55 protein-coding genes and 1 tRNA gene (1 of these 56 cut by a window edge) are annotated in these 50,786 nt (G+C 67.8%); 37 read left to right on the top strand and 19 right to left on the bottom strand.

Annotation, left to right across the window (positions count from 1 at the left end; all coding sequences use genetic code 11):
- The first annotated feature begins 267 nt into the window (after positions 1-267).
- The 18 genes from QRN21_RS05790 (at position 268) to QRN21_RS05705 (ending at position 18,200) form a co-directional block, all read left to right on the top strand.
- Positions 268-1,560, top strand: a complete 1,293-nt coding sequence (locus tag QRN21_RS05790) for a hypothetical protein (protein ID WP_285363378.1) — start codon at positions 268-270, stop codon at positions 1,558-1,560.
- Complete coding sequence (locus tag QRN21_RS05785) at positions 1,446-2,543, top strand: hypothetical protein (RefSeq protein ID WP_285363377.1); 1,098 nt, start codon at positions 1,446-1,448, stop codon at positions 2,541-2,543. Before QRN21_RS05790 ends, QRN21_RS05785 begins: the two co-directional genes overlap by 115 nt.
- On the top strand, positions 2,543-3,580 hold the full coding sequence (locus tag QRN21_RS05780; RefSeq protein WP_072591490.1) for an HAD-IIA family hydrolase: 1,038 nt from the start codon (positions 2,543-2,545) through the stop codon (positions 3,578-3,580). The genes QRN21_RS05785 and QRN21_RS05780 overlap by 1 nt, the downstream gene beginning before the upstream one ends.
- Before the next feature lie 63 nt (positions 3,581-3,643).
- Entirely contained in the window at positions 3,644-3,820 is a 177-nt protein-coding gene (locus QRN21_RS05775; RefSeq protein WP_171821925.1) for a hypothetical protein, read from the top strand.
- A complete protein-coding gene (locus QRN21_RS05770) occupies positions 3,817-4,614 on the top strand; it encodes a TlyA family RNA methyltransferase (RefSeq protein ID WP_285363376.1) in 798 nt (265 codons plus the stop codon). The genes QRN21_RS05775 and QRN21_RS05770 overlap by 4 nt, the downstream gene beginning before the upstream one ends.
- Positions 4,611-5,525 (top strand): NAD kinase, encoded by a 915-nt coding sequence (locus tag QRN21_RS05765; protein WP_053096854.1) that lies wholly within the window; start codon positions 4,611-4,613, stop codon positions 5,523-5,525. Before QRN21_RS05770 ends, QRN21_RS05765 begins: the two co-directional genes overlap by 4 nt.
- Positions 5,522-7,213, top strand: a complete 1,692-nt coding sequence (gene recN, locus QRN21_RS05760; RefSeq protein ID WP_285363375.1) for a DNA repair protein RecN — start codon at positions 5,522-5,524, stop codon at positions 7,211-7,213. Before QRN21_RS05765 ends, recN begins: the two co-directional genes overlap by 4 nt.
- Positions 7,214-7,230: 17 nt before the next feature.
- On the top strand, positions 7,231-8,949 hold the full coding sequence (gene pyrG, locus QRN21_RS05755; RefSeq protein WP_053096852.1) for a CTP synthase: 1,719 nt from the start codon (positions 7,231-7,233) through the stop codon (positions 8,947-8,949).
- Positions 8,950-8,963: 14 nt separating this feature from the next.
- A complete protein-coding gene (locus QRN21_RS05750) occupies positions 8,964-9,542 on the top strand; it encodes an NUDIX domain-containing protein (protein ID WP_285363374.1) in 579 nt (192 codons plus the stop codon).
- 2 nt (positions 9,543-9,544) lie between these two features.
- Positions 9,545-10,447 (top strand): site-specific tyrosine recombinase XerD, encoded by a 903-nt coding sequence (xerD, locus tag QRN21_RS05745; RefSeq protein WP_072591487.1) that lies wholly within the window; start codon positions 9,545-9,547, stop codon positions 10,445-10,447.
- A 156-nt stretch (positions 10,448-10,603) separates the two neighbouring features.
- Positions 10,604-11,437: a ParA family protein gene (locus tag QRN21_RS05740; protein WP_053099169.1), complete on the top strand. Its 834-nt coding sequence runs from the start codon at positions 10,604-10,606 to the stop codon at positions 11,435-11,437.
- 106 nt (positions 11,438-11,543) lie between these two features.
- The gene (locus QRN21_RS05735) at positions 11,544-12,362 is read left to right on the top strand and encodes a segregation and condensation protein A (protein WP_072592317.1); all 819 of its coding nucleotides are present in this window, start codon (positions 11,544-11,546) and stop codon (positions 12,360-12,362) included.
- The gene (scpB, locus tag QRN21_RS05730) at positions 12,352-12,966 is read left to right on the top strand and encodes an SMC-Scp complex subunit ScpB (RefSeq protein ID WP_056278994.1); all 615 of its coding nucleotides are present in this window, start codon (positions 12,352-12,354) and stop codon (positions 12,964-12,966) included. Before QRN21_RS05735 ends, scpB begins: the two co-directional genes overlap by 11 nt.
- Before the next feature lie 76 nt (positions 12,967-13,042).
- On the top strand, positions 13,043-13,831 hold the full coding sequence (locus QRN21_RS05725; RefSeq protein ID WP_285363373.1) for a pseudouridine synthase: 789 nt from the start codon (positions 13,043-13,045) through the stop codon (positions 13,829-13,831).
- Positions 13,828-14,973: a prephenate dehydrogenase gene (locus tag QRN21_RS05720; protein ID WP_285363372.1), complete on the top strand. Its 1,146-nt coding sequence runs from the start codon at positions 13,828-13,830 to the stop codon at positions 14,971-14,973. Before QRN21_RS05725 ends, QRN21_RS05720 begins: the two co-directional genes overlap by 4 nt.
- Positions 14,966-15,640, top strand: a complete 675-nt coding sequence (gene cmk, locus QRN21_RS05715; protein WP_056278992.1) for a (d)CMP kinase — start codon at positions 14,966-14,968, stop codon at positions 15,638-15,640. Before QRN21_RS05720 ends, cmk begins: the two co-directional genes overlap by 8 nt.
- Positions 15,633-17,153 (top strand): ribosome biogenesis GTPase Der, encoded by a 1,521-nt coding sequence (gene der, locus QRN21_RS05710; RefSeq protein WP_053096842.1) that lies wholly within the window; start codon positions 15,633-15,635, stop codon positions 17,151-17,153. Before cmk ends, der begins: the two co-directional genes overlap by 8 nt.
- Positions 17,154-17,261: 108 nt before the next feature.
- Positions 17,262-18,200 (top strand): NUDIX domain-containing protein, encoded by a 939-nt coding sequence (locus QRN21_RS05705; protein WP_285363371.1) that lies wholly within the window; start codon positions 17,262-17,264, stop codon positions 18,198-18,200.
- A gap of 199 nt (positions 18,201-18,399) precedes the next feature.
- Here the strand turns inward: QRN21_RS05705 and QRN21_RS05700 are convergent, their stop codons facing one another.
- From QRN21_RS05700 to QRN21_RS05670, 7 genes are read right to left on the bottom strand one after another with little or no spacing between them, the layout of a single operon-like run.
- Entirely contained in the window at positions 18,400-19,026 is a 627-nt protein-coding gene (locus tag QRN21_RS05700) for an HNH endonuclease signature motif containing protein (protein WP_502883087.1), read from the bottom strand.
- Positions 19,027-19,079: 53 nt separating this feature from the next.
- The gene (locus QRN21_RS18040; protein WP_502883084.1) at positions 19,080-19,844 is read right to left on the bottom strand and encodes a DUF222 domain-containing protein; all 765 of its coding nucleotides are present in this window, start codon (positions 19,842-19,844) and stop codon (positions 19,080-19,082) included.
- Positions 19,845-19,882: 38 nt separating this feature from the next.
- Positions 19,883-20,269 carry an RNA-binding S4 domain-containing protein gene (locus QRN21_RS05690; protein WP_285363370.1) on the bottom strand — a complete coding sequence of 129 codons (387 nt, stop codon included), beginning with the start codon at positions 20,267-20,269 and terminating at the stop codon, positions 19,883-19,885.
- On the bottom strand, positions 20,269-20,937 hold the full coding sequence (locus QRN21_RS05685) for a lysoplasmalogenase family protein (protein ID WP_187249855.1): 669 nt from the start codon (positions 20,935-20,937) through the stop codon (positions 20,269-20,271). Before QRN21_RS05685 ends, QRN21_RS05690 begins: the two co-directional genes overlap by 1 nt.
- A 40-nt stretch (positions 20,938-20,977) precedes the next feature.
- Complete coding sequence (locus QRN21_RS05680) at positions 20,978-21,433, bottom strand: hypothetical protein (protein WP_053096834.1); 456 nt, start codon at positions 21,431-21,433, stop codon at positions 20,978-20,980.
- Between the two features lie 20 nt (positions 21,434-21,453).
- Entirely contained in the window at positions 21,454-21,651 is a 198-nt protein-coding gene (locus QRN21_RS05675; RefSeq protein ID WP_053096832.1) for a helix-hairpin-helix domain-containing protein, read from the bottom strand.
- Positions 21,648-22,232 carry a GNAT family N-acetyltransferase gene (locus QRN21_RS05670; RefSeq protein WP_230100698.1) on the bottom strand — a complete coding sequence of 195 codons (585 nt, stop codon included), beginning with the start codon at positions 22,230-22,232 and terminating at the stop codon, positions 21,648-21,650. The genes QRN21_RS05675 and QRN21_RS05670 overlap by 4 nt, the downstream gene beginning before the upstream one ends.
- 118 nt (positions 22,233-22,350) lie before the next feature.
- On the opposite strand from QRN21_RS05670, the gene QRN21_RS05665 reads away from it, so the two are divergent.
- The 3 genes from QRN21_RS05665 to QRN21_RS05655 all read left to right on the top strand — a co-directional run bounded on the left by QRN21_RS05665 (position 22,351) and on the right by QRN21_RS05655 (position 23,189).
- Positions 22,351-22,424: transfer RNA gene (locus tag QRN21_RS05665), tRNA-Pro, on the top strand.
- A 278-nt stretch (positions 22,425-22,702) separates the two neighbouring features.
- Complete coding sequence (locus QRN21_RS05660) at positions 22,703-22,996, top strand: hypothetical protein (RefSeq protein ID WP_285363369.1); 294 nt, start codon at positions 22,703-22,705, stop codon at positions 22,994-22,996.
- Positions 22,974-23,189, top strand: a complete 216-nt coding sequence (locus tag QRN21_RS05655) for a hypothetical protein (protein ID WP_285363368.1) — start codon at positions 22,974-22,976, stop codon at positions 23,187-23,189. The genes QRN21_RS05660 and QRN21_RS05655 overlap by 23 nt, the downstream gene beginning before the upstream one ends.
- A 42-nt stretch (positions 23,190-23,231) precedes the next feature.
- Here QRN21_RS05655 and QRN21_RS05650 read toward each other — a convergent pair whose 3' ends face one another.
- Positions 23,232-23,378, bottom strand: a complete 147-nt coding sequence (locus QRN21_RS05650) for a hypothetical protein (RefSeq protein ID WP_285363367.1) — start codon at positions 23,376-23,378, stop codon at positions 23,232-23,234.
- 611 nt (positions 23,379-23,989) lie between these two features.
- Here QRN21_RS05650 and QRN21_RS05645 point away from each other — a divergent pair.
- A complete protein-coding gene (locus tag QRN21_RS05645; RefSeq protein WP_171821924.1) occupies positions 23,990-24,157 on the top strand; it encodes a hypothetical protein in 168 nt (55 codons plus the stop codon).
- Between the two features lie 80 nt (positions 24,158-24,237).
- Here the strand turns inward: QRN21_RS05645 and QRN21_RS05640 are convergent, their stop codons facing one another.
- From QRN21_RS05640 to QRN21_RS05630, 3 genes are all read right to left on the bottom strand, one after another.
- A complete protein-coding gene (locus tag QRN21_RS05640; protein ID WP_053096828.1) occupies positions 24,238-24,513 on the bottom strand; it encodes a hypothetical protein in 276 nt (91 codons plus the stop codon).
- A gap of 55 nt (positions 24,514-24,568) precedes the next feature.
- Positions 24,569-24,853 (bottom strand): hypothetical protein, encoded by a 285-nt coding sequence (locus QRN21_RS05635; RefSeq protein ID WP_232224452.1) that lies wholly within the window; start codon positions 24,851-24,853, stop codon positions 24,569-24,571.
- Between the two features lie 190 nt (positions 24,854-25,043).
- Positions 25,044-25,484, bottom strand: a complete 441-nt coding sequence (locus tag QRN21_RS05630) for an amidohydrolase family protein (protein ID WP_056278982.1) — start codon at positions 25,482-25,484, stop codon at positions 25,044-25,046.
- Between QRN21_RS05630 and QRN21_RS05625 the strand changes: the two genes are divergently transcribed.
- A complete protein-coding gene (locus QRN21_RS05625; protein WP_056278981.1) occupies positions 25,483-25,803 on the top strand; it encodes a TetR/AcrR family transcriptional regulator C-terminal domain-containing protein in 321 nt (106 codons plus the stop codon). The genes QRN21_RS05630 and QRN21_RS05625 overlap by 2 nt on opposite strands.
- A gap of 30 nt (positions 25,804-25,833) precedes the next feature.
- Here the strand turns inward: QRN21_RS05625 and QRN21_RS05620 are convergent, their stop codons facing one another.
- Complete coding sequence (locus tag QRN21_RS05620; RefSeq protein ID WP_285363366.1) at positions 25,834-26,697, bottom strand: DUF72 domain-containing protein; 864 nt, start codon at positions 26,695-26,697, stop codon at positions 25,834-25,836.
- Between the two features lie 426 nt (positions 26,698-27,123).
- Between QRN21_RS05620 and QRN21_RS05615 the strand changes: the two genes are divergently transcribed.
- On the top strand, positions 27,124-27,513 hold the full coding sequence (locus QRN21_RS05615) for a hypothetical protein (protein ID WP_053096818.1): 390 nt from the start codon (positions 27,124-27,126) through the stop codon (positions 27,511-27,513).
- Positions 27,514-27,518: 5 nt separating this feature from the next.
- On the opposite strand, the gene QRN21_RS05610 is transcribed toward QRN21_RS05615, so the two are convergent.
- Genes QRN21_RS05610 through imuA' form a run of 3 tightly spaced genes read right to left on the bottom strand, consistent with a single transcriptional unit; the run spans position 27,519 to position 33,315 of the window.
- Entirely contained in the window at positions 27,519-30,980 is a 3,462-nt protein-coding gene (locus tag QRN21_RS05610) for an error-prone DNA polymerase (RefSeq protein ID WP_285363365.1), read from the bottom strand.
- A complete protein-coding gene (locus QRN21_RS05605) occupies positions 30,980-32,521 on the bottom strand; it encodes a DNA polymerase Y family protein (protein ID WP_187249835.1) in 1,542 nt (513 codons plus the stop codon). Before QRN21_RS05605 ends, QRN21_RS05610 begins: the two co-directional genes overlap by 1 nt.
- Positions 32,518-33,315 (bottom strand): DnaE2-dependent mutagenesis accessory factor ImuA', encoded by a 798-nt coding sequence (gene imuA' / locus QRN21_RS05600; RefSeq protein ID WP_285363364.1) that lies wholly within the window; start codon positions 33,313-33,315, stop codon positions 32,518-32,520. The genes QRN21_RS05605 and imuA' overlap by 4 nt, the downstream gene beginning before the upstream one ends.
- Positions 33,316-33,447: 132 nt before the next feature.
- Here imuA' and QRN21_RS05595 point away from each other — a divergent pair, with 132 nt between their 5' ends.
- Genes QRN21_RS05595 through QRN21_RS05575 form a run of 5 tightly spaced genes read left to right on the top strand, consistent with a single transcriptional unit; the run spans position 33,448 to position 36,731 of the window.
- A complete protein-coding gene (locus tag QRN21_RS05595) occupies positions 33,448-33,918 on the top strand; it encodes a prepilin peptidase (protein WP_187249834.1) in 471 nt (156 codons plus the stop codon).
- 38 nt (positions 33,919-33,956) lie between these two features.
- Entirely contained in the window at positions 33,957-34,169 is a 213-nt protein-coding gene (locus tag QRN21_RS05590; RefSeq protein WP_042538484.1) for a hypothetical protein, read from the top strand.
- Positions 34,162-34,806 carry a CYTH domain-containing protein gene (locus tag QRN21_RS05585; protein ID WP_285363363.1) on the top strand — a complete coding sequence of 215 codons (645 nt, stop codon included), beginning with the start codon at positions 34,162-34,164 and terminating at the stop codon, positions 34,804-34,806. Before QRN21_RS05590 ends, QRN21_RS05585 begins: the two co-directional genes overlap by 8 nt.
- 54 nt (positions 34,807-34,860) lie before the next feature.
- Complete coding sequence (locus tag QRN21_RS05580; protein ID WP_285363362.1) at positions 34,861-36,015, top strand: type III polyketide synthase; 1,155 nt, start codon at positions 34,861-34,863, stop codon at positions 36,013-36,015.
- Entirely contained in the window at positions 36,012-36,731 is a 720-nt protein-coding gene (locus QRN21_RS05575) for a methyltransferase domain-containing protein (RefSeq protein WP_285363361.1), read from the top strand. The genes QRN21_RS05580 and QRN21_RS05575 overlap by 4 nt, the downstream gene beginning before the upstream one ends.
- 56 nt (positions 36,732-36,787) lie before the next feature.
- Here the strand turns inward: QRN21_RS05575 and lpdA are convergent, their stop codons facing one another.
- Positions 36,788-38,185 (bottom strand): dihydrolipoyl dehydrogenase, encoded by a 1,398-nt coding sequence (lpdA, locus tag QRN21_RS05570; protein WP_056278973.1) that lies wholly within the window; start codon positions 38,183-38,185, stop codon positions 36,788-36,790.
- A gap of 9 nt (positions 38,186-38,194) precedes the next feature.
- The gene (locus tag QRN21_RS05565) at positions 38,195-38,854 is read right to left on the bottom strand and encodes a copper resistance CopC family protein (RefSeq protein WP_285363360.1); all 660 of its coding nucleotides are present in this window, start codon (positions 38,852-38,854) and stop codon (positions 38,195-38,197) included.
- A gap of 99 nt (positions 38,855-38,953) precedes the next feature.
- On the opposite strand from QRN21_RS05565, the gene QRN21_RS05560 reads away from it, so the two are divergent.
- The 3 genes from QRN21_RS05560 to QRN21_RS05550 all read left to right on the top strand — a co-directional run bounded on the left by QRN21_RS05560 (position 38,954) and on the right by QRN21_RS05550 (position 40,770).
- Positions 38,954-39,439 (top strand): FHA domain-containing protein, encoded by a 486-nt coding sequence (locus QRN21_RS05560; RefSeq protein ID WP_150115087.1) that lies wholly within the window; start codon positions 38,954-38,956, stop codon positions 39,437-39,439.
- The gene (ftsR, locus tag QRN21_RS05555) at positions 39,439-40,125 is read left to right on the top strand and encodes a transcriptional regulator FtsR (protein ID WP_056278971.1); all 687 of its coding nucleotides are present in this window, start codon (positions 39,439-39,441) and stop codon (positions 40,123-40,125) included. The genes QRN21_RS05560 and ftsR overlap by 1 nt, the downstream gene beginning before the upstream one ends.
- A gap of 99 nt (positions 40,126-40,224) precedes the next feature.
- Positions 40,225-40,770, top strand: coding sequence for a MerR family transcriptional regulator (locus QRN21_RS05550; RefSeq protein ID WP_053096796.1), 546 nt, complete (start codon positions 40,225-40,227; stop codon positions 40,768-40,770).
- Between the two features lie 93 nt (positions 40,771-40,863).
- Here QRN21_RS05550 and QRN21_RS05545 read toward each other — a convergent pair whose 3' ends face one another.
- Positions 40,864-41,676: a ParA family protein gene (locus tag QRN21_RS05545; protein WP_053099164.1), complete on the bottom strand. Its 813-nt coding sequence runs from the start codon at positions 41,674-41,676 to the stop codon at positions 40,864-40,866.
- 94 nt (positions 41,677-41,770) lie between these two features.
- Between QRN21_RS05545 and QRN21_RS05540 the strand changes: the two genes are divergently transcribed.
- From QRN21_RS05540 to def, 3 genes are all read left to right on the top strand, one after another.
- Complete coding sequence (locus tag QRN21_RS05540) at positions 41,771-45,178, top strand: pyruvate carboxylase (RefSeq protein WP_285363359.1); 3,408 nt, start codon at positions 41,771-41,773, stop codon at positions 45,176-45,178.
- A 66-nt stretch (positions 45,179-45,244) separates the two neighbouring features.
- Complete coding sequence (locus QRN21_RS05535) at positions 45,245-47,149, top strand: nucleotide-binding protein (RefSeq protein ID WP_285363358.1); 1,905 nt, start codon at positions 45,245-45,247, stop codon at positions 47,147-47,149.
- Complete coding sequence (gene def / locus QRN21_RS05530) at positions 47,149-47,640, top strand: peptide deformylase (RefSeq protein ID WP_285363357.1); 492 nt, start codon at positions 47,149-47,151, stop codon at positions 47,638-47,640. The genes QRN21_RS05535 and def overlap by 1 nt, the downstream gene beginning before the upstream one ends.
- Positions 47,641-47,698: 58 nt before the next feature.
- Here the strand turns inward: def and QRN21_RS05525 are convergent, their stop codons facing one another.
- Positions 47,699-49,531 (bottom strand): AMP-dependent synthetase/ligase, encoded by a 1,833-nt coding sequence (locus tag QRN21_RS05525; protein ID WP_056278967.1) that lies wholly within the window; start codon positions 49,529-49,531, stop codon positions 47,699-47,701.
- A gap of 151 nt (positions 49,532-49,682) precedes the next feature.
- Between QRN21_RS05525 and QRN21_RS05520 the strand changes: the two genes are divergently transcribed.
- Complete coding sequence (locus tag QRN21_RS05520) at positions 49,683-50,381, top strand: lysophospholipid acyltransferase family protein (RefSeq protein WP_053099163.1); 699 nt, start codon at positions 49,683-49,685, stop codon at positions 50,379-50,381.
- A 37-nt stretch (positions 50,382-50,418) separates the two neighbouring features.
- A protein-coding gene (locus tag QRN21_RS05515; protein ID WP_056278966.1) for a class II 3-deoxy-7-phosphoheptulonate synthase crosses the window boundary here: on the top strand, positions 50,419-50,786 show its beginning. 973 nt of this gene lie beyond the right edge of the window; the window shows 368 of its 1,341 coding nt (coding positions 1-368); it begins with the start codon at positions 50,419-50,421; the stop codon falls past the right edge of the window.

Genomic DNA, 50,786 nt, shown 5'->3' with positions numbered 1-50,786 from the left:
CCGATGGTACTGCAGGGGGGACCCTGTGGGAGAGTAGGACACCGCCGGACTTCTTTTAAGCAAATGGCCACCCATCGTTGGGTGGCCATTTTGCGTTAACAACATCTAGAACAGGGAGCATCATGCCGGAAGAGGAAGAGCGCCGTCCGCGTCGCAACAACGACCAGGGATCGCGCAGTAACCGACCTTCCGGAGGACGCTCGGAACAGAATCGCAGCAGCGGTCCGCGTCGCGACGACGCACCCCGCCGCGAGGGCGGTTACAGTCGTGACGGAGGAGCCCCCCGTTCTGGTAGGTACAACCGCGATGGTGGTGCCCCCCGTTCTGGTGGGTACAACCGCGATAACCGTGATGGTGGCGCTTCTCGTTCGGGCGGCTACAACCGCGACAACCGTGATGGTGGCGCTCCCCGTTCGGGCGGCTATAACCGCGATGGTGGTGCCCCCCGTTCTGGTGGGTACAACCGCGATAACCGTGATGGTGGCGCTTCTCGTTCGGGCGGCTACAACCGCGACAACCGTGATGGTGGCGCTCCCCGTTCGGGCGGCTATAACCGCGATGGTGGTGCCCCGCGCACTGGCGGTTTCAACCGCGATGGTGGTGCTCCGCGCACTGGCGGTTTCAACCGCGATGGTGGTGCTCCGCGCACTGGCGGTTACAACCGCGATGGTGGTGCCCCGCGCACTGGCGGTTACAACCGCGACGGTGGGGCTCCCCGTTCGGGTGGGTACAACCGTGACAGCCGTGATGGTGGTGCTCCTCGCACTGGTGGGTACAACCGTGACAGCCGTGATGGTGGTGCTCCTCGCACTGGTGGGTACAACCGCGACAATCGCGATGGTGGTGCTCCTCGCACTGGTGGGTACAACCGCGATAACCGTGACGGTGGTGCTCCTCGCACTGGTGGGTACAACCGCGACAGCCGCGATGGTGGCGCTCCGCGTTCGGGCGGTTACAACCGTGACAGCCGTGACGGTGGCGCTCCTCGTACGGGCGGTTACAACCGTGACAGCCGTGACGGTGGCGCACCTCGCACCGGTGGCTACAACCGTGAAGGTGGCGCACCTCGTACCGGTGGCTACAACCGTGACGGTGGTGCTCCCCGTTCTGGTGGGTACAACCGCGACAACCGTGATGGTGGCGCTCCGCGTTCGGGCGGTTACAACCGTGACAGTCGCGACGGTGGCGCACCTCGTACCGGTGGCTACAACCGTGAAGGTGGCGCTCCCCGTACCGGTGGGTACAACCGTGACAGTCGCGACGGTGGCGCCCCCCGTACCGGCGGCTACAACCGCGACAACCGTGACGGTGGCGCACCGCGCTCGGGCGGCTACAACCGTGACAGCCGTGACGGTGGCGCTCCCCGCACTGGTGGGTACAACCGCGATGACCGCGCGCCGCGGCAGGACCGCGACTCGTCGCGCTCGTACCCGCAGCGTGGGGGAGTGGACCGTGAGCGTCCGGTGCAGGCATCGGGCGATCGTCCTCGCTTCAACGACCCGCACATCCCCGATGACGTCACGGCCCGCGACCTGCACACGTCGGCGCGCAATGAGCTGAAGACCCTGAGCAAGGAGAACGCCGACCTCGTCGCTCGTCACCTCGCGATGGCGTCGCGTCTCATCGACGAGGATCCCGCTCTCGCTCATGAGCACGCTCTCGCAGCATCCCGCCGTGCCGGCCGCATCGCGATCGTCCGCGAGACCCTCGGGATCACCGCCTATGCGACCGAGGACTTCGCTCTTGCGCTGCGTGAGCTGCGCACGTACCGCCGCATCTCCGGCAAGGACGATCAGATCGCCCTGATGGTCGACAGCGAGCGGGGCATCGGCCGCCCCGACCGTGCGCTCGAGACCGGTCGCGCTGTCGACCGGACCGCTCTGACCACGCCCGTCCGTGTCTCGCTGGCGATCGCCATGTCGGGTGCACGTCTGGATCAGGGCGACCTCGAACTCGCGCTCGGCGAACTCGAGATCCCTGAGCTCGACCCCGACCGCGCATTCGAGTGGAGCCCCGCGCTCTTCGCTGCGCGCGCCGCCGTGCTCGAGGACCTGGGGCGCACCGACGAGGCAGAGTTCTGGGCGCATCGCGCCGAGGTCGCTGCGGAAGCGCTGGGCGTCGACGAAGCCGGTGATGAGGAGATCATCATCGAAGACGGTCTCATCGAAGGTGACTTCGATGACGACCATGCTGAAGACGGCCGGTCCGACTCTGAGTCCGACGATTCTGAGTCTGACGATTCTGGGTCTGACGATTCTGGGTCTGACGATTCTGAGTCCGACGATTCTGAGTCCGACGACTCGGAGTCCGACGATTCTGGCTCTGACGATTCTGAGTCCGACCTAGAGCCCGCCGAGTCCGACGAGAGCATCGCGGCTGCAGGTGCTGAAGAGGCGGACACCGAGTCCGATATCGAGTCGGAACCGTCGATCGACGACGAGGTGCGTGAGCTTCTCGGCGAGGACGAGGACGAGGACGAGGACGGCGACCTCGCCGACACCGACGCGAAGCGCACAGCATCCGAGCCCTCTGAGGAGGCGTAGTGGGGCTGTTCTCCAAGAAGCCCGCACTGCGCACGCCGCTCGACGGCGTCGACGCCGTGCTCGCTGACCTGGATGGCGTCGTCTATGCGGGCCCTGGCGCGCTGCCCTACGCGGTGGAGAGCCTCAACGCGGCCGGTGAGACCGCGAGACTCGGTTACATCACGAACAACGCGTCGCGCACCGACGCGTCGGTCGCCGAGCACCTCAGCAGCCTGGGTCTCGACGTCGCCCCGGCTGATGTCATCACCAGCCCGCAGGCCGCCATGCGGCTGCTCGCCGGGATCGTGCCCCCTCCCGCGACGCTGCTGATCGTCGGGGGAGCCGGGCTCGTGGACGAGGCCGAGAAGGCCGGTTACACGGTGACTCGCAGTGCTGAGGATGCTCCGGATGCGGTCGTGCAGGGCTTCGCCCCTGAGGTCGCCTGGACGGACCTCGCAGAAGCGGCATTCGCCCTGAAGCTCCCCGAAGATGAGGGCGGCATCCCGTGGATCGCCACCAACACCGACTGGACGATCCCGCGCGAACGCGGCGTCGCCCCGGGCAACGGGACGCTCGTGTCCGCCGTGCACACGGCGATCGGTCGGCTCGCGACAGTGGCAGGCAAACCGGAGACTCCGATCTTCGAGGAGGCCACGTCGCGCTTCGGCGCGACGAAGCCGCTGTTCATCGGCGACCGTCTCGACACCGACATTCTCGGGGCGGTGAGGGCGGGTATCGACTCCGCGCTGGTGCTCACGGGCATCGACCGGCCGAAGCATGTGCTCGCGGCACCGGAAGGATCCCGTCCGACGTACATCCTGAGCGATCTGCGGGAACTGCACCAGCCGTACCCGGAGCTCACGTCCAAGGACGGCGTCTATTCGGTCAACGGCGCGTCTGTCCGCGTCAGCGGTGCGGATGTCGAGATCATCGCCGAGGGCGAGGCGCAGATCGATCTGCTGCGCGCCGGGGCAGCCGCGATCTGGGCTTCCGGGACACCGGTGTTCGTGCTTCGCGTCCCTGAGCGCCTCTACGACGACCCCTTCCACCGGCCCTGACGGGCAGCCGGGCCCTCGCCGTGGCTCCGCCGACGTGTCGGCCCTGCCGCGTACAGTAGAAGCGTGAGCGAAGAGACGACGAACGCACCGACCGATGGTCTGTGGAGTCGCCTGCGCCTGATCGAGGGGCAGCCTCTCGCTGCCAGAGCAGACGCGTACTCCGGGCTGCATGACGAGCTGTCCCGCCGCCTCGACAGCGGCGCGAGACTCGATCAGCGCGATGCGCCAGGCGCCCGATGACGCGACTCGACGCTGCCCTCGCCGCGCGAGGACTCGCCCGCTCACGCACCCACGCCGCAACCCTGATCGCCGACGGTCTGGTGAGCATCGACGGCCGACCGGTCGTGAAGGCGTCGACGCCTGTCAGCGATGAGGCCGAGATCTCCGTCGCGGGTGCCGACCACTATGTCGGTCGCGGCGCGCACAAGCTGGTCGCCGCGCTCGACGGCTTCGGCATCTCTGCCGAAGGGCGCCTGGCGCTCGACATGGGCGCCTCCACCGGTGGCTTCACCCAGGTGCTGCGTGAGCGCGGAGCGCGCCGTGTGCTGGCCGTCGACGTCGGACACGATCAGATGGCCGCTGCCGTCGCGTCCGATCCCGGTGTGGTGCGCGTCGAGGGGTACAACGTCCGATACATGACCCCAGAGAACCTGAGGGACGTGACCGGGGAGGACGCAGCCCCCGACCTCATCGTGGGCGACCTCTCGTTCATCTCGCTCGAGCATGTCCTGCCGGCCGTCGCGAGCGTGGCAGCGGCGGGATCCGACATCGTGCTGCTGGTCAAACCCCAGTTCGAGGTCGGTCGAACGGCCGTGCGCGGGGGACTGGTGACAGATCCCGCCACGCGCGCCGACGCCGTCGCGCGGACGGCGTGGAGCGCTTGGGACGCGCGGCTCGGCATGCTCGGCATCCTGTCCTCCCCGATTCTCGGGACCCACGGGAACACGGAATACCTTCTGCACCTCGCACCGGGCCGCGGCAGTGATCCGTCAGAATGGTCGGACCGCATCAACGAACTGACAGGGAGACGATGAACGAGCGCAACATCCTGGTCGTCGCCCATGCCGGCAGGGAAGACACGGTCGAAGCGGCCCTCCGCGTGGTCGATGCGCTGCGTGGCGCGGGGGCGCGCCCCGTGCTCGCCGCCGACGACAGCCTCGACCTGCGTGCCGTCGATGCCCGCTTCGCGGATGTCGACGTGCTCGGCGAGACGGTGCAGCAGGAGCAGCTCGAGCTCGCGATCGTCCTGGGCGGCGACGGCACGATCCTGCGAGCCGCCGAGCTGGTGCGCGGCTGCGCGGCTCCCGTGCTCGGGATCAACATGGGCCACGTCGGATTCCTCGCGGAGATCGACCGCGATGACATGGATGCCGCCATGCGCCGCGTCATCGACCGCGACTACGAGGTCGAAGAGCGTCTCGCGCTGTCGGTCCGGGTCAAGGACGTCGACGGCGAGGTGGTCTACGAGACGTTCGCCCTCAACGAGGCGACGGTCGAGAAGGCGAGTCGGGAGCGCATGATCGAGGTCGTGCTCGAGATCGACGGACGCCCCCTCTCGAGCTTCGGATGCGACGGAATGGTCGTGTCCACTCCGACCGGGTCCACGGCCTACAACTTCTCCGCGGGCGGTCCGGTCATCTGGCCGAGCGTCGAAGCCATCGCGGTGGTGCCGCTCTCGGCGCACGCGCTCTTCGCCAAGCCGCTGGTGGTCAGCCCCGATGCCGCCGTGGCCATCGAGATGCTCGAAGGCACGTCCGGCGCCGGCATCCTCTGGTGCGACGGGCGACGGTCCCACGACCTGCCGCCGGGGGCCCGAGTCGTCGTGCGGCGATCATCGCGCCCCGTGCGCCTCGCGCGTCTGCACCCGACCGCGTTCACCGATCGTCTGGTGCGCAAGTTCCAGTTGCCGGTCGCGGGATGGCGCGGGCAGGGGGCAGCCTCATGATCGAGGAGATGCGGATGCAGGGACTCGGCGTGATCGCCGACGCCGTGCTGCCTCTCGGGCCCGGATTCACCGCGATCACAGGTGAGACCGGTGCCGGCAAGACGATGGTCGTGACCGGCCTCGGCCTTCTGCTCGGTCAGCGCGCCGATTCCGGAGCGGTGCGTGCCGGCGCCACTCAGGCCTCGGTCGCGGGCGTGTGGATCGTCCCCGAGACCGGCGACGTCGCGGACATCGTGGCAGACGCCGGGGGCGAGCTGGAACCCGCCGGTTCCGGTGCCGCAGAGCTGTACGTCTCACGCACGCTGAGCGCCGAGGGACGCAGCCGTGCGAGCGTCGGAGGACGCGCGGCGCCGGCGGGTGTGCTGTCGGCCCTGGCCGAGGAGCTGGTCGTCGTGCACGGTCAGTCCGAGCAGCTCAGGCTGCGCTCTGCCGCTGCGCAGCGCGATGCGCTCGATCGCTTCGGAGGAGCGCCGATCGCCCGGGCGCTCGACGCCTACGCATCGTCGTTCACCCGGTGGCGCGAGCTGGATTCCGAGATCGCGGACATCACCGAGAACCGTGATCGCCGAGCCGACGAGGCCTCCCGGCTTCGGGAGGCACTTGCTCTCATCGAGGCTGCCGCCCCGGAACCGGGCGAGGACGTCGAGCTGTCGGCACGGGCCGAGCGCCTGGCGAACGCCGAGGAGCTGCGCCTCGCGGCCTCGCTCGCCCACGGCGCGCTCTCGAACGAAGAGGGCGAGCCCGACGCATCCGCGTTGATCGCCGAGGCGCGTCGCGCGCTCGAACGGGTCTCCGACGTCGCGCTCACCGAGATATCCGCAGGCCTCGCCGACATCGGCTACCGGATCGCCGACATCGCCGGACAGCTCTCCGCCTACCTCGCGGATCTCGACGAATCGGGACCGCACGAGCTCGCGGCGGTCGAAGAGCGGCGCGCGGCTTTGAGCACGCTCATCCGTGCGCACGGTTCACTGGACGAGGCTCTCGAGCTGTGGCAGACCGGATCGACCCGGCTCGCCGAACTCGAAGACGACGGCGAGCGGCTCGCACGCCTCGAGGCCGAACGGGACGCCGCTCGTGCAGAGCTGGATTCCCGGGCCGAGGCACTGACCGCGGAGCGCACCGCAGCCGCAGCACGACTGGGCGTCGCCGTGAGCGATGAGCTGCACGAGCTCGCCATGCCGGACGCGACTCTCGAGGTCGCGGTCACGCCCGGGGCGGAGAGCGCTCACGGCCGCGACGACGTCGCCATCCTGCTCGCGCCCCACCCCGGTGCCGAACCCCGCTCCGTCTCGAAGGGGGCATCCGGCGGCGAGCTGTCGCGCGTGATGCTCGCCATCGAGGTCGTGATCGCCGGCACCGACCCCGTGCCGACCTTCGTCTTCGACGAGGTCGATGCCGGGATCGGCGGTGCGGCGGCGATCGAGGTCGGCCGACGACTCGCCCGACTCGCAGAGAAGTCGCAGGTGATCGCCGTGACTCATCTGGCTCAGGTCGCCGCGTTCGCCAACAACCACCTGTCCGTCGTGAAATCCCACGACGGAGCAGTCACCGCATCGAGTGTCCGCCGTCTCGAAGGCCAGGAGCGCGAGGCCGAGATGGCCCGACTGCTGTCCGGATTGACCGATTCGGATGCCGCGATCACCCACGCCCGAGAACTTCTCAGCCTCGGCGCCCTCACCTCCTGATAGGATCGAAGCCCGTGATGAACTCTTCTTCTGCGGGGCCCAAGAACGACACGACCAAGCACATCTTTGTGACGGGTGGTGTCGTTTCGTCTTTGGGTAAGGGGCTCACTGCCGCAAGCCTCGGCAACCTCCTCACCGCACGCGGACTCCGCGTCGTGATGCAGAAGCTCGACCCGTATCTCAACGTCGATCCGGGCACGATGAACCCGTTCCAGCACGGTGAGGTCTTCGTCACGGATGACGGTGCCGAGACCGACCTCGACATCGGCCACTACGAGCGCTTCCTCGACATCAACCTGTCGCAGGCGGCGAACGTCACGACCGGTCAGATCTACTCGCAGGTCATCGCCCGCGAGCGTCGCGGCGAGTACCTCGGCGACACCGTGCAGGTCATCCCGCACATCACCGATGAGATCAAGCGCCGCATGCGTCTGCAGGCGACCGAGGATCCTCGCCCCGACGTGATCATCACCGAGGTCGGCGGAACGGTCGGCGACATCGAGTCGCAGCCGTTCCTCGAGGCCGCTCGTCAGCTGCGTCACGAGCTCGGACGCGACAGCGTGTTCTTCGTGCACGTCTCGCTGGTTCCGTTCATGGGCGCATCCGGTGAGCAGAAGACGAAGCCGACCCAGCACTCGGTGGCGGCCCTCCGTCAGGTCGGCATCCAGCCCGATGCCCTCGTGCTCCGCAGCGACCGGCCTGTGAGCGAGAGCAACCGCAACAAGATCGCGCTCATGTGCGACGTCGACGCCGAGGGCGTCATCAACACGGTCGATCTGCCGAGCATCTACGACATCCCTTCGACGCTCAACGACCAGGGGCTCGACTCGTACATCGTGCGCCGCCTCGGACTCGACCAGAAGGCTGCCGACGAGGTGGACTGGTCGCGCTGGAGCAAGGTCCTCCACGCCGTGCACAACCCGAAGCACGAGGTCACCATCGGCCTGGTCGGCAAGTACATCGACCTGCCGGACGCCTACCTCTCGGTGACCGAAGCGCTGAAGGCCGGCGGTTTCGCACAGGAGACCAAGGTCAACATCCGCTGGATCCCGTCGGACCGCTGCGAGACCCCCGAGGGCGCCCGCGAGCAGCTCGCCGCACTCGACGGCATCTGCGTTCCCGGTGGCTTCGGCATCCGTGGGATCGAGGGCAAGCTCGGTGCGCTGAAGTTCGCGCGCGAGCAGGGAATTCCGACCCTCGGCCTCTGCCTCGGCCTCCAGTGCATGGTCATCGAATACGCCCGTGATGTCGCCGGCATCGAGGGCGCGTCGTCGAGCGAGTTCGACCCCGAGACGACCGAGCCGGTCATCGCCACGATGGCGGAGCAGATCGAGATCCTCGACGGTGGAGACCTGGGTGGCACGATGCGGCTCGGCCTCTACAAGGCGGCGCTGGCGGAGGGCTCCCTGGCGAGCGAGCTGTACGGCGGCCCCGAGGCGTCGGAGCGTCACCGCCACCGATACGAGGTCAACAATGCCTACCGTGCGCGTCTCTCCGAGGCCGGTCTGGTCTTCTCGGGTCTCAACCCCGAGCTCGACCTGGTGGAGTACGTCGAGCTCCCGCGGGACGTCCACCCGTACTACATCGCCACCCAGGCGCACCCGGAGCTCCGCTCGCGCCCGACCGACCCGCACCCGCTGTTCCGTGGCCTGGTCGGGGCTGCGATCGAGCGTCACCGCTCGAGCGAGCTCTTCGACGTCGAGGCCGATGCCGAGTTCGGCGAAGCAGTCGCCTGAGCGTGGCGAAGCCCATGTCTGAGTTCGATGAGCTGAGAGACGAGCCCTTCCAGCCGGAGGTTCTGCAGAGTGACCTCGTCTACGAGGGTGCCGTCTGGAATGTGCGCGACGACCGTGTGCGTTACGGCGACGGGGAGATCCGCCGTCAGTATGTCGCGCACACCGGCGCCGTAGCGATCCTCGCGCTCGATGACCAGGGTCGCGCACTGCTGATCCAGCAGTACCGGCACCCGATCCGTCACCGCGACTGGGAGCTGCCGGCAGGTCTGCTCGACATGCCGGGGGAGGAGCCCCTCGCGGCAGCTCAGCGCGAGCTGGCGGAGGAGGCCGATCTCGTCGCCGCGCACTGGGAGCCGCTCGTATCGTCGTGGACGACCCCGGGTGGCAACGACGAGGTCATCCACGTCTTCCTCGCGAGTGGTGTGTCGACGGCGAACGAAGCGCACGCGCGCGTGGACGAAGAGGCTGACATCCGCGTGGAGTGGGTGCCGCTCGATGCCGCGGTCGCCGCGGTGCTCGATGGGCGGATGCGCAACGGCATCCTCAGCATCGGCGTCCTCGCGGCCGCGCAGAGGCTGCGCGACCGGAGCTGAGCATGCAGCTCGACCGAGCGTTGGACACGTATCTGCGCCACGTCACGATCGAGCGCGGTCTCAGCGAGCACACCATCTCCGCGTATCGACGCGACCTGGACATGTATCTGGAGTGGCTCGTGTCCGAGGGGGTGACGGACACCGCTGAGATCAGCCCGGCGGTCGTCGGACGCTTCATCGCCGATCGCTCCGGGGCCGACCCGGCTCCTGCGGCGACGAGCCTCGCCCGCCTGCAGTCGTCGGTGCGCGGATGGCACCGGTTCCTGGCGCGTGAAGGGATCGAACCGGATGACCCGAGCGGCCGTCTCCGTCCGCCCAAGGCCCCGCGGCGTCTGCCGAAGGCGCTGACGATCGACCAGGTCGAGAGCCTCCTCGGCGCCCCCAGCGCGGAGGATCCGCTGGGCATCCGTGACCGGGCCCTGCTCGAGCTGCTCTACGCGACCGGCGCTCGTGTGTCGGAGGCCGTCGGGCTCGACGTCGACGACCTCGCTCATGGCGATGTCCTGCGCCTCCGCGGCAAGGGGTCGAAGGAACGTATCGTGCCGATCGGCTCGTTCGCCCGCGCAGCGGTGGACGCGTACCTCACCCGGGTCCGTCCCGGGCTCGCAGTGAAGGGTCGGGCGTCGGCGCGGCTGTTCCTCGGCGCGCGCGGTGCGCCCCTGTCGCGCCAGAGCGCCTGGCTGGTCATCCGCGCGGCCGCGGAGAACGCGCACATCACCGCCGAGGTCTCACCGCACACGCTGCGGCACTCGTTCGCCACGCACCTGCTGCAGGGCGGCGCAGACGTGCGCGTCGTGCAGGAGCTGCTCGGACACGCCTCGGTCGCGACGACCCAGATCTACACGCACGTGTCTGTCGACACGCTGCGCGACATCTACGCGACGTCGCACCCTCGCGCCCGGTGAGCCGAGCTGCGGCCAAAACGCGGGATCGCCGCGGGCGAGGCGTGGAACCCTCCGGGCGATCGGTAGACTCGATCAAGCACGAAACGAGCAGGAGAATCGGTGGCTGAGAACGCGGCGAAGTCCAGGGCGAAGACGTCGAAGACCGACGACACCCCCATGGGACCCACCGGGCGTCCCTATCACGGCTTCGCGACCCCTGCTCCGCTCGCCTCGCATGGTCCCGCCCGCATCATCGCCCTCTGCAATCAGAAGGGCGGCGTCGGCAAGACGACGACCTCGATCAACCTCGCTGCGGCTCTCGCCGAATATGGCCGGAAGGTCCTCGCGGTCGACTTCGACCCGCAGGGCGCACTGTCGGCAGGTCTCGGCATTCAGACGCACGATGTGCCCACGATCTACGATCTGCTGCTCGACACCAAGCGCGACGCACATGATGCGATCGTGCACTCGGGTGTGGAGGGCCTCGACGTCATGCCGGCGAACATCGACCTGTCGGCCGCTGAGGTGCACCTCGTGAACGAGGTCGCCCGCGAGACGATCCTCGCCCGTGTCCTCCGCCAGGTCGCGGGGGAGTACGACGTCATCCTCATCGACTGCCAGCCCTCGCTCGGTCTGCTGACGGTCAACGCGCTGACCGCCGCTCACGGCGTCATCATCCCGCTCGAGTGCGAGTTCTTCGCGCTTCGCGGTGTGGCGCTGCTGATCGAGACGATCGACAAGGTGCGCGACCGGCTGAACCCGTCGATCACCATGGACGGCCTCCTCGCCACCATGTACGACCCGCGCACCCTGCACTCGCGTGAGGTTCTCGAGCGTGTGGTCGAGGCGTTCGGGGACGACGTCCTGGAGACCGTGATCGGTCGAACCGTCAAGTTCCCCGATGCATCGGTGTCCGGTGTGCCGATCACCGAGTTCGCTCCGGAGCACGCTGCCGCGCAGGCGTACCTGCGACTGGCGCGGGAGCTGGTCGCCCGTGGCGCTGTCGCCTGAGCTCGAGCCGCCAGACACCCCGGCTCAGTCCGTCTCGCCTCAGTCCGTCTCGCCTCAGTCCGTCTCGCCCGTTCAGTCCGTCTCGCCCGTTCAGTCCGTCGCGGACATCGGCTCAGACATCGCTGACACCGCACCGCCGGCGGATCCCGGGTTCCGCGTCTCCCTGTCGAACTTCGACGGCCCGTTCGACCTTCTGCTGAACCTCATCTCGAAGCACGAGATGGACATCACCGAGGTGTCGCTGAGCGCCGTCACGAACGAGTTCATCGCATACCTCAAGGAGCTCGACGACGACGAGGAGCTCGATCAGGCGTCCGAGTTCCTGGTGGTCGCAGCGACGCTGCTCGACATGAAGGTGGCGGGACTGCTGCCTCAGGGCGAGCTGGTGGATGCCGAAGCCGTCGCTCTCCTCGAAGCACGTGACCTCCTCTTCGCGCGACTCCTGCAGTACCGCGCCTTCAAAGAGGTCTCGGCGTGGTTCGCCCGATGCCTGCAGCGCGAGGACCGTCGGCACGTGCGTGCTGTCCGGCTGGATGAGAAGCACAGGCGAAAGACCCCCGAGCTCGTGTGGTCGCTCAGCGCGGATGACTTCGCCGCGCTCGCGCTCCTCGCGTTCGCGCCGAAGGAGATCCCGCATGTCGGCCTCGATCACCTGCACGCTCCGCTCGTCAGCATCCGCGAACAGGCCGCGATCGTGGTCACTCTGCTGCGCGCGGCGGAGTCCGTGAGCTTCCGCGAGCTGGTCGCAGGTGTGAGCGAGCCCGGGATCGTGGTCGCGCGGTTCATCTCCGTTCTGGAGCTCTACCGGCACGCCGCACTCTCCTTCGAGCAACTGGAACCGCTCGGCGAGCTCACGCTGCGCTGGGCAGCCGACTCCTGGTCGGACGAGACACTGGCATCCCTGGGAGCCGACTATGACCGATGACACCGTTGACGCAGCGACCGGAGCCGTGACCGAGCCGGCCGTGCGTGACACGCCCCTCTCCGAGCGCATCGAGGCGATCCTGCTGATCATCGACGAGCCGATCGGACTCGTCGCTCTCGCCGCTGCCGTCGGATCACCGGTCGCGGCCGTCCGACAGACGATCGAGACGCTGGTCGACGATTACGACGGCAAGGGTCACGGACCGCGACGGGGTTTCGAGCTGCGTGAGGTCGGCGGGGGGTGGCGCCTGTACGTCCGGGAGGATCACGACGACGTCGTCGCGGAGTTCGTCGGGGGACAAGCGCCGGCGCGACTCTCGCAGGCGGCGCTCGAGACGCTCGCGGTGATCGCCTACAAGCAGCCCGTCACGCGCAGCCAGGTGGCGTCGATCCGCGCGGTGAACGTCGACTCCGTCGTGCGGACGCTCCTCGCACGAGGTCTCATCACCGAGCTGTTCGCGGACTCCGAGACCGGCGCCATCAACTACGGCACGACCGACGCTCTGCTGCAGCACCTGGGCATCAACTCGCTCGACGAGCTGCCCCCCATCTCTCCTCTGCTCGACGACGGCGCGGACGGCTTCGACGAAGGGACCATCCGATGATCTCGGTCGTCCTGACGGCATCGACCGGCCGCGACGGCACGACGCGCAGAATCAGTTTCAACGAAGGGACCATCCGATGAGCGGCTTCGAGACACCAGAGGGCATCCGCCTGCAGAAGGTGCTGTCGGCGGCAGGCGTGGCCTCGCGACGCGTGATCGAGCAGTACATCGTCGAAGGGCGCATCCGTGTCAACGGCGTGACCGTCACCGAGCTCGGCCGTCGCGTCGACCCGGAGACCGATCTCATCGATGTGGACGGCACCGCTGTTCAGCTCGACGTGTCGAAGCGCTATGTGATGCTGAACAAGCCCACCGGGGTCGTCAGCAGCATGCGAGACGAGAACGATCGCCCCGATCTGCGCCGGTTCACCGAGGACTACGAGGAGCGGCTGTACAACGTCGGGCGGCTCGACGCGGAGACCAGCGGGCTGCTCGTGCTGACCAACGACGGAGACCTCGCTCACGTGCTCGCTCACCCGTCGTTCGGGGTGACCAAGGTCTACATCGCCAAGGTCGACGGCGAAGTGACCGCGCAGACGATCTCGAAGCTCACCCGGGGCATCGAGCTCGACGACGGTCCGATCGCGGCAGACAAGGCGAGGCTGCTCGACACCTCTCGCGGGTCGAGTCTCGTCGAGCTGACGCTGCACTCCGGGCGCAATCGCATCGTCCGACGGATGCTGGCAGCGGTCGGCCACCCGGTGACCGAACTCGTGCGCCGCCAGTTCGGCCCGCTGCACCTGGGAACCCTCCCGGTTGGGAAGACGCGCGAACTGACTAAAATCGAACTCGGCGCACTCTTGACTCTGTCGCGCCGTGATTCCGGTGTCGCCGAGGCGCCAGGCGAGCAACAGGAGAACGAGTGACCGATACGACGAGTGCGCCCACGGGGGCTCGGAGTTCTGTCGCGCCACGAATCGCGGCCAGACTCTCGGGAACCGTTCGCGTCGTCGGCGCCGGGCTGCTCGGCGCGAGCATCGGACATGCCCTTCGTGCGAAGGGTGTCGACGTGGTGCTCGCCGACACCTCGCCCGCCCAGCTGCGTCTCGCGATCGACTACGGGGCGGGCCGCTCGGCCGCCGAGGACGATTCGCCGGTGCTGATCGTGGTCGCCGTGCCGCCGGATGTCACCGCGGATGTCATCGAGTCGGAGCTGAGTCGTTTCCCTCACGCTGTCGTCACCGACGTGGCGAGTGTCAAGCTCGAGCCCCTGCACAGCCTGCAGCACCGTGGCGTCGACCTCACCCGCTACATCGGCTCGCACCCCCTCGCCGGACGCGAGCGCGGCGGAGCGATCTCTGCGCGCGCCGACCTCTTCGTGGGCCGCCCCTGGGTGGTGTGCCGGGATGCCGACACGACCGCCACCGATCTCGCGCTCGTCGAAGCGCTCGCCCTCGATATCGGAGCGATGCCGCTCGAGATGACTCCCGAGGAGCACGACCGCTCGGTCGCTCTCACCTCCCACGTTCCTCAGGTCGTCGCGAGCCTGCTCGCCGGCCGTCTCGCCACCGCCGACGAGGGTGCGCTGCGCCTCTCCGGCCAGGGCGTCCGCGACACGACGCGTATCGCGGCATCCGCACCCGAACTCTGGGTGCAGATCCTCGGAGCGAACGCCGGGCCCGTGGTCGAGATCCTCGACGCTCTGGCATCCGATCTCCGCGAAGTGTCGGACGCTCTGCGCGCGCCCGAGGCCCCCGGGGCTCGGCGTGTGGTCGCCGAGACGATCCGGCAGGGCAACGACGGCGTCGAACGTCTTCCCGGAAAGCATGGGCAGAACCAGCGATTCGAGTCCCTGGTCGTGATGGTCGACGACACCGCCGGCCAGCTCGGTCGACTGTTCGGCGAACTCGGAGAGCTCGGCGTCAACGTCGAGGACCTCCGTCTCGAGCACTCGCCGGGCGCGCAGTTCGGCCTGGCCGAGATCAGCGTCGACCCTGCTGCGCTGCACGGGGCGATCACCGGACTTCAGGAACGCGGCTGGCGGATTGCAGGTACGACCAATGACTGATTTCATCGCGATCGACGGGCCCGCCGGCTCCGGCAAGTCCAGCGTGTCCAAGGCGGTCGCTCGGGCTCTGGGCTTCGGCTACCTCGACACCGGCTCCGCGTACCGCGCTCTCGCCTGGCATGTGCTGGATCGAGGCACCGACACGGCGGATGCCGCGGCGGTGCTCGACGCCGTCTCCGACTTCCCTGTGCGCCTCGGCCTCGACCCCGACGATCGCACCGTGCTCGTCGGAGAGGTCGACGTCACGGACGCGATCCGCGAACCATCGGTCTCGAGCGCGGTGAGCGGCGTCGCCCGTGTGCCCGAGGTGCGGGACCGGGTCAATCGTCTCTTCCGCACCCTCGTCGCCGAGGCGCCGTACCCGGCGGTCGTCGTCGAGGGGCGGGACATCACCACCGTGGTGGCTCCCGACGCCCCGGTGCGCATCCTCCTCACGGCTGCGCCCGAGGTGCGCGCCGCACGACGTGCCGGCGAGCTCGCCGGCGAGAACGCCGAGGCCGTCGCGGCCGCACTGCACAAGCGCGACGCATCAGACAGCGCCGTCGTCGACTTCCTGAACGCCGCAGACGGCGTCGAGGTCGTCGATTCGACGGAGCTCGATTTCACACAGACCATCGACGCCGTCCTCGCGGTGATCGAACGAATCCGAGGAGTACACCATGGCTGACGACGAATACGAAGGCGGCCCCGACCAGCTCGCCGAGAAGATGGAGTCGCTCGACGAGCAGCTCGCCGAGGCGCGCGCCGAGACCCTGCGCGCCGGCCTCGCCGACTACGACCTGGACGATGAAGATGCCGCCCTTCTCGCCGGCATCACGATGGGTGAGGACGGGATCCAGTTCTTCCCGGCCCTGCCGGTCGTCGCGATCGTCGGTCGACCGAACGTCGGCAAGTCGGCTCTCGTTAACCGCATCCTCGGCCGTCGTGAGGCAGTCGTCGAGGACACCCCCGGCGTGACCCGCGACCGCGTGACGTACAAGGCCGAGTGGGCCGACCGTCGCTTCTCGCTCGTCGACACGGGCGGCTGGGAACCCGACGCCCGCGGCATCGACCGCTCGGTCGCCGCGCAGGCAGAGGTCGCGATCGACCTCGCCGACATCGTGCTGTTCGTCGTCGACGCCATGGTCGGCGCCACGTCGACCGATGAGCACGTCGTGAAGCTGCTGCGCAAGAGCGGCAAGCCGGTCTTCCTCGTCGCCAACAAGATCGACGACGCTCGTCAGGAGCCTGAGGCTGCGGCTCTCTGGAACCTCGGCCTCGGCGAGCCCTACCCGGTGTCGGCGATCCACGGTCGTGGCGTCGCCGATCTGCTCGACCAGCTGCTGAAGAAGCTGCCGGATGTCTCCGCGGTCGCGAAGGCCGAGATCGGCGGGCCGCGGCGCGTCGCGATCCTCGGTCGTCCGAACGTCGGCAAGTCCTCGCTTCTCAACAAGGCGGCCGGCGAAGAGCGCGTGGTCGTGAACGACCTCGCGGGAACCACCCGTGACCCGGTCGATGAGATCGTCGAGCTCGGTGGCAAGCTCTGGCGCCTCGTCGACACCGCCGGCATCCGCCGCCGGGTGCACATGGCGCAGGGTGCTGACTTCTACGCGTCGCTGCGCACGTCCGCTGCTCTCGAGAAGGCGGAGGTCGCGGTCGTCGTCCTCGACGTGTCCGAGACGATCAGCGAGCAGGACGTCCGCATCATCGATCTCGTGCTCGAGTCGGGCCGCTCTCTCGTGCTGGCATTCAACAAGTGGGATCGTCTGAACGATGACGACCTCGAGAACGCCGATCGACGTCGGTACCTCGAGCGTGAGATCGAGCAGGACCTGGCGCACGTCGCCTGGGCGCCCCGCGTGAACATCTCGGCCAAGACCGGTCGTCACCTCGACAAGCTCGTGCCGGCGCTCGAGACGGCGTTGGAGAACTGGGACCGTCGCATCCCGACGGGCAAGTTCAACGCCTTCCTCGCAGAGCTCGTCGCCGAGCACCCGCACCCGCTGCGCGGCGGAAAGCAGCCGCGCATCCTGTTCGGCACGCAGGCATCGACGCGTCCGCCGACGTTCGTGCTGTTCACGACGGGATTCCTCGACCCGGGCTACCGCCGCTTCATTCAGCGTCGTCTGCGCGAGCTCTACGAATTCGACGGAACTCCGATCGTCATCAACATGAGGGTCCGCGAGAAGCGCCAGCGCTGATCGCACCCGATTCGACAGCTGTGCCCGCGCGATTCCGCGCGGGCACAGCTGTTCCCGCGTATGACCCCGGCGGATGCCGACAGCCGGATGCTGTGACAGGCTGAAGGGGTGACTGTCGTACCTCCCGCCGCAGGTGAACCCCGCCGCCCAGATGGGCCGCGAAACCCGGGCGACGCCTGGGTGATCGCCCCCTCGGGGGAGAAGTACTGGGGGCGCTTCGGCGCGGCTGGACTGCTCGCCGTCGATCCGGAACGCGGGATCCTTCTTCAGCACCGGGTGTCCTGGTCGCACTTCGGTGGGACATGGGGGTTGCCTGGCGGCGCCATGCACGAGGGCGAGAGCGCGATCGTGGGCGCAGTGCGCGAGGCGCAGGAAGAGGCCGGGGTTCCGGATGCGGCCGTGCGACCCCGGTTCACCAGCGTGCTCGATCTGGACGTGTGGTCGTACACGACCGTCATCGCCGATGTGGTGCGTCCGTTCGATCCCGTGATCAGTGACCCCGAGAGCGTGGCTCTCGAGTGGGTGCCCGTCGATGAGGTGGACGCACGGCCGTTGCACCCCGGTTTCGGTAGCGCCTGGCCCGCTCTGCGCACCCTGCTCGATGTGCGCCTGTCGCTCGTCGTCGACGCCGCCAACGTGGTCGGCTCTGTGCCGAACGGATGGTGGAGAGATCGTGCCGGTGCGACGGCTCGTCTTGCCTCGCGCCTCGACGGACTCGCTGCGCCCGCGGCCGACCTCGGGGTCGGGGGAGCGACCTGGTTCCCGGAGATCGCTCTCGTCGTCGAAGGGCAGGCGCGCGGGATCGTGACTCCGTCGTCGGACGCCGATGCGGAGGTGCCCGAGCTGCTTCCCGCAGGTGGCGTCTCGATCGTCCGCGCCGAGGGGGCCGGAGACGACGCGATTGTGGCCGAGGTGGAACGTCGAACGCGTGCCGGGCAGCATGTCGTGGTCATCTCGAGCGACCGCGAGCTGCAGAACCGCGTCGACGCAGCGGGCGCGGCGCAAGTGCGCTCGGCGGGCTGGCTGTTGAGCGTGCTCCCGCAATAGTCGGGGCCGCTTTCGTCTCAGTGCGTGCTCCGCTCCGTCTCAGCGCGCGCTCCGCTTCGTCTTGGCTGTGCTGCCTCGCCCGACGGTGGCTGCGCTCAGCGTGAGGGGTGTTGCGCTCAGCCTGAGGGGTGTTGCGCTCAGCGTGACGCGTGCTGCGCTCAGCGTGAGGATGCTGCGCTCAGCGTGACGTGTGATGCGCTCAGACGAACATCACTCTTCGTCGCGGTGGGTCGACATACTCGCGGCCGAGCGGACTCGTCCACGTGAGCGACCCGTCAGAAGTCTGGCGCGCCGTCCACCGATGCCGCTCATGGATGTCCGGATGCTTGAGCGAGTGGTGCGTCGTGCAGAAGTGGCTGAGATTGTCGACGCGCGTGCGTCCACCACGGGCGTGGTCGTGGTTGTGGTCGATCTCGCAACGATGCACCGGCATCCTGCATCCGGGAAACCTGCAGTTCTGATCGCGCGCTCTGAGGAACCGCCGCATCTGCTCTGTCGGGGAGTAGGAGTCGGTCTCCGTGACCAGTCCCTGCGCGTCGAGGAACAGACGCGCCCACCCGGTGCGATGTCCTGCGAGTCCCCGCGCGACGTCGGGATCGAGCGGCCCGTGTCCGTCGAGTTCAGCGGGACGATCGTCCTCCCCGGCGAGAGTGCTTGCAGCGACCGTGACCTGGATGCGGGCGGAGATGTTCTCCAGCCCTGTGCCTGTCGCTTCGCTCGGATCGGCAGTGAGGAGCAGGTCAGCCAGCACATCGGCGCGCATCTGGTCGAATGTGCGAGCGTCGCCGGAGAGGTGCTCGATGTCAGGGCTCGAGGGGTCGGCCATCGGGTCGATCAATCCGGCAAGCGGGTCGGTGACGAACGTGCCGTCGGCGGCGATCACCGCTGTGTCGAAGTAGGACTCGTATCGGGGATCATCGGGCGAGAGGTCGTCGAGGTAGAGCGAGCCCTCCGGTTCGTCCAGCGGCTCGAGGATAGGCTCCTGCTCGTTGCGGGTGCGAGTGATGTGCCGGGCCATCTGCGTGAGTCGATCGGAGATCGCCACCGCGACCCACTCGGGCAGGATCGCCGTGAGGGCAGCAAGCCCGTCGCCGACGGACTTGACGGTGACACACCGTTCCGCGGCCGCTCGGCGATGCTGCTCGACGACGGTCTCGCCGCCGCCACCTGACGTGCATGGGTCTTCGTTCTCGGTGCCGTGTCGTTCTCAGCGACCACCAGAACAGCAGCCTCGTAGAGGCTCATCGTCTCGGCGTCCACCCGCCCATCGCGGATGGCGTCGTCGACGATCTCGCTCGCACGCACGATCTCACGGACATGACGCACGCTGATCGACCCGACAGAGAAGGCGGTCTGCACGGCCGGGAGCGTGCGCGTCAATGTGCGTGCATCGGTGAAGGCGTACTCGACCGAACCTTTCGGGATGTGACCGGCCGCGGAGTACTCTGCGACCATCGAGCGGTAGATCGCCTCGCGATGGTGCGGGCTCTCCGAGACGTCGCTGTCGTGCATGCCGATCCGCTCGACCAGCAGCGCGTAGGACTCGGCCTCGAGCGCAGCGATCTGGCGGCGCGTGGCGACCCATTCGTCGAGCAGGCGGCAGCGCTCCTCGAGATCGAGGTCGAAGTCGGTACGCCGGGTCATAGGTCCACATTAGAACCTATGTTCGACAGCATCCAGGCTTAACCCTTGAATATGCCGTCATCCTCGTATCCTCGCCCGCGCAGCTTGTCGATGTCGCGACGCTCACGCTTCGTCGGTCGCCCCGCCCCCCGATCACGCAGTCCGAGAGCCGCCTGCGGTTCGCGCTCCGGTGTGCGGTCCTCATATGCCAGCGCAGCGAGAGGGGCACCGACGCGCTTGACGAGCAGCTGACGCACGATGAGAATCCGATCGAATCCGGCGATCCGGATGCGCAGTTCGTCGCCGACGCGGATGTGCTGAGCAGCCTTCACTTTGTCGCCGTTCACGCGCACATGCCCCGCACGGCATGCAGTGGTCGCGGCCGAGCGCGTCTTGTAGACGCGGATCGCCCAGAGCCAGCTGTCGACCCGTGCTGCATCCGCCATCAGATGTCTCGCTTTCTCAGTGCGATCAGGGTGCCGGCGATGATCAGACCCTGCCCGAGCGTGTAGGTGGCCATGATGGCGGGGCTGCTCCAGTCCGGCAGGGAACCGGGCAGGAAGAGCCGAAGAGCCAAGAGAGTGTCGCTGGCGAGGAAGAAGGCGCCGCCGATCGACACGAGCCCAGAGCATCGAGTGGCGGTGGCCGCTGTGCTCGCGAGGACGAGACCGTAGACAGCCACCGCGATCAGCAGCCCACCGGCGTGCGGACCGATGAACACCAGCATCGCCACCCACCACGCGGCGTAGACGAGCGCCCACCACGGCATCCGCCGCGCGGCGAGACGGCGGATGAAGAGCGCGATGTATGCCAGATGCGCGATGCCGAAGAACAGGAGCATCAGAGGCACTTCTGGCGCCGCCGGGAAGAACACCCCTGCGCTGTCGCCGAGCCACGAGAACAGGAGTGCCGCGATGGTCAACGCCAGCGCCGAGCGCTCCGCGGCGCGACCCACCGACACGAACACGGGCACGGCGAGCAAAGGCATGAGCAGGAGCTTCGTCGGCCCGGCTGCGGGGCTGCCCACGCTCAGCAGCGCCACGTGAGCCGCCGATGCCGCCGCATAGGGCAGAAAGGCCCAGAGAAGCGGGTCGGACGGACGGCGTCGCTGCATCTCACCATCGTAGGGCGGGATCGAACGCGGTCAGCCTCGCTCAGGATTCGACCGTGACCTGGGTGATCTGACCGTCGGCACCGAGGTGCACGGCGGGCCAGTAGCCCTCGGGGAAGTGCTGGCCGCAGGTGTCGATGAAATGGAGCACGACCGTGCCATCGGACGAAGCTTCGAGCGTCTCGAGGGTGAGGTCGGTCGCCGCGTCGTCGAGCTCGTGCTGCTCCGGGGCCGCATTGCTGAAGGCGGCGACGACCGCATCCGTCGCCAGTCGTCGCAGGACGCCGAGGGCGGCTATGGTCTGATGCACATGGGGGAGCAGTGCGGCAGCCTCATCGGCATCGGTGCCCTCGATCATGAGATCGAGAGGGGCGCCGGCGACGACCGTGCCGCCTGCATACCAGTCATGGGTCAGTACCGTTCCGTCGGACAGCTCGGTCGTGGCGCGCGTGAGGGTGCCCAGTTCGGGATCTTCGATGGTCGGGTTCTCGTCGCTCATGTCACCACGCTAGCGCTCGCTCACGGCCCGAGAGTCGAGCCGCGGGACTCGAGGTGCTCGCGCAGGATGCGAATGGCCTTGGGCCCGACTCCGTGGATGGCGAGCAGCGCCGTCTCGGACGCGCCGTCGAACTGGTCGAGACGGGTGAACCCGTGGAGCGCGAGCCCTCGTCGTGCGACCTTGCCCATGGACGCCGGTAGGTCCGTCTCTTCGTTCATGACGACAGATCCAGTGCGACCAGGGTTCGGCCGGGCTTCATCTCCGCGCGTTCTTCGAATCCCGCCGCCAGGAACGTGGCGAGCGTGCCGTGGAACAGATCGTTGGTGCGCTTCTTCTCGCCACGGGTGTCGACGGGGTACCCCTCGACCAGTCCGGCGCCGGAGCGTCGAGCGAGATCGACGGCGGCGCGCAGCAGCTCGAGGGTGATGCCCAAGCCGCGGTGTTCGCGACGGACCACGAAACATGTCACGGCCCATACGGACTCGTCATCGAAGGGTTCGGTTGATGCCGCCGCGATCATGCGCGTGCGCGGCACCCGCTGCTGCAGGGTTCGCGGACCGATCCTGATCCACCCCGCGGCCTCGCCGTCGATGTATGCGATCAGACCAGGTGGAGGGCCCGCCTGGATCTCATCGTGCAACATCTCTGTGCGTTGCGGCGTGGTGGTCTCATTCCACTCCTTGTTCCTCAGCATCGGCCACATGCACTGGCAACTGGCACCGTCGCCGCCGCCCGTCAGTGCATGCTGAACGTCATCCCATCGGGCGCTGGTCGCCACCTCGGTCGTGATCGTCACCATGGATGCGACCGTACGCCGGGGCTCCGACACCCCGCAACGCCCGGCGCTCACCCGGTTCGCGGAGTTCCGTCGAGTGGGGCTAAGATAGGGGAGTTGCCTGCGCGAGAGTGCAGAACAACGGGCTGTGGCGCAGCTTGGTAGCGCACTTGACTGGGGGTCAAGGGGTCGCAGGTTCAAATCCTGTCAGCCCGACCGAGAAAGGCCCGGAAACTCGCAAGAGTCTCCGGGCCTTCTGCATGTCCGGGACAGTCCGAGGGCAGCAGGCGTAAGGCCGTCACGCTGGGCGGCGTCGAGTGTGCCAGACACGCCCTCATCACGGAGGGTGGCGACGGCCTGCCGGGTCTGCGCCTTGGCTTAGGCCCGGCGGACCCTCGGTTGAACATCGAGACCGAAGCCGCCCATGGAGTGAGCGGCGGTGCTGACACGGAGGTACAGCACGGCGTTCATCGCGATTCCTGCATACTGAGCACATGAACATCGCTGACCCTCACGGGCCCATGAGTCCGTATGGCAAGGTCGGCTCGATCGTGAATGTCGTCATGTCCGCAGTATTCGGCGGGATCGCCGTCGTGGTGGGCATTGTTATCGGTGAGCCAATGCCGTTCGTCGGGGGGCTCGGCTTCTGGGCGATGTGTGCCTTCGCCTTCGTGCCGATCATGCGTCGCGCGATCAAGTACGAGCGCGAGACGAACGCGCGCCGCGCTGGCGCGATAGCCTCCCCGCATGAGGACATAGCCAACCGTGGAGATCGCACTCTGGACTGAGGACGCGATCGTGCTGATGGACTGGCTGGAGACTGTCGACTTCGACGAAGTTCCGTCAGAGCACAAGGCAGTCAAGCAGGCGCTGACGGACCTCGCGTCGCGGCTGGAGGAAGTTGTCCCGCATGAGTTGCCCATGACGCCCGAACGAGTCGCGACTGCGCAAGAGGCTGTCAGTCGGGGCATCGGCAGGTGATCAGAAGTGACGAATGTCGATGCGGGGGAGGCGGTCTCTCCGTCAACTGATGATTCCGGGCCTGCCGCCAAGTCCGTAGAACTGGCAGTGACCGGAAGAATCGGCGTCGTCCGCCATGAACAGGAGACGCTCGATGCGGATGCCGAGTTCCCAGTGTCGGCGGACCCGGTCGATTTTGTCCGCACTCATTCGCGCTGCCGATTGTGGGGCTGGCTCTTCATGCCCAAAAGCCGGCGGCGTCAAGACTCCACGAGCGGGGAGGCGGCCACAGGCATTGGGGCGGGCAGTACGGTGCCCCGACCGGTTCTGGGGTACCTATCGGGACACCTAGCCGGCTTCGCTGGGGAACTCCACCGGCTCGGGGCCGCGTCTGTGTGGCCACGGCCAACGTAACCCCAATGCAGCGCTGTATCTAGTGGTTGCGGATGCGCCTCAGTCCGATCCTGTGAACGGCGGTCGGCGGATCTCCGTTCATGTGTGGCGGCATCGAGATGCCGAGGCCCAGTCGCGTTTCGTGCAGAAGAGCGTACGCCCGCACGCCGTCGTCCACCACGCCATGTGACGTGGCTCCTATCAGGCGTATCCTTCGCTCGAGAGCCTGCCCCGACCACGGTCTGGGGACCCCGGCGGGGCCGCTCCGGTCGAGGGACTCTTCCTTCACATGATCACTCGTGATCCGGAGAGAGAGTCCCTCCGCTGTGCGATCCGTCGTCCTTCCGTCCGATTCCTCCTCACGTCAACCCCCTCCTCGTGTGCGTGGTCGACCGCATACCGTCGCCTCAACCGACAGAGGAGATGCAATGAGCGATCTGCAGAACACGCACGGAACTCCCGGTGGCGACGAAGAGGCGGACACCGCCTCGGGCGGTGCGCCCGACGAGTCGTCGTCGAAGAGCACCGACGAGATCATCGAGGACGAGACCACCGACGAAGACGGTGCGCCCCTCGAGAACCCGTCCGGCGGCTGACCCCGACGACGTCCACACGGAGAAGACCCCCACCGGCGCTGAGTCCTGTGGGGGTCTTCGTCGTCGGCGGGTCGCTGCACCTAGGCCGTGCGCACCGTCAGCATGCGCCACCCCTCGGGCACCTTCGCCTCGAGCGACGCCATGTCGTCGGCCTCGATCTCGCGCACGCCGTCGACACGGGTGAACGTGCCGGTGGCCTCCATCTTCGCTTCGCCCTTCAGCATCCTCACGGGCGCCGACGTCAGATAGAAGCCCGGCTTGCGGTGCTGTTCGAGCTCGACGAGCACCTCGGCCAGCGTCGTGCCGATGACGTCTGCAGTGCTGGTCTCGATGGGACGAATCAGAGCGATGAGCATCAGGCCAGCCTATGGCGCGGGCCTTGGGATTCGACGTACCGCTCCGCGCAGCGCATCAACTGACCGTCGTCGCGAGCGGAGGAAGGTGCGGGATCGTGACCGGCGACGTCGATCGGCTCGGCGGGTTGTGGAACCGCTGCAGGTCGCTGAGCACCTCTTCCGCCGACATGTACGAGCTCGCCAGGGGAAGGTTGCGCAGCCAGAGCACGTCGACCTCGACGGCGTCGACCTGATAGATGCAGGCGACAGTCTGGCGCGCATCGTGCGGCTCGTACCTGTGGTCGACGATCAGCCACTCGGTCTCCGTGACCCTTCGGAGCTCGAACCTCGGATCGGGCATCGCGGACATCTCAACACTCCAATCAGTCGTTGTCACCATCGGCTGACAGAGGGAGCGCTCCGCGCCCGGGCGGGAAGACACCACCGCCTGGTCGACGGGCGCCCTCTGCCCGCCAGAGTTCACCAGAATTATAAGAACTCACCGGTATATCGCTCAAGTGAGCCGTGAGGGATGCGGCGGACAGCGCGCCTCAGGCTTCGTGCGCGGTCTTCCCGGCGATCACGGTGCGCAGGACTCGCGCTGTGAGCAGAGACGCGCTGCCCTCCGAGAACGGATCGACGTCGAGCACGGCGAAGTCTGCGACCTGGCCCACCGCGATCCGGCCCCGCCAGTCGCCATCGCCGATCGAGACCGCAGCGTCACGAGTCGCATGCACGACCGCGCGTTCGAGGGGAAGAGCGAACTGCGGATGCACCGCCGGCACATCCGGGTCGAGAGCGGACGCCCGCGTTGTGGCGACGTACATGTTCGCGAGCGCCGCATGCGGTGCGGTGGGGGCGTCGGTCGAGAAGGCGAGCAGCGCACCGGCATCCTCATACTCGGGCCACGCGAAGGCCCGATCCGCACGATCGTCGCCCAGCTGTGCTGCCCAGTTGGCGAAGATGGCGGGGTCGGCGTGGACCGGCTGCATGGAGGCCGTCACGCCGATCGGCAAGACGATCACTCATCCGGCGGTCATCGCCGCCTACGACGACCTGGCGACCGCTCTCGTCGACGGCGGTTTCCCCGAGGACGAGGTGCTCACGGTGATCGCGATCATCGACGCGTTCGCGATCGGCTTCGGCCTCGATCTGGCATCGCCGGACGAGGTCTGGGAGCCCGGGGAGGGGACGCGGACGCTCGGGCGCGTGATGGAGGGCGCCGAGCGCGGGACAGCCCGCGCGGATCGGACGTTCGAACTCGGCGTCGGTTTGCTGGTCGATTCGCTCCGTGCTCGCCTCACCCGATGACCCGAGAGCCGGTGGAGCGGCGGTGACTGCTCAGGATCCGGTGCGTGCGGTGACGAGCGCCTGGAGCGCTGCCGCATCGTGCGGTGCGTGCCCGCGCGCGTCGTTGTCGAAGTAGACGTACACGTCGCGCGGTCGGCTGTCGCCGGCGCCCGTGCCGTCCGACCAGGCGCAGAGCAGGTCGGCCCATTCGTCGAGCTCGGCGGCGGTGTACGCGCTGTGATAGAGCATCTGTGCGCCATGAAGCCGGACATAGACGACCTCGCTCGTCAGGGCGTCGAAACGTGGCCATCTGCCGGCGGTGTCGGCGATGACGAGCGAAGCGCCGTGGTGACTGAGGATGCGCAGTGCCTCAGGATCGTCGAATGTCTGCGACCTCGGCTCGATCGCGTAACGGATCGGCTGGTCGCTCTCGAGCTCCGTCCAGGCTCGTCCGTCGAGACGCGAGTCGTGCGTCATCGCCAGCTTCTGAGCATCGCCCGTCGTGCGGGGGAGTGAATCGAGGAATCGTTCCAGGACCTCGGCGTCGAACTTCTCACGCTCCGGCAGCTGCCAGAGGATCGGTCCGAGTTGGGTTCCGAGGGCGAGGATGCCGGAGGCGAAGAAGTTGGCGAGTGCCTGTTCCGTGTCGCGGAGCCGCAGCATGTGCGTCACATAGCGGGATCCCTTGATGGCGAAGCTGAAGTCGTCAGGCACCTCGCTGGGCCAGCGACGGTAGCTATCCGGGCGTTGCAGCGAGTAGAACGATCCGTTGAGCTCGACGGTGGGGAAGTGCTGTCCGATGTGCTCGAGCTCCCGGCGTTGAGGCAGACCCCGGGGATAGAAGTCACCGCGCCAGCTGGCGTACCGCCAGCCCGACACGCCTATCCTCACCTGCGCAGCGCGTGCGGCGGTCATCGCGATTGATCCTCCTCCGCTGCCGCCGTGATTCGGGCGGCGTGAGGCGACGATAGGTGCGATGCCGTGGATGGGGAGCGGGGTTGACGCCCGTGGGCCACGTTGGTAGCGGCGTGCGGTCTCGCTCGGCTGTGCGTGAAGGCGAGGATCGCGCGTGGTGCGAGGACTGGTTGCCCTCTCGAGTCGTCCAACCCCATTTGGATCACTCGAGAGGGCTCACCGTCCTTCCCGGACGGTAGGGGAGGCGGCGAAGATTTTCGCTGCTCTCTCGACTGATATCCCCAGATGTTCAGCCGGTAGCCCCCGCTACTCCTTGCAGAATATCGCTTAATAGCTCTGTCCGCCATTTGGGGGACAAAGAAATCTACGAATGTTTCTTCCAAGACTGGGGCTTGCCGCGAGAACGTGCACTCATAGAGTGGGTTCATGGACAGAAAGCTCGTGCTGAACGCGCACCTCGCCATCGCCCACGGGCACCGCGTCGAGGTGACGGAGCGCATCGACGAGCTGACCGGAGAGTCGCTGATCCTGTCGGTCAGAGACCTCGACACGGGCATCCGGTATCGCCGCGTCGAAGAGCCGCGGGGTGAGTTCCTCCGGTGGCTCGGCCGCGTCGTCGACTGCACCGTGACCATCGGCGGCCACTCCTCGCAGACGACTCTCACCGTCGACGCCGACAGAGACGGATCAGGGGCGACGAGCGCCAGGGCTGCTCTGAACGGGGCGGATGCGGCGGTCGACGCCGCGAAGGCTGAAGCCGATCGCTGGGGCGGCGGAGACCGCGTCCCCGAGCCTGAGCCCGAACGCTTCTGGTGAGCCGCTCACCGGAAGTCCCTCGAACGATGCGTCACCCCCGTTCGGAGATCTTCGAACGCGTCGGCGAGGACGTTCACGACGCCCTCCGCTGAACGCTCGAGGATGCCGCGGATGATCAGCGCAGGAGAATCGCGCGCCACCCGGTGGTAACGACCCCACACCCCAGTCGAGCAGATGACGTTGACGAGACCGGTCTCATCCTCGAGGTTGAGGAAGGTGACACCGGCTGCGGTCGCCGGACGTTGACGGTGGGTCACAAGACCGGCGACCTCGATGCGTCGCCCCGTCTCGTGGCTCTGCAGATCTGCTGAGGTGAGCACGCCCCGTTCGCGCAGGAGCCCGCGGAAATGCGCCATCGGATGGTCGTCGGTCGAGACGCCGGTCGCCCAGAGATCTGCGGAGAGCCGCTCATAGCTGGACTGATCGCTGAACAGCGGCGGTTGCACGGCGATCGTCGTGCCGGGAAGGAACCGGGATCGGTCTTCAGCGGCTGCCCCGGACAGCCAGATCGCCTCTCTGCGCCGGAGGCCGAGGCACTCGAACGCGCCGGCGGTCGCCAGGGACTCCAGCTGCGCAGCGGTGGCATCCGTGCGCCTCACCAGATCGTTCAGATCGCGGAAAGGTCCGGCTGCCTCGCGCTCGGCGACGATCTTCTCCGCCAGTTGAGTGCCGATGCCGCGCACACCGCTGAGACCCATGCGCACCGCATAGGCGCCATCTCGACGGTGTGCCGCCGACTCGTCCGGAGAGGAGCGATCGAAGCGCGGCACCCGGGGCTGCAGAGGGTCGCTGCAGGTGTCCCGCCCCGTCGGCATCCGCAGCGGTGAGCCCTCGAGGGGTTCGAGAGTCTCGGTGGCCCCCGAGGCGTGCAGATCGGGGCGACGCACCTCGACCCCGTGTCGTCGTGCATCCGCGGTGAGTGTCGACGCGGAGTAGAAGCCCATCGGCTGCGACCGGAGGAGCCCAGCGAGGAACGCCGCGGGATAGTGCAGCTTGAGCCAGGAGCTCGCATAGACCAGGAGCGCGAAGGACAACGAGTGGGACTCTGCGAATCCGAAGTTCGCGAAGGCCTGGATCTGCGCGTAGATGCGATCCGACTGCTCGGCGGAGAGTCCGCGTCTGGTCATCCCCGCGTAGAGCTTGTCTCGCACCTTGTCGATCTTCTCGAGCCCGCGCTTGGACCCCATCGCGCGTCTGAGCAGATCGGCCTCGTCGGCGGTGCAGTCGCCGATGGCCGTCGCCATCTGGATCAGTTGCTCCTGGAAGATCGGGATGCCCAGTGTCCGCTCGAGGATCGGCTTGAGGTCATCGTGCGGAGACGGGATCTCGAGCACCACGGGCTCTTCGCCACGGGCGGCTCTGGCGAGATTCTCCTCGTCGAGCGCATCCTTCGCCATCTTGCGGCGGACGAAGGGATGCACGGCCCCGCCCTGGATGGGCCCGGGGCGGATCAGCGCGATCTGGATGGCGAGGTCGTAGAAGGCCCGAGGCTGCAGGCGGGGGAGAAGGCCGATCTGCGCACGGGATTCGACCTGGAACACCCCGATCGAGTCGGCGCGGCAGAGCATGTCGTAGACGGCCGGCTCTTCTTTCGGAAGGGTCTCGAGCGTCCACCGCTCACCCGTGGCGTCGTGGATCAGGTCGAAGCAGTGCTGGAGCGCAGCCAGCATCCCGAGCCCGAGGAGATCGAACTTCACCAGCCCCATCCAGGCCGCGTCGTCTTTGTCCCACTGGATCACCGTGCGGTTCTCCATGCGTGCATGCTCGACGGGAACGACCTCGCCGACAGGGCGCGCGGTGAGCACCATGCCGCCGGAGTGGATGCCGAGATGCCGGGGAGCCTTCAGCAGTTCGCCCGCGTAGTCGAGCACGTTCGCCGGGATGTCGTGCTCGTCGGCCACCTCGAGCCCGGCGCTCCACCCATCGACCTGCCGGGACCAGGCATCCTGCTGTCCCGGGGAGTAGCCGAGAGCTCTCGCCATGTCGCGCACCGCGTTCTTCGGACGGTACTGGATGACGTTCGCCACCTGTGCCGCACGTTCGCGTCCGTACTCGCGGTACACCCACTGGATGATCTCCTCGCGGCGATCCGAGTCGAAATCGACATCGATGTCCGGTTCTTCCTGTCGGGTCGTCGCGAGGAAGCGCTCGAAGGGCAGACGGTAGAGGATCGGGTCGACGGCGGTGATGCCGAGCAGATAGCAGACGGCGCTCGCCGCGGCCGAGCCGCGCCCCTGGCACAGGATGCCGCGACGGCGCGCCTCGGCGACGATGCCGTGCACGATGAGGAAGTAGCCGGGGAAGTCCTTCTCCTCGATCACATCGAGCTCGCGTCCGATCCTGCGACGGCCGTCGGCATCCAGGCGCGGATACTTCGTCGGCACGGCCTCCCACACCAGGTGGCGCAGCCAGCTCATCGGCGTGTGTCCGTCAGGGACCTCCTGCTTCGGGAGGGCAGGTCGTGCACGGCGGAGGGAGAAGGCCGACGCTGCGGCGAGTTCGAGGCCGTAGGAGATCGCACCGGGGTGGCGCCGGAAGCGCGCTGCCATCTCCGCGCCGCTGCGCAGATGCGCTCCTCCGTGAGTCGGAAGCCACCCGTCGAGCTCGTCCATGCTGCGCACGGCGCGCACGGCGGCGACCGCTTCGGCCAGTGATGCACGCTCGGGCGCTGCATAGTGCACGTTGTTCGTCGCCACCACCGGCAGTCGCATCCGTCTGGCGAGATCGGCGAGAGCGTCGTTGCGTCGTGTGTCCAGCGGGTCGCCGTGGTCAAAGAGCTCGACGGCGACGTGATCCTGGCCGAACAGATCCACCAGTCGGCGCAGCGGCGTCTGAGCATCTCCCGCCTCTAGGCCACGGCGGACCCCGCCCTTCCGGCATCCGGTGAGGATCGTCCAGTGCCCGTCTGAGGCGGCTGCCAGCTCCTCGAGGTCGTAGACGGGGCGGCCCTTCTCGCCACCGCGCAGGTGGGCGGCCGTCATCGCGCCGGAGAGACGGTGGTAGCCCTCCAGCCCGTCGGCGAGCACCAGCAGATGGTCGCCGACGGGATCGGGGGCGCCCCGCTGCGGTGCGTCGAGGCCGAGCGAGAGCTCTGCGCCGAACACGGTCTGGACGCTCACATCCATCAGCTCTGCGACCTCGGCGAAGCGGGCAGCACCGTAGAAGCCGTCGTGGTCGGTGAGCGCCAGTGCAGTGAGTCCGAGACGCTCGGCCTCGGCGAGCAGGTCCTCCGGTGAGGAGGCGCCGTCGAGGAAGGAATAGGACGAATGCGCATGCAGCTCGGCGTACGGGACGGCGTCCTCTGGCCTGCTGACGGACGTCGGTGGGTTCCGTGTGCGCTTGGTGCTGACGGGGCCGGGGTCGGGTCGGCTGCCGGGCGGGATGCCTCCCGTCGGGTAGGGCGATTCCTCGCCGCTGAGAGTGCGCTCCAGCTCGTTCCAGGACAGGGGAGGGTTGTGCCAGCCCATCAGCGGTACCTCCCCTCAGCCCACCACCGGCCTCCGGTGCAGAAGACGAGCCAGGCCCGATCATGATCGTCGACGATCTGCAGGCGGTGCCCTCTCTTGCCGCCGGAGTCCTCCCATCGGCGTTCATGGATCGGCCACGGACCGGCCCACGCCTGAACGTCGTCGCCGTCGATGCGAGCGGGCGCCGCCGAGAGCGCACCCCGTTCGTCGACGAGGACGGTCTCGCCGTCAGGGGAGAGCACTCCGATGGGGCGAGGAGGGCGGAACACCTCGGCGGGGAGAGGGTCGGGAAGGCTCCCCGGCCAGGGCTGCGCTGGGTCTCTGGGGGCGACGGCGCGTTCGCCCCACGGAGTGAGCACCTGTCGATCGGCGAGCCAGCGCCCGCCGGAGAGGGCAGCGGTGACGACGCCCTCGTGGCCGAGCATCGTCTGCACGCGCGAGATGGCGTGATGCAGGCGTTCATCAGTGCCGGACCCGAAGAGGCCGGGCTGGTGATGGGCGGCATCGTCGACCGCCACGGGGACGATCCGCACCAGAGAGATTCCGCCGAAGGCACGAGCCTCATCGACCGGCTCCTTCGCGGATTCGGCTCCCAGTGCTTCGAGCTGCCAGCGCACCCGGTCGACGAGATCAGCGGCATCGAAGCAGGTGGGATGCAGCCAGGGGCGCGAGAACACCTTGCCGTCGTCGTCGGTGAGGTCGATGCGGACCTCGGTGCACACCACCGAGGCCTCACCGAGGGCGAGCATGACCGCATCGGCCGTCTGCCGCACGGCGAAGGCCACCTGATCGGCTCCGGCGAGTGGCGAGTCGAACTCGATGGAGCGAACGAGCTCGGGGTCAGGAGGTCGTGCCACCACCGCGCGGGAATCGGCGCCGGCGGCGAGGGCGTGCAGACGCGCGCCGCGCTCGCCGAAGCGATCGCGCACCTCGATCTCGTCGAGGGCCGCGAAGTCGCCGAGCGTGCGCACACCGAGCCGGACGAGCAGACCGGTGAGCTGCTCGTCTCTCAGAACGTTCACCGGGAGTGGGGCGAGGAAGTCCTTCGCGAGTCCTGCAGGTACGACGGTGCACGGTGCGCTCCCTCGCGCGGCGAGCTCGGCGGTGAAGGGACCGTCGGCGATGCCCACGCGCACCTCGGGGAACCCGGCGTCGGTGAGGATGTCGATCAGGGCACGCCCCGCCTCGGCCTCGCCGTCGTGATAGCGCGCGATGCCCCGTGCCCGCACCGCCGCCAGCCCTGGACGCAGCAGTGCCGCACCGGGCGCGTGCTTCTCGATGAGCTGCAGCACGGGGAGGAACGCTCTCTCGTCGCGGGCGGGGTCGTGGGGCATCACGCGCAGTGACGAGATATGGCCCTGAGCGACGCGGCGACGTTGGCCGGCGCGCACGCCGTGCTCCCTCGCCGATGCGGTGCACGCCACGACGGTGTTCGCATGCACCAGAGCGGTCGGCGGATGAGGCGGTGGGCCGCCGAGAGCTGCTCTCAGCGGCCAATCGGGAAGCCACAGGACGAGGACGCGAAGTGGAGCGGCGGTCATCCGGCCACCGCCAGACGCGGGTACTCGAGCGGAGCGGCCTCGCCGCCGCGCAGGCCGGTCAGCCCTGTGATCTCGGCCATGGTCTCGGTGGCGACGTGCTCCGCCGGCAGCTCTTCCACTGCGCCGTGGGAGCCGGGAAGACGCACGCGTACGCTCGACGTCAGCGGACTGTGCCTCGTCCGCGCCGACACCGTCGCCGTGGAGCCTTCGATGAGCCCCCACCCCTCGCCGATGCCGAGCCAGTGCTGGTCGTGCAGCCGGATGGACCCCTCGCTCTGCGGCCAGGCGCCGGACTCCGCGGACTCGGTGACGAGCAGGGTGCTCCCGCGGTCTCGCAGTCGTGCGCTCAGTCGGGACACATCCGCATCGCGGGCCCTCCCTCCGGGCTGCACGGCGATCAGCGGAACCACCTCGGCGAGCGCAGAGGCCACGGCGAGCCAGCGGTCTCCTGGTTCGGGGACGAGGATCAGGCGAGGAAGCGCGATTCCGAACGCCGCTGCGGCTTCGACACCCAGTGTGGGCATGCCCACGACCGCGCACCAGTGGCCCTTGCCCGAGGCCGCGGCGAGCAGTGCGAGGACGAGACTGGGGGAGGGAGAGACGGTGTACGCCGCCCCCGTCTGCAGCCCCTCTTCGGGGAGCAGCGAGGAGAAGGCCGGATCGAGAGGGAGAAGCGGGTGCTCGCTGCGTCTGCGCTGCATGCGGCTGATCTCCCGGCGCAGCCGAAGAACCTCTCCGGCGCGGGAGTCGCCAGCCGGAGAGAGCGCGGTCACCGCATCGAGCCCGATCCCCATGAATCCATCCTCGAAGATATGTACTAATAAAGCAACTGGAGTAGATGACGATAGTTCGAACCTCCGACATCGCGGCGTGACGTTATCCACACGCGGTCATCGCCGCCGTCCGAGTTCTCCTAACCTGCGGGCATGGATCTCCGTACTGTGGCCGTCGTGACCGTTCATCTGGCCCTGTTCGCGATCGCCTGCCGACTCGTCGCCGTCGACATCCGCACGCATCGGCTGCCGAACCGGATCGTGCTCCCCACCCTCGCGGCGCTCATCGTCCTCGGAGTCGTCGACGCCATCACGGTCGGCCAGAGCGCCCCGTTGATCAGGGCCGTATCCGGGTTGCTGATCCTCGGCGGCTTCTACGCGACGCTCCGTCTGCTCAGCCGGGACGGCATGGGCGGAGGCGATGTCAAGCTCGCCGCCGTCATCGGTCTGGTCCTCGGATGGCACAGCTGGCAGGCGCTCGCCGTGGGAGCAGCATCCGCCTTCGTGCTCGGCGCCGTGTTCTCCCTCTCGCTGATGATGCTCCGCAGGGCGGACGGATCCACGCGGATCGCCTTCGGACCGTGGATGATCATCGGCGCGCTCCTCGGCATCCTGATGGAGTGAGGCGCCGTGCAGGGTGCCGTCGGCGATAGGGTGAGGACATGGCACTCGCACGACTTCACGGCGGCCCGCTCGACGGGCAGATCATTCCTCTCGGCGACGCGGACGACAAGCTGATCGTCCCTTACAGCGAGACCCAGGTGGTGTACAACCGGCGCGGTGACGCGCAGAACACCGGCGACACCGACGGTCCCACCGAGATCGACTACTGGTACGACGAATCCCTCGAGGACATCAGCCCGTCGGATGACTGAGCACCCCAGCGAGTCGCCGTCTGGCTCCGAGCCCTCCAGGGTCGTCGAGGTCGAGCGCAAGTACGACGTCGATGACTCCACGCCCCTTCCGGTGTGGGTGGGGATCCCCGGAGTGGATGCCGTGTCGTCCGGAGAGGTGCGCGAGCTCGACGCTCGCTACTTCGACACCGTCGATGCTCGGCTCTCCCGTGCAGGGGTAGCCCTTCGTCGCCGCACCGGCGGCCCCGATGCCGGATGGCACATCAAGGGACCGCGAGAAGGTGACGGTCGCCTCGAGATCGGCTGGCCCCTGGGCGAAGACGACAGCATCCCGGATGCCGTGACCGAGACCATCTCGCGATGGGCGACGGCGCCGCTCACACCCCTCGCGCGGATCGAGAACACCCGCACGGCGTACCTGCTCACCGGGACGGCCGGAGTCGTCGCCGAGTTCGTCGATGACCGCGTTCGCGCGACCGATCTCCGACACGACGTGCAGCGGGAATGGCGGGAGTGGGAGTTCGAGCTCGGCCCCGCCGCGCCTGTCGATGCGGCGGGGCGAGCAGCCCTCTTCGACGCCGTGGAGCGGGTCGTCTCCGATGCCGGGGGTCGCGACGCGTCATCCAGCTCGAAGCTCGCGCGTGCTCTGGGTTTCTGACGCCCGATGCAAGCCCCTTCCGTGCTGGCGCGCGGTCATGCTTGAGTGACAGACATGACCCGCGCTGCCGTGCTCCGCTCATTGCGGACGATCGTTCCCGACACCGTCATCGAGCAGCACGAGGTGCGCGACATCTTCGCCTCGCAGCCCGATGTCGGACGCCTCGCCCAGCGGATCATCGGGGCGTCGTTCAACGGCTCGGGCATCGACACCCGCCACACCGTCATCCGAGAGCTCTCGCCCGCGGCCGGCACGGACGACAAGATGTTCTTCGACCGTGAGACGGGCCGCCTGCAGTCGCCGGGCACCGCAGCCCGCAACGACCTCTATACGCGCGAGGCGTTGCGTCTCTTCGTGGAGGTGGCGCGCAGCGCCTTGGACGCAGACCCCGACATCGTCGCCGCAGACGTCACGCACGTCATCACCGCATCCTGCACGGGCTTCCACGCGCCGGGCCCCGAGTACGAGATCGTGCGCGGGCTGGGGCTGTCCGACAGCGTGCAGCGTTATCACCTCGGATTCATGGGCTGCTACGCCTCGCTGCCGGCGCTCCGTGCGGCGAGCCAGTTCTGCGCAGCCGACCCCACGGCCGTGGTGCTCGTGGTCAGCGTCGAGCTGTGCACCGTCCACCTTCGCTCGTCGGAGGACCCGGATCTCATCGTCGCCAACTCGCTCTTCGCCGACGGGGCGGCCGCCGGCATCGTCACCGCACGCGACCTCGCCACTCCTGTTCCTGCGGTGCGTCTCGACGGCTTCCACACGGCGATAGCCGCGGAGGGCGAGAAGGACATGGCCTGGACCATCGGCGACCACGGCTTCGAGATGATCCTGTCGACGAAGGTGCCGCAGATCATCGGGGAGACCATCATCGGTGCGATCCGTCCGCTGTACGCGCGCGAGGGCGAGCTCGCAGCCGCGTTCGACGAGGGGCGTGTGGGGGAGCGGGTGGAGCACTGGGCCATCCACCCCGGTGGACGCAGCATCCTCGACCGCGTGCAGGAGCGACTGAATCTCAGCGACGATCAGCTCTTCCCGGCCCGGGAGACGCTGCGCGAGAACGGCAACATGTCGAGCGCCACTGTGCTCTTCGTCATCAAGCGGATCCTCGACGACGGCGCGGGGGACGGGTCGCGCGTCGCCGCGATGGCCTTCGGCCCTGGGCTGACCGCCGAGAGCGCACTGATGACGGTCACCACCGGCATCTCGTGAGACACGACCTTTCGACACGCGCCACCGAGGCGCGCGAGCTCATGGACGACCCGCATGCGGACGTCGGGATGCTGGAGCGCACCTACCGGCGCTTCCGTCTCGTGAACGCGCTCGTCTCCCGACCCCGACTGCTCTATCGCCAGGACATCCTGCCGCGCGCCCGCCGTGGCCCGATCCGCATCCTCGACATCGGCGCGGGTGGCGGAGACGTATGCCGGATGATCGCGGCGCGAGCGCGGCGAGCGGGTCTCGAGGTGGAGATCACGGCGCTGGACGCCGACGAGCGGGCGATCCGCTGGGCGGCGGAGCACGATGGAGGAGCCGGCATCGCATATCGCTGCGCCTTCTCGTCAGACCTCGTGGCGGATGGCGAGCAGTTCGACGTGGTCTTCTCGAATCACGTGCTGCACCACCTCACCGGGGCGGAGCTCGACGGCCTGCTGCGGGACTCCGAGGCGCTCGTCGGCAGCGGCGGTGTCGTGGTGCACCGCGACATCGCCCGCACTCGACTCGCCTACGTGCTGTACGACGTCGCGACGTGGATCCTCGCGGGCACGCTGTTCCGGGGCTCGTTCATCCGAGAGGACGGCCTCGTCAGCATCCGTCGCTCGTACACGAGGGGAGAACTCGCCGCGCTCGTGCCGTCCGGATGGACCGTGCACTTCGGACTCCCCTCGCGGCTGGAGCTGCGCAGGCGCGCCGACGCGGTCTCATGACGCACGAAGGCCCGGCCACGCGTGAGCGTGCCGGGCCTTCGAGTCGATCGCGGTGATCAGAAGTTGATCATGTGACCTGCGAGGCCGTGGAAGCCCTCCTGCAGCGCCTCCGAGAGCGTCGGGTGCGTGTGCACGTTGCGAGCCAGCTCGAGGGCCGTGAGGTCCCACTTCTGGGCCAGCGTCAGCTCGGGCAGGAGCTCCGACACGTCGGGGCCGATCATGTGGGCGCCGATGAGCTCGAGGTGCTCGGCGTCGGCGATCAGCTTGACGAATCCGACGGGCTCGCCGAGCCCGTGCGCCTTGCCGTTGGCCATGAACGGGAACGTCGCGACCTTGATCTCGCGTCCCTCGTCCTTCGCCTGCTGCTCGGTGAGACCGAACGAGGCGACCTGCGGCGAGCAGAACGTCGCGCGCGGCATCATGCGGTAGTCGCCCAGCGTCTGGGTCTCCGCGCCGCCGATGGTCTCTGCGGCCACGACGCCCTGCGCCTCGGCCACATGGGCGAGCTGCAGCTTGGCGGTGACATCGCCGATCGCGTAGATGCCCTCGACGTTCGTGCGCATGTGGTCGTCGATGTCGATCGCGCCGCGCTCGGTGAGCTTCACGCCGGTGGCCTCGAGACCGAAGCCCTCGATGTTGGGGGCGAAGCCGACCGACATGAGCACCTTGTCGGCCTCGATCGAACTCTGCTGACCGTCCTTACCGGTGTAGGAGACGGTGACGGACGAGCCGTTGTCCACGACGGACTCGACCTTGGTGGAGGTCAGGATGTCGACGCCGTAGTTCTTGTACTGCTTGGCGATCTCCTTCGACACGTCGGCATCCTCGTTGGGGAGGGCACGGTCGAGGAACTCGATGATGGTGACCTTGACGCCGTAGTTCGTCATCACATACGCGAACTCCATGCCGATGGCGCCGGCGCCCACGATGACGATGGACTTCGGCAGCTCGCGCGAGAGGATCTGCTCTTCGTACGTCACGACGTTGTCGCTGAGCTGGACGCCCGGAAGAAGTCGGACCTTCGAGCCCGTGGCGATGATCGCGTTGTCGAAGGTGATTTCTTCGGTCGAGCCGTCGGACTTCGCGACCGAGATCGCCTTCGGGCCCGTGAAGGTGCCGCGACCGTCGTACTCGGTCACCTTGTTCTTCTTCATCAGGAAGTGGATGCCCTTGACGCGACCGTCGGCGACGACGCGGCTGCGGTCGAACGCCTTGCCGTAGTCGATCGTGAACTCACCCGAGATGCCGAAGAAGTCGGCCTTGTGGTTGAGCGTGTGCGCGAGCTCCGCGTTCTTCAGAAGAGCCTTGGAGGGGATGCAGCCCACGTTGAGGCACACACCGCCCCAGTACTTCTCTTCGATGATGGCGGTGGACAGACCGAGCTGCGCGCTGCGAACCGCAGCGACGTATCCGCCAGGACCTGCACCGAGGATGACGACATCGTAATGTGGCATGCCTTAAGCCTATCGCTCCGAGGAGAGGTCGGAATCGGCGGATGCCGGGTCGCGACGACCGCGGACGACGAGCCAGACGACGATGCCGACGATCACGAGGACGCCGACGATCGAGAGCACCCAGATCGTCGTCATCGGCGCCGCTGAGTCGTCGCTCTCGGGGGCCGGGGTGGCGTCCGTCCCGGGGCCCGCGGTCGCAGCCGGCTCGGGTGCTGCGGTGGCGCTGGCAGTGGGCTCGGAGCTGGGCTCCGAGGTGGGCGCGGCCTCCGTGCTGTTCGTGACCGTGAAGTCGAACTCTCCCGAGGTCGGATGGCCGTCGCTCGACACGACCTTCCAGATCACGTGATAGCCGCCGGCTGGGGCCTCGGCGGCGAGCGGCTGAGTGACGATCGCCCCCTCGACCGTGGCGGTTCCGTCGGTGACCGAGTTGCCGGACGGATCCGTCACGACGACCTCGGTCGCGCCGGTCTCGTCGATGAGCTTCGCGCTGAAGGTGAGCGTCAATTCGGTGGGAAGCGTGTCGACCGTGCTGTCGGCCTCGGGGGAGGAGGCGAGCAGGCTGTCGTGGGCCGAGGCGGAGAGAGGTGCGAACAGCACGAGGAATGCGGTCAGGAGGGCGGCCGCAAGGGCGATCGGAGCTGCGGGGAGGCGACGGGCTGTGGTTTTCACGTGATCAGCCTATGAAGTGTCGGTATGCGGTGCCTGATAGTGACGCGAGCTCCCGCGAGCGCCGTCCGATCAGTTAGTCTGGAGGACTAGGAGGGCATAGTGACAGACAGCCAGAATCGATCGGGCGGAGACGCCGCGATCCACCGTCCCGGCGAGCAGAGGCACGACGTGACGCAGACGTTCGGGCATGACTCGGACCTCTCCTTCGTGCCTTTCGGCGTGGAGCTCACCGACGTGGAGCAGGGCGCCATCGCGGCCCTTCCCTCCGGTTCCGCACTGCTTCTCGTGCGCTCCGGAGCTCTTGCGGGGGCCCGCTACCTTCTCGACACCGATGTGACGACTGTGGGGCGCCACCCCGAAGCCGACATCTTCTTCGACGACGTGACCGTCTCGCGCCGTCATGCGGAAGTGACTCGCAACGGATCGACGTTCGAGATCATCGACCAGCGTTCGCTCAACGGCACGTATGTGAACGGTGAGCGCGTCGACCGCAGTCCGCTGGTCGACGGCACCGAGCTTCGCGTCGGCAAGTTCCGGTTGAACTTCTTCGCCTCTCCCGTCGATCGCGTCGCGGCGATCGACTGATGGCGGCTTCCCCCGCCCGCGAACGCTCAGCGTCCGCGGGCCTTCTGAGCATCGGGCAGGTGCTGGCCCGGCTCACGCCCGAGTTTCCCGAGCTCACCTCCAGCAAGCTCCGTTTCCTCGAGGTGCAGGGGATCGTCAGCCCGTCGCGCACGGAGTCCGGCTACCGCAAGTTCTCGCAGGCCGACATCGAGCGGCTGCGTCTCGGTCTCACGCTGCAGCGCGACCACTACCTGCCGCTCAGCATCATCCGCGAGCAGCTCGACGAGGCAGAGGCGAACGGTGAATCCGCGACCCTGGCTCCGCCGCCCTCGATCGCGCCCACTCCCCGGCGCTACCGCCGAGGAGAGCTGCTGTCGGCAGCAGGCGCGGGCCCCCAGCTTCTCAACGACGCGATCAGCACCGGCGTGATCGTCGCGCAGGAGAGCTACCCCGAGTCGACCGTCACGCTGCTTCGCGGCCTGGTCGCCCTCGATCGCCACGGCATCGAGCCCCGCCACCTGCGCTCGCTGAGGCAGGGTGCCGAGCGAGAGGTCGCGCTGATCGAGTCTGCGATGTCGTCTCTGCTGCGTCGTACGGACGCCGCGTCGAGGGCGAAGGCGAGTGAGATGGCACCGAGCCTCGCCTCGAAGATCGACGAGGTGCGCTCGCTCTTCGTCAAGGACGCGCTCACCAGGTTGCTTTCGTAACGAACTGATTGCGACACACCTTCGGTGTCCCACGGATGTCATTGCCGGTGCCGGAGGCCTGCTCTAGCGTGGAGGTAACAGCTCCAGGGAGGATTTCAAATGAATGCGGATGAGCGTGCAGGCGACCCGCGGTTCGTGCCGGAACTCCTCTTCACCGACGGTCTGCCGGCGATGGACGACGAGGTCGGCTACCGCGGTGCGGTAGCGGCGCGGGCGGCCGGCATCACCTACCGGCAACTGGACTACTGGGCTCGCACCGAGCTGGTGGAGCCCACGGTGCGCGGCGCCAGCGGTTCCGGGTCGCAGCGTCTCTACGGCTTCCGCGACATCCTCGTGCTCAAGCTCGTGAAGAGCCTTCTCGACACCGGCATCTCGCTGCAGCAGATCCGCACGGCGGTCGATGAACTCCGCCGCGCCGGCATCCGCGATCTCGCAGGAACGACGCTGATGAGCGACGGAGCCTCCGTCTACCTGTGCACCTCGAACGACGAGGTCATCGACCTGGTCAGTCGCGGTCAGGGAGTGTTCGGCATCGCTGTGGGCAAGGTCCTCCGCGAGGTCGAGTCGACGCTCGTCGAGTTCGATGCGACAGTGCCCGACCCGGTCGACGAGCTGTCGGCACGGCGCTCGAAGCGTTCCGCCTGAGCATTCGCCACCGAAGTCCCGCGAGCAGAGTCGCGCGACACGAAGAAACGGCCACCCTCGCGAGAGGATGGCCGTTCTGCTGTCCGGGGTGAGTCAGGCCTGCACGCCCGAGTCGGCGACCTGGATCCGGCCGGTGCGGATGATCCGGTCGAGCAGCTGATCGAAGTCGGAAGCGAGCTCCTGGGCCGAGTCGCCCGGCCAGATGTGGAGCGGCTTGGCTGCTCCCTGAGCCTGCTGCAGCGAGGTGCGCTCGGGAAGCTGGGGGGAGAGCACGAGCGGACCGAACATGTCGCGCAGCTCCTTGATGCGGAACTGGTGCTCGATCGACTGGGGGCGCACCCGGTTCACGACGATGCCGAGAGGCTGCAGTCGGGGGGAGAGGCCGCGACGGATCTCTTCGATCGCGCGCAGCGCGCGGTCGGCCGCAGCCACGGAGAAGAGCCCGGGCTCTGTGACGACCATCACCCGATCGCTCGCTGCCCACGCGGTGCGGGTGAGGGCGTTCAGCGACGGGGCGCAGTCGATGAGGACGAGGTCGTAATCGGCCTCGACGGCAGCGAGCGCCTCTTCGAGCTTCCAGACGTCGCGCACGCTCGGGTGCGGGCCGTCGAAGTTGATCGCGGACGGACTGCCGATCAGCACGTCGATGGTCCCGGGGTGCACCTTCGCCCAGCCGCTCGAGGTGATCGCCTGACGGACGACCTTCTCCTTCGGGTTCGCCAGGACATCGGCGATGTTGAGCCGACCTGCCACCTGGATGTCCATCCCGGTGGACACATCGGACTGTGGGTCGAGGTCGACGACGAGCGTTCGGACACCACGGGCGAAGGCTGCTGAGGCCAGGCCGAGTGTCACGGTCGTCTTGCCGACGCCTCCCTTGAGAGAGCTGACGCTGAGTACGTGCACGAACACCACGTTACCTTCCCCTAGGCTGGGTGCACACTCAGCCCCGCCCCATGCGCGCCGTATTCCGATGCGTATCGAGCTCCCAGAGGTGTGCATGTTCCAGAAGATCCTTGTGGCGAACCGCGGCGAGATCGCGATCCGTGCCTTCCGTGCGGCTTTCGAAGTCGGGGCCAGGACTGTGGCGGTGTTCCCGCACGAGGACCGTGGTTCGGTCCATCGGCTCAAAGCCGACGAGGCCTACGAGATCGGCGAACGCGGTCATCCGGTGCGCGCCTACCTCGACGTCGATGAGATCATCCGCGTCGCGAGGGATGCCGGAGCAGATGCGATCTACCCCGGATACGGCTTCCTCTCGGAGAACCCGGAGCTGGCCGAGAAGGCCGCCGCCAACGGCATCGTCTTCATCGGGCCCCCTGCGAAGGTCCTCGAGATGGCGGGCAACAAGGTCGAGGCCAAGCGTCATGCCATCGAGGCCGGCGTTCCGGTGCTCCGTTCGACGGAGGCGTCCGATGACATCGATGCACTCGTCGCCCAGGCCGCTGAGATCGGCTTCCCGCTGTTCGCGAAGGCCGTCGCCGGCGGTGGCGGACGCGGCATGCGACGCGTCGAGTCCGCAGGTGAGCTCGCTCCGGCACTCGCAGAGGCCATGCGCGAGGCCGCCAGCGCGTTCGGCGATCCGAGGATGTTCCTCGAGCAGGCGGTCCTTCGTCCTCGGCACATCGAAGTGCAGATCCTCGCCGACAAGACGGGCGAGACCGTGCACCTCTTCGAGCGGGACTGCTCCGTGCAGCGCCGTCACCAGAAGGTGGTGGAGATCGCCCCGGCACCGAACCTCGACGACGGCATCCGCACCGCGCTGCACGGCTACGCCGTCGCGTTCGCCCGTTCCATCGGATACGAGAACGCGGGAACGGTCGAGTTCCTGCTCGAGACCGCGGGGGAGCGCACCGGCGAGGTCGTCTTCATCGAGATGAATCCGCGCATCCAGGTCGAGCACACGGTCACCGAGGAGGTGACCGACGTCGATCTCGTGCAGAGTCAGATGCGCATCGCGGCCGGACAGACGCTCGCGGAGCTCGGTCTCGAGCAGAAGGATCTCCATGTGCGGGGAGCTGCGCTGCAGTGCCGCATCACGACGGAGGATCCCACTCAGGGGTTCCGTCCGGACACCGGCAAGATCACCACATACCGCTCACCGGGTGGCGCAGGGATCCGGCTCGACGGCGGCACCGTCCATCAGGGCGCGCAGATCAGTCCGCACTTCGACTCGATGCTCGCGAAGCTGACCTGCCGTGGTCGCGACTACCCTGCTGCCGTGGCGCGCGCGCGGCGCGCGCTGGCGGAATTCCGCATCCGCGGCGTCTCGACGAACATCCCGTTCCTGCAGGCGCTGCTCGAGGATGACGCGTTCATCGCCGGCGACGTGAGCACGTCCTTCATCGACGAGCGTCCCGACCTGCTGCGCGGACGCGAGTCGAAGGATCGCGGTACCCGGATCCTGAACTGGCTGGTGGACGTGACGGTCAACAAGCCCCACGGCATCCACCCCGGCTCGTTGGATCCGCGGGCCAAGCTTCCGGCCGTAGACCTGTCCGCCACCCCGGCATCCGGTTCACGGCAGCGCCTGCTCGAGTTGGGACCGGAGGGCTTCGCGAAGAGCCTCCGCGCGCAGAGTGCCCTCGCCATCACGGACACGACCTTCCGTGATGCGCACCAGTCGCTCCTGGCCACCCGGGTGCGCACGAGGGATCTCGTCGCGGTCGCACCGCACATCGCCAGGCTGACGCCGGAGCTGTTCTCGGTCGAGGCCTGGGGAGGTGCCACCTACGACGTCGCTCTGCGCTTCCTGGGCGAAGACCCCTGGGAGCGTCTCGACAAGCTGCGGGCCGCCCTTCCGAACGTCGCGATCCAGATGCTTCTCCGGGGACGCAACACCGTGGGCTACACGCCCTACCCGACGGCGGTCACCGAAGCGTTCGTGAAGGAGGCGGCGGCGAGCGGGGTCGACATCTTCCGGATCTTCGATGCCCTCAACGACATCGAGCAGATGCGCCCAGCGATCGACGCGGTGCGGAACACGGGTACGGCCATAGCCGAGGTGGCGCTCTGCTACACCGGCGACCTGCTGAACCCGGCCGAGGACCTGTACACCCTCGACTACTACCTGAATCTCGCCGAGCAGATCGTCGGGGCCGGGGCGCACATCCTGGCGATCAAGGACATGGCGGGCCTTCTGCGTCCTGCGGCGGCGGCGAAACTCGTCACCGCGCTGCGCGAGCGCTTCGATCTGCCCGTGCATCTGCACACGCACGACACCCCCGGCGGACAGCTCGCCACCCTGCTCGCCGCCAGCGCGGCGGGAGTGGATGCGGTCGACGCGGCATCCGCTCCGCTGTCCGGCACGACCAGCCAGCCCTCCCTCTCATCTCTCGTCGCCGCGCTCGCGCACACGGATCGGGACAGCGGGATCTCGCTCGACAGCGTCTCGAACCTCGAGCCGTACTGGGAGGCGGTCCGTCGGATGTACGCGCCGTTCGAATCCGGACTTCCGGGCCCCACAGGCCGGGTCTACCACCACGAGATCCCGGGCGGTCAGCTGTCGAACCTGCGTCAGCAGGCGAAGGCGCTCGGCCTCGCAGAGGACTTCGAGCTGATCGAGGACATGTACGCCGCCGCCGATCGGATCCTCGGCCGGGTTCCCAAGGTGACCCCCTCGTCGAAGGTGGTCGGCGATCTCGCGCTGCACCTGGCAGCGGTGAAGGCGGACCCCGCCGATTTCGAGGCGAACCCCGAGAAGTACGACGTGCCCGACTCCGTCGTCGGATTCATGGCGGGTGAACTCGGCGATCTCCCGGGCGGATGGCCCGAGCCCTTCCGCACGAAGGTTCTGGCGGGACGGTCGGTGCGCACAGGCATGACGGAGATCTCGGCCGACGATGAGGCGGCCCTCGCAGGTGACGGTGCGACCCGTCGGGCGAGACTGAACACGCTGCTGTTCCCCGCGCCGATGCGCGAGTTCACCGAGCGACGCGACGTGTTCGGCGATCTCTCGGTGCTCGACACGGCCGACTACCTCTACGGTCTCGTCCAGGGGCAGGAGCACGTCGTCGAGATCGATCGCGGCGTCCAGCTGTACGTGGGGCTCGAAGCCATCGGCGATGCGGACGACAAGGGCATGCGCACCGTCATGACGACGCTCAACGGTCAGCTGCGACCGGTGTTCGTGCGCGACAGATCGGTGGCAGTGGACGTGCACGAGATCGAGAAGGCCGACACCTCGGTGCCCGGTCAGGTGGCCGCACCGTTCTCGGGCGTCGTGACGCTCAAATCGGAGGTCGGCGACTCGGTGCGCGCCGGTGAACCGGTCGCATCCATCGAGGCGATGAAGATGGAGGCCGCCATCACGGCCCCCATCGACGGTGTGGTCGAGCGGCTCGCGATCGGTGCGACGCAACAGGTCGAGGCCGGCGATCTTTTGGTCGTGATCCGCCCGGCGCACTAATCTTGTGCGGGCGAGGCCGCGTTCGACGAAACGCACCCGAGGCCCGCACAAGCTTGGAGTGACACAGTGACCCCGAAGAACGTGGCAGACAACCCGGACGATGAGTCCAGAGGGGTTCTCAACGACGCGACGTCGTTGGACACCTCGGCGATCGGGATCCTCGGCACCGCGCAGGTGAGCGTGGTGTTGCCGACGGACGATGACGACGACCTGGAAGACGACGGCGTCATCGAGGGCGAGGTCGTCGCGGATCTGATCGTCGACGAGCCCGTCGCCGCGGCGAAGGCTGCGGCGGAGATCGCACCGGCACCGCTCGGTGCGGCGCCGATGATCATCGAGCTGCCGCCGGAGCCCGCGAAGGAAGAGATCCAGCGCCCCGAAGTCGAGGCGGAAGTAGAGCCCCAGGCGGAGCCTGAGCCTGAGTCCGCAGTCGAGCCTGAGCCTGAGGTCGAGCCTGAGTCCGCAGTCGAGCTTGAGCCTGAGCCTGAGCCTGAGCTCGAAGTTGAGCCTGAGGTCGAGTCTGAGTCTGAGGTCGAGTCTGAGGTCGAGTCTGAGGTCGAGCCTGAGCCTGAATCTGAGGTCGAGTCTGAGTCTGAGGTCGAGCGTGAAATCGAGCCCGAGCTTGAAATCGAGCCCGAGCCCGCGGTCGCTCCCGCGACCGAATCGCAGTCGGAGACCGAACAGGACGCTCAGACCGAGCCCCGGCGCACGCGTGAAAGCACTCCGGTGACTGCATCAGCCACGGATGCCGGCGCCATTCCGTCCGCGAAGCCGGCTGCAGCGCCTGCTGATGCCGTCGCCGCGGAGGAGGCCGCTGCCGCCGCGGCGTTCATCGCCAAGGCGAAGGCGGACTTCGACGCCGCGCCGACCTCGAGGAGAGCGTCGGCGGCATCATCTCTCGCCAAGAAGGAGACTTCGGCAATGGACGCACAGAAGCCCAGGACCGCCGTAGCACCCGCGACTCGATCAACCCGGGCCGACGTGCAGCTCTCGTCGAAGCGTCTGGACGACCTCGGCGACTCCTCTCGCGAGAGCGCCGACCTCCTCACCGCCGACCGACTGCTTGACCCGCACCGTCTCACCAAGCCCGAACCCGAGGGGGCGTGGAGTCACTTCCTCTACGCCATCTCGGGGCGCCGGATCAACATCGGTGACGGACGCCGCGCCCGCGAGCGGAAGGCTCTGAGCGCGCGGATCGCCGCTCCGATCGTCGGGGGAGCCCGGTTCGTCCCCGTGCTGTCGCGGAAGGGCGGAGTCGGCAAGACGACGATCACCGCTCTGCTGGGCATGGCCCTCGCCGACGCCAGGGACGATCGCGTGATCGCGGTCGACGCCAACCCCGACCGCGGCACCCTCGCCGAGCGCGTGGTGCGGCCGCACCACAACAAGTCGGTGCGCGACCTCGTCCGCATCCATGACGAGGTCAGGGGGTATCACGACATCTCTGCGATCGTCGCGCGAGACGCCACCCGCCTCGACGTGCTCGCGTCCGACTCGGATCCTCGGATCGCCGAGGCGTTCAGCGACAGCGACTATCGCGACGTGGCAGGCGTCGCCGCGCACTACTACTCGCTCGTGCTCACGGACACCGGAACAGGCATCGTGCACTCGGTCATGTCGGCCACGCTCGATCTGGCCGATCAGATCGTGATCGTGTCGGGGCTGAGCGTCGATGAGGCGCGGCTGGCATCGGAGACCCTGACGTGGCTCGAGAGCAACGGGTACGCCGAGCAGGCCCGGGGGGCGGTCGTGGTGCTGAACCAGTCGACGCCCGGCGCCCCGCTGGTGCGCCTCAACGAGCTCGAAGCGCATTTCGGCACGAGGGCGAAGCATGTGGTGCGGATGCCGTACGACTCGCAGATCGCCGGGGGCGGGACCATCGTCTTCGCCAATCTCCAGCCTGAGACACGGGTGGCGGCACGGGAACTGGCTGCGCTGCTCGTCGAAGGTCTGCGGGCGAAGGGCGCCTGATGGCGGTCCGTGAGATCCGGGTCTTCGGAGACCCCGTGCTTCGCACCGTCTGCGCACCGATCGACCGTATCGACGAGGGGGTGCGCGCGCTCGTCGCCGATCTGATCGACACCGTCGAGCTGCCTGGCCGTGCCGGTGTCGCGGCTCCGCAGATCGGCGTCGCGCTCCGCGCCTTCAGCTACAACATCGACGGTGACATCGGTTACGTGCTCAATCCCGTCCTGACCCAGGTCCGGGGTGAGCCGGTGCCCACGGGGGAGGGCTGCCTGTCGGTTCCCGGCCTGTGGCACGACGCCCTGCGACACCCGTGGGCCCGCGTCGAGGGCATCGACCTCGACGGTGAGCCGGTGGTGCTCGAAGGAAGCGGTCTGCTGGCGCAGGCGCTTCAGCACGAGACCGATCACCTCGATGGGAAGCTCTACCTCACGAGGCTGGATGCCGAGACCCGCAAGCGTGCGATGCGCGAGGTCAGAGAGAGCGCGTGGTTCTGATCCTCGGACACTGAGAAAGGCCCCGCCGGAGCGGGGCCTTTCTGCTGTCTCGCGAGCCTCAGCCGCCGATCGCGACGTTGGTCGTCGAGACGGGTTCGTCGTAGATGGCAGCGATCTCGTCGGCGAAGTCGCTCATGATCACGTTGCGCTTGATCGACAGCTTCGGAGTGAGGTGACCGGAGGCCTCGGTCCACTCGCTGTCGAGAACGGTGAACTTGCGGATGGACTCCGCGCGCGACACGCGGGCGTTGGCGGCATCGACCGCCTTCTGGATCTCGGCACGGACGGCATCGTTCGTGGCGGCCTCGGCGAGCGACATCTCCTTCGGGAGGCCTGCGTTGCCGAGCCAGGTCGGAAGCATCTCGGGATCCAGCGTGATGAGCGCGGAGATGAACGGACGCTGATCGCCGACGACGACGACCTGTCCGATGATCGGATTCGCGCGGATCGGGTCTTCCAGCGCGGCCGGCGCGACGTTCTTTCCGCCGGCCGTGACGATGATCTCCTTCTTGCGACCGGTGATGGTCAGGAAGCCCTCGGAGTCGAAGCTGCCGATGTCGCCCGTGTGGAACCAGCCGCCGTCGCTGAACGCCTCTGCGGTCGCCTCGGGGTTGTTCCAGTACTCCTTGAAGACGTTGATGCCGCGGACCTGGATCTCACCGTCGTCCGCGAGTCGCACACCCACACCGGGGAGCGCGGGGCCGACGGTGCCGATCTTCGACTTGTCGGCCAGGTTCACGGTCGCCGGAGCAGTCGTCTCGGTGAGACCGTATCCCTCGAGGATCACGACGCCGAGGCTGTGGAAGAAGTGGCCCAGACGTGAACCGAGGGGAGCGGAGCCCGACACCGCATAGACGACTCTGCCGCCCATGGCTTCACGCAGCTTGCTGTAGACGAGCTTGTTGAAGAGTGCGAACTTGAGCTTCGTCCCGATCGGGATGCTCTTGCCCTCCTCGACGAGCTTCGAGTGCTGGATGGCGACGTCCGCGGCGGCGCGGAAGATCTTCCCCTTCCCACCGGCCTCGGCCTTCTGCTCGGCGGAGTTGTAGACCTTCTCGAAGACGCGCGGCACGGCGAGAAGGTAGGTCGGCTTGAACGACCCGAGCGCCGGCAGCAGCTGTCGAGTGTCGGGCTGGTGTCCGGTGCGCACACCGGCGTGGATGTTGAGGATCGAGATGAAGCGCGCGAACACGTGCGCTGTCGTGATGAAGAGCAGCGTGGAGGAACCCGGTGTCTGAACCACTGCGTCGAGTGCCGTCGCGGAATTGCGGCACAGCTCGACGAAGTTGCTGTGTGTGAGGACGCAGCCCTTGGGGCGGCCGGTCGACCCCGAGGTGTAGATGAGGGTGGCGATGTCAGAACCGACGGCGATGTTGCGGAGACGCTCGATCTCGGCATCGGTGACGGATGCCCCCTGGGCGGTCAGCGAATCGATCGCTCCGAGGTGCAGCTGCCACACCTCGCGGAGCAGCGGGAGGTCGCCGCGCACCTCATCGAGCCGAGCGAAGTGCTCCGGTGACTCGACCACGAGGGCGATGGCACCGGAATCCTCGAGGATCCACTGGATCTGCGACGGAGAGCTGGTCTCGTAGATCGGGACCATCACGGCGCCGGCGTAGAACAGCGCGAAGTCGACGAGAGTCCACTCGTAGGTCGTGCGTGCGAGGAAGCCCACCTTCTCACCCGGCTGGATGCCCGCGGCGACGAAGCCCTTGGCCAGCGCGATGACCGCAGTCTCGAAGTCGGCTGCGGTGATGTCGCGCCATCCGTCGCCATCGGGCACTGCGAAGAGGGGGCGATCGGGAGTCGCCTGGACGCGCTTCGCCAGCAGGTCGGCGATGTTCGCGTCTGGGTCGGCGGGGACGACGGCGGGGACTTCAAACTGGACCACGGCAGCTCCTTCGGTACCGGTCGGGCACTGGGTTGCACACGAGTCTAGAGCATGACACTCGGTCGCAAATCAGGTGACACTCAGTCGCCGATCGGGTCTCGCGAGACCGCGGCTGTGGCGGATGCCGAGCACGACGCTAGACTTCACCTCGATGTTCTACTGGCTGATGAAGTACGTGGCGATCGGTCCCGTGGTCAAAGCGATATTCCGACCATGGGTGGTCGGGCGCGCGAACATCCCGGCGAACGGCGCGGCGATCCTCGCCAGCAACCACCTCTCCTTCGCCGATTCCATCTTCCTGCCGCTGATGATCGACCGACCGATGTCGTTCCTCGCCAAGAGCGACTACTTCACCGGGCGCGGGATCAAGGGCTGGGCCACCAAGTTCTTCATGAAGGCGACAGGGCAGATCCCGATCGACCGCTCCGGCGGCAAGGCGTCCGAGGCCTCTCTCAACACCGGGCTGCAGGTCCTCGGACGCGGCGACCTGCTCGGGATCTATCCGGAGGGCACGCGGAGCCCCGACGGCCGGCTCTACCGTGGCCGCACGGGCATCGCCCGGATGGCGATGGAGGCGAAGGTCCCGGTGATCCCGGTGATCATGGTCGACACCGACACCGCGATGCCCATCGGGCAGCGCCTGCCGCGCGTGGTGCGGGTCGGGATCGTCATCGGAGAGCCCCTGGACTTCTCCCGCTACGCGGGCATGGAGAACGATCGCTACATCCTCCGCTCGGTCACGGACGAGATCATGGTCGCCCTCCAGCGACTGGGTGAACAGCAGTACGACGACGTGTACGCATCGACCGTGAAGGACCGGCTCCCGGCCCGCGTCACACAGCGCTCCTGAGGCATCCCGGCTTCGTCACGAGCACTAGGCTGGACACATGCTCCAGCACCACATCGACGCGCTTGATGCGTGGCGCTCGCTCCCGATCAAACAGCAGCCTCAGTGGCTCGACGCAGAGCGTGTCTCCGAGGTCTCCACGCAGATCTCGACGCTCCCGCCCCTGGTGTTCGCCGGCGAGGTCGACAACCTCCGCGATCGTCTTGCGCGAGCAGCGTCCGGCAAGGCGTTCCTGCTGCAGGGTGGCGACTGCGCAGAGACCTTCGCGGGTGCCACCGCCGACCAGATCCGCAACAGGATCAAGACGGTCCTGCAGATGGCCGTGGTGCTGACGTACGGCGCATCTATGCCCGTGGTGAAGATGGGTCGCATGGCCGGCCAGTTCGCCAAGCCGCGGTCGAGCGACAC

The sequence above is a fragment of the Microbacterium sp. LMC-P-041 genome, assembly GCF_030209555.1.
In the GTDB taxonomy this organism is placed as follows: Bacteria; Actinomycetota; Actinomycetes; order Actinomycetales; family Microbacteriaceae; genus Microbacterium.
Note: the sequence above shows the minus strand (reverse complement) of the source record. Positions and strands in the feature narration are given on the sequence as shown.

What these genes read in the sequence shown, in the direction of transcription:
- QRN21_RS05770 (WP_285363376.1), top strand. Translation starts at nt 3,817, where the DNA reads ATGACGCGACTCGACGCTGCCCTCGCCGCGCGAGGACTCGCCCGCTCA.
- QRN21_RS05765 (WP_053096854.1), top strand. Translation starts at nt 4,611, where the DNA reads ATGAACGAGCGCAACATCCTGGTCGTCGCCCATGCCGGCAGGGAAGAC.
- recN (WP_285363375.1), top strand. Translation starts at nt 5,522, where the DNA reads ATGATCGAGGAGATGCGGATGCAGGGACTCGGCGTGATCGCCGACGCC.
- pyrG (WP_053096852.1), top strand. Translation starts at nt 7,231, where the DNA reads ATGAACTCTTCTTCTGCGGGGCCCAAGAACGACACGACCAAGCACATC.
- QRN21_RS05750 (WP_285363374.1), top strand. Translation starts at nt 8,964, where the DNA reads ATGTCTGAGTTCGATGAGCTGAGAGACGAGCCCTTCCAGCCGGAGGTT.
- xerD (WP_072591487.1), top strand. Translation starts at nt 9,545, where the DNA reads ATGCAGCTCGACCGAGCGTTGGACACGTATCTGCGCCACGTCACGATC.
- QRN21_RS05740 (WP_053099169.1), top strand. Translation starts at nt 10,604, where the DNA reads ATGGGACCCACCGGGCGTCCCTATCACGGCTTCGCGACCCCTGCTCCG.
- scpB (WP_056278994.1), top strand. Translation starts at nt 12,352, where the DNA reads ATGACCGATGACACCGTTGACGCAGCGACCGGAGCCGTGACCGAGCCG.
- QRN21_RS05725 (WP_285363373.1), top strand. Translation starts at nt 13,043, where the DNA reads ATGAGCGGCTTCGAGACACCAGAGGGCATCCGCCTGCAGAAGGTGCTG.
- cmk (WP_056278992.1), top strand. Translation starts at nt 14,966, where the DNA reads ATGACTGATTTCATCGCGATCGACGGGCCCGCCGGCTCCGGCAAGTCC.
- der (WP_053096842.1), top strand. Translation starts at nt 15,633, where the DNA reads ATGGCTGACGACGAATACGAAGGCGGCCCCGACCAGCTCGCCGAGAAG.
- QRN21_RS05700 (WP_502883087.1), bottom strand. Translation starts at nt 19,026, where the DNA reads ATGGCCGACCCCTCGAGCCCTGACATCGAGCACCTCTCCGGCGACGCT.
- QRN21_RS18040 (WP_502883084.1), bottom strand. Translation starts at nt 19,844, where the DNA reads ATGACCCGGCGTACCGACTTCGACCTCGATCTCGAGGAGCGCTGCCGC.
- QRN21_RS05690 (WP_285363370.1), bottom strand. Translation starts at nt 20,269, where the DNA reads ATGGCGGATGCAGCACGGGTCGACAGCTGGCTCTGGGCGATCCGCGTC.
- QRN21_RS05685 (WP_187249855.1), bottom strand. Translation starts at nt 20,937, where the DNA reads ATGCAGCGACGCCGTCCGTCCGACCCGCTTCTCTGGGCCTTTCTGCCC.
- QRN21_RS05680 (WP_053096834.1), bottom strand. Translation starts at nt 21,433, where the DNA reads ATGAGCGACGAGAACCCGACCATCGAAGATCCCGAACTGGGCACCCTC.
- QRN21_RS05675 (WP_053096832.1), bottom strand. Translation starts at nt 21,651, where the DNA reads ATGAACGAAGAGACGGACCTACCGGCGTCCATGGGCAAGGTCGCACGA.
- QRN21_RS05670 (WP_230100698.1), bottom strand. Translation starts at nt 22,232, where the DNA reads ATGGTGACGATCACGACCGAGGTGGCGACCAGCGCCCGATGGGATGAC.
- QRN21_RS05660 (WP_285363369.1), top strand. Translation starts at nt 22,703, where the DNA reads ATGAACATCGCTGACCCTCACGGGCCCATGAGTCCGTATGGCAAGGTC.
- QRN21_RS05650 (WP_285363367.1), bottom strand. Translation starts at nt 23,378, where the DNA reads ATGAGTGCGGACAAAATCGACCGGGTCCGCCGACACTGGGAACTCGGC.
- QRN21_RS05645 (WP_171821924.1), top strand. Translation starts at nt 23,990, where the DNA reads ATGAGCGATCTGCAGAACACGCACGGAACTCCCGGTGGCGACGAAGAG.
- QRN21_RS05640 (WP_053096828.1), bottom strand. Translation starts at nt 24,513, where the DNA reads ATGCTCATCGCTCTGATTCGTCCCATCGAGACCAGCACTGCAGACGTC.
- QRN21_RS05635 (WP_232224452.1), bottom strand. Translation starts at nt 24,853, where the DNA reads ATGCCCGATCCGAGGTTCGAGCTCCGAAGGGTCACGGAGACCGAGTGG.
- QRN21_RS05625 (WP_056278981.1), top strand. Translation starts at nt 25,483, where the DNA reads ATGGAGGCCGTCACGCCGATCGGCAAGACGATCACTCATCCGGCGGTC.
- QRN21_RS05630 (WP_056278982.1), bottom strand. Translation starts at nt 25,484, where the DNA reads ATGCAGCCGGTCCACGCCGACCCCGCCATCTTCGCCAACTGGGCAGCA.
- QRN21_RS05620 (WP_285363366.1), bottom strand. Translation starts at nt 26,697, where the DNA reads ATGACCGCCGCACGCGCTGCGCAGGTGAGGATAGGCGTGTCGGGCTGG.
- QRN21_RS05615 (WP_053096818.1), top strand. Translation starts at nt 27,124, where the DNA reads ATGGACAGAAAGCTCGTGCTGAACGCGCACCTCGCCATCGCCCACGGG.
- QRN21_RS05610 (WP_285363365.1), bottom strand. Translation starts at nt 30,980, where the DNA reads ATGGGCTGGCACAACCCTCCCCTGTCCTGGAACGAGCTGGAGCGCACT.
- QRN21_RS05605 (WP_187249835.1), bottom strand. Translation starts at nt 32,521, where the DNA reads ATGACCGCCGCTCCACTTCGCGTCCTCGTCCTGTGGCTTCCCGATTGG.
- imuA' (WP_285363364.1), bottom strand. Translation starts at nt 33,315, where the DNA reads ATGGGGATCGGGCTCGATGCGGTGACCGCGCTCTCTCCGGCTGGCGAC.
- QRN21_RS05595 (WP_187249834.1), top strand. Translation starts at nt 33,448, where the DNA reads ATGGATCTCCGTACTGTGGCCGTCGTGACCGTTCATCTGGCCCTGTTC.
- QRN21_RS05590 (WP_042538484.1), top strand. Translation starts at nt 33,957, where the DNA reads ATGGCACTCGCACGACTTCACGGCGGCCCGCTCGACGGGCAGATCATT.
- QRN21_RS05585 (WP_285363363.1), top strand. Translation starts at nt 34,162, where the DNA reads ATGACTGAGCACCCCAGCGAGTCGCCGTCTGGCTCCGAGCCCTCCAGG.
- QRN21_RS05580 (WP_285363362.1), top strand. Translation starts at nt 34,861, where the DNA reads ATGACCCGCGCTGCCGTGCTCCGCTCATTGCGGACGATCGTTCCCGAC.
- lpdA (WP_056278973.1), bottom strand. Translation starts at nt 38,185, where the DNA reads ATGCCACATTACGATGTCGTCATCCTCGGTGCAGGTCCTGGCGGATAC.
- ftsR (WP_056278971.1), top strand. Translation starts at nt 39,439, where the DNA reads ATGGCGGCTTCCCCCGCCCGCGAACGCTCAGCGTCCGCGGGCCTTCTG.
- QRN21_RS05550 (WP_053096796.1), top strand. Translation starts at nt 40,225, where the DNA reads ATGAATGCGGATGAGCGTGCAGGCGACCCGCGGTTCGTGCCGGAACTC.
- QRN21_RS05540 (WP_285363359.1), top strand. Translation starts at nt 41,771, where the DNA reads ATGTTCCAGAAGATCCTTGTGGCGAACCGCGGCGAGATCGCGATCCGT.
- def (WP_285363357.1), top strand. Translation starts at nt 47,149, where the DNA reads ATGGCGGTCCGTGAGATCCGGGTCTTCGGAGACCCCGTGCTTCGCACC.
- QRN21_RS05520 (WP_053099163.1), top strand. Translation starts at nt 49,683, where the DNA reads ATGTTCTACTGGCTGATGAAGTACGTGGCGATCGGTCCCGTGGTCAAA.